Consider the following 57,671-nt stretch of genomic DNA (forward strand, 5'->3'; position numbering starts at 1 on the left):
TGATTTTTGGCACGCTGTTGAGTTCTCAAGGAACGGACGCTTCCTTTGTACTCACCCTCTCGGGCTTTCCTCCGGGCGCTTCCCTTCGGTCTTGCTTTTCCGACTCTATCAGACCGTTTCCGTATCCGATTTCCTCGGTGCTTTTCAGGTTTCCGCTTTCGCGTTTCCCTTTCCGGCGAGTCCAAACTCTATCAGTCCTTTTCCCTCTCGCTGACCACCGTCCCGCAGACATGCGGAACATGACCCCGAGATAGGATCTGACAAGTTGGGTGCTGCCGGGCAACGACGCCTTGGTCACGCCGCTCAGCCTCAAGCAGGAGTACGACTCTACATGGGGTGCGGGAGCAGGCGCAAATCGTTTGCCCTGTCCTCTACGGCGCCAACCGGGATCTCTCGCGCGGAACCGGCACTTCATATGACATACCCTGCTCAACAGTGCGCTGTCCGGGACAGGCAGTGACGGCCCGTATAGATCTCCACCCCTCGGAGGCTTCCCATGACCACCGTGACGTCCCCTCTTGCAGGACGCGCCATCGGACTCGCCGCGGTACCGGACCCCGTCTTCTCCGGCGCGATGGTCGGCCCCGGCACGGCGATCGACCCTGTGCGTGAACCCTCGGAGGCTGTCGCCCCCGTGGACGGAGTGATCGTCTCCCTTCACCCGCACGCGTTCGTCGTCGTCGACAGTGAGGGCCACGGCGTGCTCACGCACCTGGGCATCGACACCGTGCAGCTCAACGGCGAGGGCTTCGAGCTGCTCGTCAACAAGGGGGACACCGTCACGCGCGGCCAGAGTGTCGTGCGGTGGAACCCCGCCGCCGTCGAGCAGGCCGGCAAGTCCCCGGTGTGCCCGGTCGTGGCCCTCGAAGCCACGGCGGACTCCCTCTCAGACGTCCGCGAGGACGGCGATGTGAAGGCCGGCGACACGCTCTTCGGCTGGCAGTGACATCGACGCTGTCCTGGACGGCGCTTCGACAACGATCACGGCGGCGGTACACGCCGCACTATTCGGAGACGGGTGAGATGGAGACAACGCTGCGAGGCGTCGGCGTGAGCCACGGTGTGGCGATCGGCGAGGTTCGGCACATGGGAACGGCGGTTCTCGAACCGCCTGCCAAGCAGATCCCCCCGGAGGACGCGGCCCGCGAACAGGCACGCGCCCGCAAGGCCGTGGAGGACGTGGCGGCCGACCTGATTGCGCGCGGCAATCTGGCGGGGGGCGAGGCCCAGGCGGTACTCGAAGCCCAGGCCATGATGGCCCAGGACCCGGAGCTGACGGCTGACGTGAACCGGCGGATCGCCGTCGGCAGCACGGCCGAGCGCGCGGTCTACGACGCGCTCGCCGCGTACCGGGCGCTGCTGGCCGGCGCCGGTGAGTACCTCGCCGGACGCGTGGCCGACCTCGACGACGTGCGGAACCGTATCGTCGCCCGGCTGCTCGGTGTGCCCATGCCGGGCGTCCCGGACAGCGACGAGCCCTACGTTCTTATCGCGCGTGACCTCGCGCCCGCCGACACGGCACTGCTGGACCCGACCCTGGTTCTCGGCTTCGTCACCGAGGAGGGCGGGCCGACCAGCCACAGCGCGATCCTGGCGCGTGCGCTGGGTGTGCCGGCCGTGGTCGCGCTCCCCGGCGCCGGTGAGCTCGCCGAGGGCACGGTGATCGCCGTCGACGGCAGCACGGGTGAGATCTTCGTGGAGCCGAGTGCGGAGAAGAAGGCGGATCTGGAGGCCGCGGCGGCGCACCGCAAGGCGGCACTCTCCACCTCGACGGGCCCGGGTGCCACCTCCGACGGGCACAAGGTCCCGCTGCTGGCCAACATCGGCGGTCCGGCGGACGTGCCGGCGGCCGTGGAGGCCGGTGCCGAGGGCGTCGGTCTGTTCCGGACCGAGTTCCTCTTCCTCGACGACAGCAAGAAGGCGCCGTCGGAGGAGAAGCAGGTCGAGGCGTACCGCCAGGTGCTCGAAGCCTTCCCCGAGGGCCGTGTCGTGGTGCGGGTGCTGGACGCGGGCGCGGACAAGCCGCTCGACTTCCTGACGCCCGCCGACGAGCCGAACCCGGCGCTCGGCGTGCGGGGCCTGCGTTCGCTGCTCGACCACCCCGATGTCCTGCGTACGCAGCTCACCGCTCTCGCGAAGGCCTCGGACGGACTGCCGGTCTACCTCGAGGTCATGGCTCCGATGGTCGCGGACCGTACGGACGCCAAGGCGTTCGCGGACGCGTGCCGGGCGGCCGGACTGCGGGCGAAGTTCGGCGCGATGGTGGAGATCCCGTCGGCCGCGCTGCGGGCACGGTCGATTCTGCAGGAGGTCGAGTTCCTCTCCCTGGGAACCAACGACCTCGCGCAGTACACGTTCGCCGCCGACCGGCAGGTGGGTGCGGTGTCCCGTCTCCAGGACCCGTGGCAGCCGGCACTGCTCGACCTGGTCGCGCTGTCCGCCGAGGCGGCGAAGGCCGAGGGCAAGAGCTGTGGTGTCTGCGGTGAGGCCGCGTCGGACCCGCTGCTGGCGTGTGTGCTGACCGGTCTGGGTGTCACCTCCCTGTCGATGGGTGCCGCGTCGATTCCTTATGTGCGGGCGACACTGGCGAAGTACACGCTGGCCCAGTGCGAGCGGGCGGCCTCGGCCGCGCGTGCCACGGATACGGCGGAGGAAGCGCGTACCGCGGCGCAGGCGGTGCTGTCGGGCGAGTAGCCGGACGACGCCTTCGGGCGACAGCGGTTTTCGGTACGGAGGAGGGGCGCTCCATCTGCGGATGGGGCGCCCCTCTCGCGTTCAGTGGGTGTGGCCCGTCCCCTTTCCCCTGTCTCCGAGGTCGGGCGGTACGCAATAGTCGACGCCCGATTCCGGGGAGACCAGATCCCCGGAATCGAGGTCGGTGCAGTAGGCGTCGAACACCTCCCCCGCTGTGAGGGGCTCCAGGTCCTCGCCGCGTAGGCGCCATCCGTAGACGCGGTCGGTGGTGTCGGGTGTGGTGGTGCGCATGACGAGTCCGCAGGCGCTCCGGGTGGCGATACCGAGGGCCAGGACGGTGGTGAATTCGAGGGCTTCGGATTCGTCGAGGCAGGTCGTGCCCTCGATGCGTCCCTCGGTCCGGAGTGCGGCGACGAGTGTGTCGGGGGCGGAGGTGACGCTGCATACGAGGTGGAGTTCTCCTGGGCCGGCGGTTTCCACGACCCGGGTGACGAGGTGGGCCGCGCGGATGAAGGAGGCTCGGCCGATGTCCTCACCGCAGGTCGCGCAGGTGCCGACGCGGGCCAGGAGCATGGTGGCGTACTCCCAGGTGGCCCGGCGGACCGCTTCGTCGACGAGGTCCGGGACCAGTTCGTCGAGGGGCTGTCCGTCGTAGGGGATGGTGGGGCCGGTCGCCGCGATTTGGGCGGTGAAGCGGGTACGGCTGACCGGGGTGTCGGGTTCCAGGCCGCTGTCGGCGCAGAATTCGGCGTATTCCTCGGGGTCGAAGAGTGCCACCGTGGTGTGGCTGCCCTGGGCTGCGAGTGCCTTGAGCAGGCTTTCGACCTGCTGGAGATAGGTCGTGTGGTCGTCGAAGGCGAAGGTGCGATAGCGCCGCATCGCCCGGAAGTCCTGTTCGTCGGTCAGCAGGCCGATGGTGCCGGCGATTTCGCGGCGCAGGACGCGTCGCATGGTGTGCTGCTGGGTGTGCGCCATTGAATTTCCCCCTGTGCGCAGTCGATCAATGCTCACTCACAGTAACGGGATGCACTGACAACGCGGGGCGGGTGAGCCGGTCGCGCACGAGGCGGTGCTGGAACACGCAGGTCGTGGCTATGGTCGCGCCGAAGAGAGTCCAGCCGAGGGGTCCGGCCGCGATGGCTGCCGTGACAGCGAGTGGCCCGACGCTGCGCTGTACGGCTTGCGCGAGTCCGTGGACGCCGAGGTAGCTGCCCTGCGCGGTGTCCGGGGCGAGGGCCACGGAGAGTTCCCACGAGACCGTGGCGTGGAGCATCTCCGTCACGGTGAAGGTGACGGCCGCCGCGGTGAGGAAGAGGGTCACGGCCGTGGTTCCGCCTGTCGCGGAGAGCGCCAGGGTGACGCCTCCGAGGGCGAAGAACGCGGAGAGCGGGACGAGCAGGCCTCGGGCCGCGGCCGTGGTGGCGCCGAGCCGGGCCAGGGGGACCTGGAGGGTCACGACCATCACGTTGTTCAGAACCATCAGCAGGGGTGCGAGGCCGTGGGGCGCGTGTTCGGAGTGGGCGACGCACAGGGGCAGCCCGACTTTGAACACGGCGTCGTCGAGGAAGAGGACGGCCTCTGTGGCGACGTAGGCGAGGTAGGTACGGTCGCGCCACGGCCCGACGGGTCGCGTCGCGGGAGCCGGGTCCTTGGACGTGGCGATCGTGCGGGTGGCCGAGGGCGGTTCGCCGCAGCGGGCCGTCGCGAGGGCGACGGCCACGAAGGAGAGGGCGTCGCCGGTGAGCAGCCACTGGTACGCGGCGGTGGTGCCGATGGTGAGGGCTCCCGCCGCGGCGAGGCCTCCGAGGGCCCAACCGGCGTTGGCGACGGTGCGGTTGACGGCTTGGTAGCGGACGCGGTCGGGTCCTGAGACCCGGGTGGCGTACAGCTTGGTGAGGACGTTGGCGGCGCGGTCGCCGAAGCTGCCCGCGGCGGAGTACGCCAGCAGGAGGGCGTAGTTGTCCGTGGTGAGCAGGGCGAAGGAGGCGAGGGCGCGCAGGAGTTGGAGCGCGATCAGAACGTGGGTCAGGGGCAGTCGGTCGGCGAGGCGCCCGCCCAGCGGTGCGCCGGCGATTCCGACCGCTCCGGCCGCGGCCACGAGGGTGCCGATCTGTGCGACCGAGAGACCGGCGACGTAGGTGAAGTACAGGACGGAGACGGAGGCCCACAGGCCGCTGCCGATGCGGTCGACCAGGGCGATCCAGAGCATTCTTCGGCCGTCGGGGCCTCCTGGAATGCGTGTCGACCATGCGGCTGCGCGGCGCGTCGGGTTCACGACTCCCCCTTGCTTCCAGTTATGTATTGATACATACTTAGTAACGTGGCAACACAATATTCGATCAGTGGTACGACGGCCAAGGCAATTGCCGCGTCCGTGGAACGAGGCGTGGCCGAGGGGGCCCTGGAGCCGGGCACGGCGCTGCCCCCGGTGCGCGGCTTGGCCGAGCGGCTGGGCGTCAGTCCCGGAACGGTCGCGACGGCGTACAAGGAACTGCGGCAACGGGCGATCGTGGTGACCCGCGGACGCGGTGGGACTGTGATCGCCGCCGCGCCCTCGGTGGCGTCACGGCGCCCACCACGCGTGCCGGACGGACTGCGCGACCTGGCGGGCGGGCATCCTGATCCCGCACTGCTCCCCCACCTGGTACCGCCGTCGCAGCTCTCCCCGGGTGCCCGCTCACATCGCAGTGCACCGCGTCTGGCGCGGTTGGAGGAGGCCGTACGCGACCGGCTGGAGCCCGACGGGGTGCCGGCGGAGCATGTGACGTTCGCCCATGGCGCGCTCGACCTGATCGGGCGGTCGCTGTCGGTGGAGTTGCGTCCGGGGGACGCGGTCGCGATGGAGGACCCGGGCTATCACCATCTGCTGGACCTGGTCACGGCGCTGGGACTGCGCACGGTTCCGGTCGCGGTGGACGACCAGGGTGTACTGCCGGATGCCCTGCGGTCGGCTCTGCGGGCGGGGGTACGTGCGGTGGTGTGCAGTCCGCGGGCGCAGAATCCTTGCGGCGGCAGCTTCTCGGCGGGACGGCGGGACGCTCTCGTCGACGTGCTCCGGGAGGCACCCGATGTGCTGGTCGTGGAGAACGATCACGCGTCGTCCGTCGCCGGCGCGCCGCTGCGCACACTGACCGCGGGCGGTCTGAACCGCTGGGTCCATGTGCGCACGGTGAGCAAGTTCCTGGGAACCGACCTGCGGTGGGCGGCCGCGGCATGCGACCCGACGACACTGGCCCGTCACGACGGACGCATGCTGCTGACGTCGGGCTGGGTCAGTCACCTGTTGCAGGAGACGGTGCTCGGGCTGATGACGGACGAGAGCACGCGCGCGCTGGTGGGGCGTGCCCAGGAGACGTACGCGCTGCGCCGGGACGCGCTGCTCCGTGAGTTCGCGGACCGCGGCACACAGGCCCACGGCGTGAGCGGGCTGAACGTCTGGGTGCCCGTGCGGGACGAGTCGGCGGTGGTGAACGGACTTCGTTCGTACGGTTGGTGGGTCGCGGCGGGCGCGCGTTTCCGGACCTCGGCCGCACCTGGTGTACGCATCTCGGTGGCGGAACTCACCGCCGCCGACTCCGTGCGGCTGGCCTCCGACTTCGCCGCCGTGCTCGGCGAGTCGGAGGCGACCTACGGTGGCTGATCAGTCGCGCTCACGGGCCAGCTTCTCGTAGAAGCGCAGAAGTTCGACGTTGTCCACGGATCCGAGGTTGACGGCCTTCTCCATGGACGCGCCCTGGAGGAGGCGCTTGACGGGGACCTCGATGCGCTTGCCGGTCAGGGTGTGCGGCACTCCGGGTACTTCGATGACCTCGTCGGGAACGTGCCGCGGGGAGAGCTGTTCGCGGATGGTGCCCTTGATGCGGTTCAGGAGGTCCTCGTCCAGCACGGCTCCGGGTGCGAGATGGACGAAGAGCGGCATCCAGTAGCCGCCGTCGGGCTGTTCGACACCGATGACCAGCGATTCCCTGATCTCGGGAAGGCGCTCGACGGCCTCGTAGATGTCGGCCGAGCCCATCCGCACGCCCTGCCGGTTGAGCGTGGAATCGGAACGGCCGTGGATGACGACCGAGCCTCGTGAGGTGACGGTGATCCAGTCACCGTGGCGCCACACTCCGGAATACGTGTCGAAGTAGCTGTCGTGGTAGCGGCTGCCGTCGGGGTCGTTCCAGAAGCGGATGGGCATCGACGGCATCGGGTTGGTGACGACCAGTTCGCCGACCTCGTCGGTGAGGGGCTTTCCGCTGGGGTCCCAGGACTGGAGGTCGGTGCCGAGGCCGACGGCCTGGAGTTCGCCGATGTACACCGGGAGCGTCGGTACCGCTCCGGCGAAGCAGGAGCACACATCGGTGCCGCCGCTGACGGAGGCGATCCACAGGTCCTCGCGGACCTCGTCGTGCAGCCAGCGGAATCCGTCGGGCGGCAGGGGCGAGCCGGTCGTGGCGACGCACCGCACACGGCCGAGGTCGAAGTCGCGCGAGGGGTGGACGCCCGCCTTGCGGCAGGCCATCACGTACGCGGCGGACGTGCCGAAGAGGGTCGCTCCCGTGCGTTCGGCGATACGCCACTGGGCTCCCGTGTCCGGATAGCCGGGGCTGCCGTCGTACAGCACGATCGTGGTGCCCGTGAGCAGGCCGGAGACGAGGAAGTTCCACATCATCCAGCCGGTGGACGTGTACCAGAAGAAGCGGTCCTCGGGACCCAGGTCGCATTGCAGGCCGAGCTGCTTGAGGTGCTCGACGAGGATGCCGCCCTGGGACTGCACGATCGCCTTGGGAAGGCCCGTCGTGCCGGAGGAGTAGAGCACCCACAAGGGGTGGTCGAAGGGGACCTGCTCGAAGACGGGCTCCACGTCGGCGGAGGTCAGCGCCGACCACTCCAGGGCGTCCGCCGGCGCGTCCGTGCCCAGCAGCGGGATGTGGACGACGGCCTTCAGTGTGGGCAGTTCACTGCGTAGCTCGGCGACCGTGTCACGGCGGTCGTGCTCCTTGCCTCCGTAGCGGTAGCCGTCGACGGCGAACAGGACCACGGGTTCGACCTGCTGGAAGCGGTCGAGGACGCTGCGGGCGCCGAAGTCGGGGGCGCAGGAGGTCCAGACCCCGCCCACGGCGGCCGTGGCGAGCAGGGCGACCACGGCTTCGGGGATGTTCGGGAGATAGCCGCTGACCCGGTCTCCCGGGCGGACGCCGAGGGCGCGCAGCTCGGCGGCCAGGGAGCCGACCTGGCGGCGCAGGTCGGACCACGTCACGGGGACGGACTCGTGGGTCTCGTCGACATACAGGAGGGCCGGTTCGTCCGCCCGGGTCTCCGCGGCGCGCAGCGCGTGCTCCGCGTAGTTGAGGGTCCCTCCGGGGAACCACGTGGCACCGGGCATGGCGCGGTCGCCGAGCACGCGCGTGTAGGGGGTCGAGAACCGGACGTCGAACCATTCGGTGACGGCCTTCCAGAACGTCTCCAGCTCGTCGACCGACCAGCGGTGCAGGGCCGCGTAGCCTCCGTCGGCCGGCGCTCCGTGCCGTTCGGCCGCCCAGGCCTGGAACTTCGTGACCTGCGCCTGGGCGATGCCCTCGGCGGAGGGCTGCCAGAGCGGTGAGGGGTTCGTGGTGGACATGGGGCGGCTCCCGGACTGTGCGCGTCGTGTGCGTCGGTCGCGCACGAGCGGGGGTGTGCGCGTCACGCGGCTGACACGGACGATGCCATGTGATCGACTTCTTTACCAGGGCACACCGCACATAGTCGGCGACATGAAGATGTGGCGTGACAACAGGTGAACGGCAGTTGAACGGCTCACTCAACGGGCGACCGTAGTGGCAGGGTGAGCAGCATGGACGGTCGTGACCTGGTGCGTTCGGTGAAAGCGGTCGGCTCGGGGGGTACCACTCAGGGGTTGCTCACAGTGCGAGCCGCGTGGCGCAGGAGGCGCGCCGACGCCTCCGGTCTGCCGCAGCGGGGGGCCGAGCGGGCGCGGGTGCCGGGGCCGGTGCTCGGTGTGGAGCCGGGCCCCGGTGGCGGAGTCGTCCGCTTCACGCGCTCGGAACTGCGGATCACCGTCACGGTGGGCGGGGCGGTCTTCTGGGGCTGGGACGCGGTCGCTCCGGAGCCGTCGTACGCCCTCGCGGGCCGCTCCCCGGAACCCGACCCGCGGGCCGTTCTGGAGCCGGACAAGGACGGCGGCTGGCGCGTCGTGGCCGAGCGGGTCACGGTAGCGGTCTCACGGCACGGCGCGGTCCAGGTCCTGACGCCCGGCGGAGTGGTCCTGCGCCGGGATCTGCCGCCCCGGTGGTGGGAACCCGTCGACGGCGGCATCGCCCGCTGGATGCAGCGTTCGGAAGTGGCGGCCGACGCCCGGTTCTTCGGTCTGGGCGGCCGGGCCTCGGGGCTCCGGCTGCGCGAGGGGACGTACCGGTTGTGGAACACGGACCCGGGACAGGCCTTCGGGCCGGGCGACGATCCGCTGTACCTCACGATGCCGGTGCAGATGGTCGTCGCCGACGCGGGCACGCACCTCGTGTTCCACGACACGTCCTGGGACGGCACGGTGATCCTGCGCGAGGGCGGGGAAGGGGCCGGTTCGGGGCACGACCGGGCGGGATCGAGCGAGCTGCGCATGGACGGCGGCCCGCTCCGCTGCTGGGTGATGGTGGGGACTCCCGCGCGCGTGCTGCACTCCTGGGCGTCGCTGACCGGTGCCGCGGCGCTGCCGCCCGCGTGGGCGCTCGGGTACCAGCACGCGCGGTGGGGCTTCGGCAGCGAGCAGGAGGTGCGCAGGATCGTCGCGGGCTACCAGGAGCGGGGACTGCCGCTGGACGCCGTGCACCTGGACATCGACCACTACGACGCCCATCAGGTGTTCACCGTCGATCGCGACAGGTTCCCGAAGCTTCCCCTGCTCGCCGAGGAGCTGCGGCGCGACGGAATCCGGCTGGTGTCCGTCATCGACCCGGCCGTCAAGGCGGAGCCGGGCAACGCCGTGTACGACAGCGGTCTCGCCGAGGACGCCTTCGTCCGGGACGCCTCGGGGCAGCTCGTACGAGGCGTCGTATGGCCCGGGGAGGCCGTCTACCCGGACTTCACGGACACGCGGGCGCGCGCGTGGTGGGGCGGTCTCTACGAGGAGCGGCTCGCCCAGGGGTTCGCGGGGTTCTGGCACGGCATGAACGAGCCGACGTCGTTCACGGCGTTCGGGGAGCCGACACTGCCGCGTTCGGCGCGGCACGCCCTGGAGGGCCGCGGGGGTGACCACCGCGAGGCGCACAACGTGTACGCGCTGGGCATGGCCCGGGCAGCCTACGAGCGCCTGTGCGAACTCGCGCCCCAGGAGCGGCCGTTCCTGTTCTCGCGTTCCGGCTGGGCCGGACTGCAGCGCTACGCGGGGACGTGGTCCGGGGACGTGGCCACGGGCTGGCCGGGGCTGCGGGCGTCGTTGTCCCTGGTGCTGGGGCTCGGGCTGTGCGGGGTTCCCTACTCGGGACCGGATGTGGGCGGCTTCGACGGCAGCCCCTCGCCCGAGCTCTATCTGCGGTGGTTCCAGCTCGGGGCGTACCTCCCGCTGTTCCGCACGCACGCGAGTCTGCGGGCCGGGCGCAGGGAGCCCTGGGAGTTCGGTGACGAGGTGCTGGGGCACGCGCGCGTGGCGCTCGTCGAACGGCGGCGGCTGCTCCCGTACTTCATGACGCTGGCGCACATGGCGCGGCGCACGGGCGCTCCGTACGCCCGGCCGCTGTGGTGGGGCAGTCCCGAGGACCGGGGGCTGCGTGACTGCGAGGACGCCTTCCTGCTCGGCGACAGCCTCCTGGTGGCGCCGGTGCTGGACCCGGGTGCGGTCCGGCGGACGGTGCGGCTGCCGCGCGGGCGTTGGTACGACACGGTCACCGAGGAGGCGTACGAGGGGCCCGCACAGGTGGTGGTCGACGCCCCCTTGTCGCGGATTCCGGTGCTCGCGCGGGCCGGTGCCGTCCTGCCCGTACGCGGTGCCGACGGGGGCCTGGAGCTGGAGGCGTGGGCGCCCCCGCGGGGAAGCGGCGGAAGCGGTCTGCTCGTGCCGGACTCGGGCTACGGGTGGGAGGAACCGGAGGCCCAGCGCCATGTGTCCCGCCGGGAGGACGACGAGGTGGTGGTGCGGCGGGCCGGCGGCGATGGGAGCTTGAGCGAGCCGGCGTACCCGGTACGGGTGCGGGGTCTGGGGGGACCCCGTCCCTGACCCTCAGATGTACCGCCCTTCGAACCAGGCACGGGCCGCCAGGGTGTGGAGCGGGAAGGCGAGTTCGGCCGGCCGGCGCAGCAGATGCCAGCCTTCCGTCTCGTCGGTGGCGGCGGACCGCGGAAGTTCGGCGGCGGGACGTTCCGGAAGGAGCCCGAAGAGCAGCAGATGGCCCGCTGGAGAGCTCATCGCGTCGGCGAGGCGCACTTCCCTGCTCGCCGCGTCGATGCCCGTCTCCTCCTTGAGCTCGCGCACGACGGCACCCCGCCAGTCCTCCCGGTGGTCGATGAATCCCCCGGGCAGGGCCACTCCCCCGCGCGCGGGTGCGATGGTCCGGGTGATGACGACCAGGGCGGCACCCCGTTCGTCGTAGACGGGCTGCAGGGCCACCGCGACCGGCAGCGGATTGCGGTAGGCGACCGTGCCGCAGGCGGCGCAGGTGCGGGGCCAGCCGGAGATGCCCTCTCCGTAGGGGGCGCCACAGCTCGAGCAGTGCGAATCGGGCGCGAAGTCGGCAGGCGGGTGCGGGGTTTCGGACACGCCGCGGACTGTAGTCCATCCCGGAACCGACGTCTTCGGGTTGGTCCCGACGAGGCGGTCGAGGTGTTACGGCTCGGCCGGGGTGGGTGGGACGGCCGGGGCCCACTCGCGCCGCGGTCCGCCGCGTCAGGTGCTCCGGCGCCCGCAACCGCCCGTCGGTCCGTGCGGACGCCCTGCCCAATTGCCCTGCCTCGTGGCACACTTCTGACGTTCCGTCAGATCTAGTGTCCTGGAGGGACCGTGTCGCGCACACGTACACCCGTCGTCGCCGGGTGGTTCACGGGGGAAGGGAACGACTTCCGCCTGCTCGGCACACGGTGCTCGGAGTGCGCCTCGGTGTTCTTCCCCCGCGAGGACGCCTTCTGCCGCAATCCGGGGTGCGCGGGCGGCGAGCTGGCGGAGGTGCCCCTGTCACCCCGAGGGCGGATCTGGTCGTACACCGACAGCCGCTACCGGCCACCGTCACCCTATGTGACCGATCCGGAACTCTCGTGGGAGCCCTACACGTTGATCGCTGTGGAACTGGAATCCGAGCGCCTCGTGGTGCTCGGCCAGGCAGTCCCCGGGATCACCGTCACCGATCTGGAGGTGGGCATGGAGGTGGTCGTCGTCCCCGGTGTGCTGCACGAGGACGAGGAGACGGCCTGGACGACGTGGCACTGGCGGCCCGCGGAGGTGACGGCATGAAGGACCCGGGGCAAACGGAGGTGACGGAGTGACCGGTGATGTGGCGGTGCTGGGTGTGGGGATGCACCCGTGGGGCAAATGGGGGCGCCGTTTCGTCGAGTACGGGGTCGCCGCGGCGCACGCGGCGCTGGCCGACGCGGGGATCGGCTGGCGGGACGTCGACTCGGTCGTGGGCGCGTCCACCGTGCGCGGAGGCTATCCGGGGTATGTGGCGGGGGCGACGTTCGCGAAGGCGCTGGGATGGCAGGGAGCGCGCGTGGCGAGTGTGTACGCGGCCTGCGCCTCCGGGGCGCAGGCGCTGGGCACAGCGCGTGCCCAGATTCTCTCCGGCCTCGCCGAGGTGGTCCTCGTGGTGGGCGCGGACGCGGCGCCCAAGGGGTTCTTCCGCCCCGCCGGCGGGGACCGGCCGGACGATCCGGACTGGCTGCGCTTCCGCGTCCTCGGGGCGACGAATCCGACGTACTTCGGGCTGTACGCGCGACGCCGGATGGCTCTGTACGGCGACACCCCGGAGGATTTCGCCCAGGTCAAGGTGAAGAACGCGGCCCTGGGCGCGCTCAACCCGAACGCCCGCTACCGCAAGCGGGTCACGGCCGAGGAGGTCGCCGCGTCGGCCGTGGTCGCCGATCCACTGCGGCTGCTCGACATCTGCGCGACCTCGGACGGCGGCGCCGCCGTGGTGCTGGCCGGCATGGAGTTCGCACACCGGCACGGGCTCGCCGACCCGGTGCGGATCCGCGCGGTGTCGACGGTGTCACCGCGCTACCCGAACACCGTGCTGGACCTGCCGGACATCGCCACGGACTCGGCCGCCACCGTGGAGCCCGCGGCCGGGACCTTCCGGGCGTCCATCGCCCAAGCGGCTTACGAGGAGGCGGGTATCGGCCCCGAGGATCTCTCGTTCGCGGAGGTCTACGACCTGTCGACCGCGCTGGAACTGCAGTGGTACGAGGACCTCGGGCTGTGCGGGGAGGGCGAGGCCGCCAAACTCCTGCGGGAAGGCGCCACGGCCCTCGGCGGACGCATACCGGTGAACGCCAGCGGCGGGCTCGCCTCCTTCGGAGAGGCCGTTCCGGCGCAGGCCATCGCCCAGGTGTGCGAGCTGACCTGGCAGTTGCGCGACGACGCGGGTGACCGGCAGGTCGCCGGGGCACGGGTGGGGATCACCGCGAACCAGGGGCTGTTCGGGCACGGCTCCTCGGTCGTGGCGGTCCGGTGACCACGCGGCGTCAGCCCCCTGCACGCCTCCTGTGACGGCCCCGGAATCCTGCGTGAACACCTCGTGAACCGCCCACCGGCGTACGCCGTCGGCGGGACCATGCTGGTGTGACCTCCTGGACGGATATGGTCCGTTTCGCCTTCCAACCGGTCGTCAATCTGACGACCGGTGGGGTCGCGGCGCTGGAGACGCTCGCCCGTCCGGAGTCCGGCGACATCCTGGCGCGAGCCCGTCGCGAGCCCGAACTGGACGGCCGGCTGGCCGCGTTGGCCATCCGGGCCGCCGCCCGCAGGGAGACACTGCTCCCCCTGCACGTCAACGTGTTCGCCGGAACCTTGGCCGATCTCGGCCGCCTCACCGCGCTGCGCGACGAGGTACGGCAAGCCGGGCGGCTTCCCTGGGAGATCACCGTCGACGTCGTCCCTCCGTACACCCATGTGCCGCAGCACGCCCTGCTGGAGGCGGTCGCCGCCGTGCGCGGCGAGGGCTTCCGGATCTGCGCGGACGGGATCGGCGACGGCGACGTGCCGCTGCGCCTGCTCACGGATCTCGCGCCGGAGCTGATGAAGCTCGACGTGTCCCTCCTGTCGCGGCCCGCGGCGGTCCGGGCGATGCGGACGCTGTGCGAACAGCTCGGCGCGCTCCTGTCCGTCGAAGGCGTGGAGACGGAACTGCAGTGCGCCGCCGCGGTGTCGGCGGGTGCGCAGCTCGGGCAGGGCGAGCTGTTCGCCCCGCCGTCCCGGCTGCCCTCGGCCGACGTATACGTTCCGGCGCTGTCGCCCGCCGTCCACGGCGCACCCCGGTCCGGGCCGTCCGTGGGGCAGTTCGTCCGCCCGGCCGCGCTGCTGCCGGCCACCGCGTCGGCCGGAGAGGTCCGAGCCCTGCTCACCGGGTCGCCCGACGTGTCCGGTGTGCTGCTCGTGGACCCGTTCGGGATACCGGTCCGCTCGGTGCACCGGTCACGCTTCCTGCTGTCGATGTCCGGGCGCTACGGGCACGCCCTGTACGCCGACCGGCCTGCCGCCAGACTCGGTGACCCGCCCCGTACGGTCGGCGTCGACGCCACGGCCTGGGAGGTCCTCGACGTCGTCGCGGACGGGGACCGGGACCGTACGTCCGACGATGTCGCGGTCGTCGACCGGTACGGGCGGTGCGTGGGCGTCGTACGCCTCGCGGACCTCGTACGGGCCCTGTCGGAGAGCCGGGTCGAGGAGGCGGCGGGGCTCAACCCGCTGACCCGGCTGCCCGGTTCGGACACGATCACCGGGGAAGTGGACCGGCGGATCGCGGAGGGCCGGATGTTCGCGCTGAGCTGGCTGGACATCGACCACTTCAAGCAGGTCAACGACGGAGCGGGGTTCGCGGCCGGCGACGAGCTGATCCGGGCGGTGGGACAGGTGCTCCAGCACTCGGCGTCCGAGGCGACTCTGGTCGGCCACATCGGCGGCGACGACTTCCTGGTCCTCGCCGACCCCGACACCCTCGACCCGCTGGCCGCGTCGGTGCTCGACACCCCCTGGGCCGCGGGCGGCCGCGCGGTCACGCTGTCCCTGGCGACGGTGCTGTGCGCGCCCGGCAGCGTGACCGACCACCGGCAGGCGGCCACCTCCCTGGCGCCCCTCAAGCAGGCCGCCAAGGCTCTGGACGGGGCGAGCTGGGTGCTGGGGCGCGCGGGGTGGCCCGGGCACGAGGTCCGGCGCGGTGCCGGGACCGGTCCGATGGAGTCGTACGGGCAGACGCTGACCGGCTGAAGAGGCTGAACCGGCCGTGTGTCTCACCCCGCTCGACCGGGCGATCACCCGATCACCCGATCAGCAGACCACCCGGCTGTCCGACTGCCCCATCGCTCGACCGCCGGATCATCCAGCTCTGGCGGCCGATCGCATGGCCCCCACGACCGTCTGGCCGGAAACGGTCCACCCGTACGGCGCCGGCGCCCCTCCGCGGCACGTCGACTTCTCGCCTCCAACCCGTGCGGTCCGCGACCTTGACGCCCCCTGGGCGCCGGAGAACACTTCCGGGTGTCGTCGGCATCGCCGCAATCGGGCGCCATCAGGCACCGCACCGCTCGGGGTCCGACCCGTACCCAGGGCCGTTCCCCACGGGCGATTCCGCTGCGACGGCACGCTCGTCACGGACGCCGGGCGGGGCGCGGGACCTCCCTGCCTTCGGCTGAAGCAGCCATGGGAACGCACTCTGCACGGTGGCCCGGAGCGGATCGTTCCGGGCGAGAGTCCAGGAGCCGCCATGAGCAACGGAGACATCTTTGTCGGCGAGTTGATCGGCACAGCGATTCTGATTCTCTTCGGCGCGGGTGTGTGCGCCGCTGTCACCCTGAACAGATCGAAGGCCCAGGGAGCGGGCTGGATCGTCATCGCCTTCGGCTGGGGCTTCGGCGTCCTGGCCGGCGCCTACACCTCGGCGCCCCTGTCGGGAGGGCAGATCAACCCGGCGGTCACCATCGGGTTCGCGATCGAGGGTTCCACGAAGTGGTCGGACGTTCCCTTCTACCTCCTCGGCCAGTTCGCCGGCGCTGTCATCGGCGCGGTCCTGTGCTGGCTGCTCTACCTCGGACAGTTCAACCTCAACGCCGAGGACGACAAGGCGATCGAGACGCTGGGAATCTTCTCGACGCGTCCCGAGATCGACAATCCGGTACAGAACCTGATCACCGAGATCATCGCGACCGCCGCCCTGATGCTTCCCATCCTCGGACTCGTCGGCGGCGGCAAGCACGTCGCCGGCATCGGCGCCGCGGGCCTGCCGGTCCTGCTCATCTCCTTCCTCGTCGTCGGTATCGGTCTCTCGCTGGGCGGCCCCACCGGGTACGCCATCAACCCGGCCCGCGACCTGGGGCCGCGCCTCGCCCACACGCTGCTGCCGATCCCCAACAAGGGCACTTCGGAGTGGAGATATTCGTGGATCCCGGTGGTCGGCCCGATCGCGGGTGCCGCCATCGGGGCCGGGATCTACAACCTGGCCTTCTGACGTGTCGCCACCACCCGAAGTGCGGCCTCCTGACGAGACAGCAGCCTCCTGACGAAGAACACGTAAGGGGACGACATGACGGACACATCCGAGAAGTACGTCGCCGCGATCGACCAGGGCACGACCTCCAGCCGCTGCATCATCTTCGACCACGGCGGCGCGATCGTCGCCGTCGACCAGCGAGAACACCGCCAGATCTTCCCCAAACCGGGCTGGGTGGAGCACGACGCCACCGAGATCTGGTCCAAGGTGCAGGCCGTGGTCGCGGGAGCGGTCGCCAAGGCCGGGCTGCGCACCGACCAGCTCAGCGCGCTCGGTATCACCAACCAGCGCGAGACGACGGTGCTGTGGGACCGGGCCACCGGCAAGCCCGTCCACAACGCCATCGTCTGGCAGGACACCCGCACGTCGGCGCTGTGCAAGGAACTGGGCGGCCCGGACGGCCAGGACCGCTTCCGCGAGCAGACCGGACTCCCGCTGGCGAGCTACTTCTCCGGGCCGAAGGCGGCCTGGCTGCTCGACAACGTCCCAGGCCTGCGCGCCCGCGCCGAACGCGGTGAGATCGCGTTCGGCACCATCGACTCGTGGCTCATCTGGAACCTCACCGGCGGCACCGACGGCGGGCGGCACGTCACCGACGTGACCAACGCCGGGCGCACCATGCTGATGAACCTGGACACCCTCCAGTGGGACCCGTCCATCCTCTCCGCGATGAACATCCCGGAGGCGGTGCTCCCCGAGATCAGGTCCTCCGCCGAGGTGTACGGAACCGCGGTGGGCCAACTCGGCGGTGTGCCGGTCGCGTCGGCCCTGGGCGACCAGCAGGCGGCTGTCTTCGGCCAGGCCTGCTATGACGTCGGCACGGCCAAGAACACCTACGGCACGGGCAGCTTCCTGCTGTTGAACACCGGCAACCGGCCCGTTCCGTCGAAGAACGGACTGCTGACCACGATGGGGTACAAGATCGGCACCGAGGCCCCGGTCTACTGCCTCGAAGGGTCGATCGCGATCACGGGCGCCCTGGTCCAATGGTTCCGGGACCAGCTGGGAATCATCCGTTCCGCCGACGAGATCGAGACGCTGGCGGCGAGCGTCGAGGACAACGGCGGCGCGTACATCGTGCCTGCCTTCTCGGGCCTGTTCGCCCCCTACTGGCGCTCGGACGCGCGTGGTGTCATCACCGGGCTCACGCGCTACGTCACGAAGGCGCACCTCGCGCGCGCGGTCCTGGAGGCCACGAGCTGGCAGACGCGTGAGGTCGTGGACGCCATGTACCAGGACTCCGGGGTACGGATCACCACCCTGAAGGTGGACGGCGGCATGACCAAGAACCATCTGCTGATGCAGCACCAGGCGGACGTCCTCGGCGTGCCGGTGATCCGTCCGAAGGTCTCCGAGACGACCTGTCTGGGTGCCGCGTACGCGGCGGGGCTCGCGACCGGGGTGTGGAACGACCTCGACGAACTGAAGTCGCACTGGCAGAAGGACGTCGAGTGGACGCCGTCCATGGAGGCCTCGGTGCGCGACGGCGAGTACGACAACTGGCGCAAGGCGGTGGAGAAGAGCTTCGGCTGGCACGACGACACCGTCGAATGACCCCGCCGCCCGCGCCGGCGGTGCGTCGCTCCGGGAGGGCACGGACGGAGCGACAAGACGGGCACGGCGCCGGCACGAGGCAGGGGTCCACGCGCGCGTGCGGCTCGGGTGAAGCACGCGCGCGTACATGACCGCGGCCCGTACCCCGGTCGGCGGGGGTACGGGCCGCACCCGCGCGTCGTGACGACCGTGGCGCCGTGCGCGCGTCAGGTCGTGACGGCCTCACGGGCGGCGGCCGCCTGCGCCATGGCGTGCTGGACGACGCGGATGAGGACCTCCTTGACCGACTCGCGGTCCCGCGCGTCGCCCATGACGACGGGCACGTCCGGGTCGAGGTCGAGGGCCTGGCGGACGGCGTCCGCGGGGTAACGGGCCGCGGCGTCGAAGCAGTTGACTCCGACCACGAAGGGTATGGAGCGCCGCTCGAAGTAGTCGACCGCGGCGAAACAGTCCTCCAGGCGGCGGGTGTCGGCCAGCACGACGGCACCGAGGGCACCGGTGGCGAGCTCGTCCCAGAGGAACCAGAAACGGTCCTGGCCGGGGGTCCCGAACAGATAGAGCACCAGGTCCTCGCGGAGCGTGATCCGGCCGAAGTCCATGGCGACGGTCGTGGTGTGCTTGCCCTCCACACCGCTGATGTCGTCGATGGGCCGGCCCGCCTCGGTGAGGACTTCCTCGGTGCGCAGCGGCCTGATCTCGCTGACCGCGCCGACGAGGGTCGTCTTGCCCACGCCGAAGCCGCCCGCGACAAGGATCTTGAGCGTGACGGGCTCGACCGGAGGCTTGCCGCGCTCAGAACGCCCGAAGATCATCGATCTCTTCTCCTGCTGTGTGGGGGTCGTGCGACGGTGGGCCGTAGCCTCCGCCGCCGGGGGTTTCGATGACGAGTACGTCGCCGGGTCCGACGTCCGCCGTATCGCTTCCGCCGAGTTCCGTGACGGTGCCGTCGGCGCGCTCGACCCGGTTGACGCCGAGGGCACCGGGCTCGCCGCCCGCCATGCCGTACGGCGGCACCCTGCGGTGCTGTGAGAGCGTCGATACGGTCATCGGCTCCAGGAAACGGATACGTCGTACGGCGCCGTCGCCGCCCCGCCAGTGTCCGGGGCCGCCGCTGCCGTGTCGAATCGCGAACTCGTCGAGCCTGACAGGCAGTCGCCACTCGAGGACCTCGGGGTCGGTGAGCCGCGAGTTGGTCATATGGGTCTGCACGACCGGGGCACCGGGGAAACCGTCGCCGGCGCCGGAGCCGGAGGCCACGGTCTCGTAGTACTGGTGGCGCTCGTTGCCGAAGGTGACGTTGTTCATGGTGCCGGAGCCCTCGGCCTGCACGCGCAGGGCCGCGTACAGCGCACCGGTGATCGCCTGGGACGTCTCCACGTTGCCGGCGACGACGGCGGCCGGGGGCTCGGGGGCGAGCATCGACCCCGGCGGCACGACGATGCGCAGGGGGCGCAGACAGCCGTCGTTGAGCGGGATGTCGTCGTCCACCAAGGTGCGGAAGACGTACAGGACCGCGGCGTTGACGACGGCGAAGGGTGCGTTGAAGTTGGTGGCGAGCTGTTCGGACGTGCCCGTGAAGTCGACGGTGGCCGAGCGTGCCGCGCGGTCCACGGAGACACGGACCCGGATGACCGCCCCGGAGTCCGTCTCGTAGGCGCACTCGCCGTCCTCGAGCGTGTCGATGACGCGGCGCACCGCTTCCTCCGCGTTGTCCTGGACGTGCTTCATGTACGCCTGGACGACGTCGAGCCCGAAGTCCTCGATCATGCGGCCCACTTCGTCGACGCCCTTCCGGTTGGCGGCGATCTGGGCACGCAGGTCGGCGAGGTTCGTCTTGGGGTTGCGCGACGGGTGGGGCGGCGAGGTGAGCAAGGCCTGTGTCTCCGCCTCCCGGAACCGTCCGTTCTCGGCGAGCAGCCAGTTGTCGAAGAGGATGCCCTCCTCGCCGATGGTCCGGCTGTTCGCCGGCATGGAGCCCGGGGCGATGCCGCCGATCTCGGCGTGGTGGCCGCGTGAGGCGACGTAGAACAGGATCCGCTCACCCTCCGTGTCGAAGACCGGGGTGATCACGGTGACATCGGGGAGGTGGGTGCCGCCGTGGTAGGGGTCGTTGACGGCGTAGGTGTCACCGGGCCGCATGGTGTCGCCGCGCCGCCGGACGACCTCCTGCACGCTCGTGCCCATGGAGCCCAGGTGGACCGGGATGTGAGGGGCGTTGGCCACCAGGCTGCCGTCGGGGTCGAACAGGGCGCAGGAGAAGTCCAGGCGCTCCTTGATGTTGACGGACTGGGCGGTCGATTCCAGTCGGGCGCCCATTTGCTCGGCGATGGACATGAAGAGGTTGTTGAAGACCTCGATCAGGACGGGGTCCGCCTGTGTGCCGAGATCGGAACTCTCCGTGACCGTCGCGCGTTCCATGACCAGATGCCCGTCGTCGGTCGTCGCGGCCCGCCAGCCGTCGTCGACGACGGTTGTCGCGCCTGCCTCGGCGATGATCGCCGGTCCGTCCACGGTCTCACCGGGCGGGAGTTCCTCGCGGCGGTGCAGGGGCACTTCGTGCCAGGAGCCGCCGGTGTGGAGCCGGACGGTCGGCGCGGTGGCCGGGCGGGACGCGGGGGCTGGTTCGCGCGGTGCGAGGGCGGAGAGGTCGGGGGGGTCGGTGAGACCGGTGGCTTCCACGGAAAGGGCTTCGACGACGACCGGGCGGTCGAGGGTGAAGGAGTAGGTGGCGCGATGACGTTCTTCGAAGGCGTGGGTCATGGTGTCGGGCTCGGTGAGTTCGACGGTCAGCGCGGTGTCCGTGCCGTCATAGCGGAGCTGGGCCCGGCGGGCGATCCGGATGCGGTGTTCGGGGACGTCCTCGGCGAGGAGTTCGGCGCGGGTGGCGCTTTCCAGATCGTCGGCCGTCTTGAGGATGCCGGGCATCGAGGACGGTTCGAGGCGTTCTTCGACGGACTGTTCGCGCATGGCCGTCGTGTCCGCGAGTCCGATGCCGAGGGCCGACAGGACGCCTGCCATGGGCGGGACCAGGACGGTGCGGATGCCGAGCGAGTCGGCGACCCTGCACGCGTGCTGGCCGCCGGCGCCACCGAACGTGGTGAGCGCGTAGCGGGTGACGTCGTGGCCCTTCTGTACGGAGATCCGCTTGACGGCGTTGGCGATGTTGGCCACGGCGATCTGCAGGTAGCCCTCGGCGACCTGCTCGGGGGTGCGGGCGTCGCCGGTCCTGTCGTGGATCTCGCGGGCGAGGGCGGTGAACCGGTCCCGGACGAGAGCGCTGTCGAGGGGCTGGTCCCCGCCGGGGCCGAACACCTTCGGGAAGTGGGCGGGCTGGACGCGGCCGAGGGCGACGTTGGCGTCGGTGACCGTCAGCGGACCGCCGTTGCGGTAGCAGGCGGGTCCGGGGGCGGCTCCGGCCGAGTCGGGGCCCACGCGGTAGCGGGAACCGTCGAAGTGGAGCACCGATCCGCCGCCCGCGGCGACGGTGTGGATGTCCAGCATGGGTGCGCGCAGCCGGACCCCCGCGATCCGGGTGGTGAAGGTCCGTTCGTAGTCTCCGGCGAAGTGGGAGACGTCCGTGGACGTTCCTCCCATGTCGAAGCCGATGACGCGTTCGTAGCCGGCGAGTTGCGACATCCGGGCCATGCCGACGATGCCGCCCGCGGGGCCCGACAGGATCGCGTCCTTGCCGCGGAACTGTCCGGCCTCGGCGAGGCCTCCGTTGGACTGCATGAACATCAGCCGTACGCCCCGGAGTTCACCGGCGACCTGCTGGACATAGCGGCGCAGCACGGGGGACAGGTAGGCGTCGACGACGGCGGTGTCACCGCGCGGCACGAGCTTCATCAGCGGGCTGACCTCGCTGGAGAGGGAGACCTGCGGGAAGCCGACACGTGTCGCCAGCGCGCCCACGGCCTGTTCGTGGGCGGGGTGGAGATGGCTGTGCATGCAGACCACGGCGACCGCGCGGATACCGTCGTCGTACGCCTCCTGGAGGGATGCGGCGAGGGCGTCCAGGTCGGGGGCGCGCAGGACGGTGCCGTCGGCGGCGATCCGTTCGTCGACCTCGACCACGCGTTCGTGCAGCAGTTCGGGGAGTTCGATCGCGCGGGCGAAGATGGCCGGGCGGTTCTGGTAGGCGATGCGCAGGGCGTCGCGGAAGCCCCGGGTGGTGACGAGGAGTGTGCGCTCACCCTTGCGTTCCAGGAGAGCGTTGGTCGCGACGGTGGTGCCCATGCGGACGGCGTCGACCTGGGCGCCCGCGTCGTCCTCCTCGGTGCGGAGGAGTTCACGGACGCCCGCGACGGCGGCGTCGGCGTAGCGGGCCGGCTGGTCGGACAGCAGTTTGTGCGTGAGCAGCCGGCCGTCGGGCCGCCGCGCGACGATGTCCGTGAAGGTCCCGCCCCGGTCGACCCAGAACTGCCAGCCTGTCACGTCTGTTCCCCGTTTCCGCCGAGCTCAGAGCGCCCGGAGGCCGCTGATCACGTCGCGCAGAATACTCTCGTCCGGCAGTTCGGCAGGGGGAACGGGGCGTGTCACATGGACCATTTCGTCGTCCACCAGGTCGCCGATCAGGACCCGCACCACTCCGATGGGCAGGTCGAGTTCGGCCGCGAGTTCGGCGACCGACTGGGGGACGCCGCGGCAGAGTTCGACGATGTCCACGTGTTCCGGGGACAGCGTGTGGTCCGCCTCGGGGTCCTCGGCATGCTGTTCCGTGACCACCAGCGCGATGAGGTCAAGGCGGTGCTGGGCCGCGCTGGTGGTGCGGCCGCGGGTCATGGCGTACGGGCGGACCACCGGTCCCGCCTCGTCGTCGAACCAGTGGCGTCTTCCCTGACCGTCTCCGCTCATGTCATCCCACTACCCGCCCGAAGTCAGATCGGTGCGCGGGCTGGAGGCCAGATGCACGCCGACTCGCTTGACGAGCAGCGTCATCTCGTACGCGACCTGGCCGACGTCGGAGTCGGCGTCCGAGAGGACGGCGAGGCAGCTGCCGTCGCCGGCGGCCGTGACGAACAGGAAGGCCTCGTCGAGTTCGACGACGGTCTGGCGGACACTGCCCGCCTCGAAGTGCCGGCCGACGCCTTTGGCGAGGCTGTGGAAGCCGGAGGCGACGGCGGCCAGGTGTTCGCTGTCCTCCCGGGTGAGGTCCTTCGAGGCCCCGGTGGGAAGGCCGTCGCCGGAGAGCACGATCGCCTTGTTGATACTGGCGACGCGGTCCACCAGTTCGTCGAGCAGCCAGTTCAGCTCGCCGGACACATTGCTGGTCGCGGCGGGCCCTGCGGCCTTCGGTGTGGTCATCGACCGTCCCCCTTTGTCGTTCCTCGTGCTGAGCCGTCCTGGGCCTGGTCGCCCTCGGCGTTCTCTTCGCGGCCGCGCTGCCAGCCACGCTGGAGCGAGGCCATGCGGCTGCGTACTTCATCGGCGTCCCGTTCGGCGGGGTCCGCGCCCGTGCCGTCGCGGCCGTTGCCGCGCTCGGCGAGCCGTGCCGGTCCGTCCTTCAGCTGCGGGGCCAGATTCGCCTGCCGGACACGCCGGGGCAGCGGGCTCGTACCGGCTTCCGCCTGCCCCGCGGCGGTGTCGCGGCGCGACGTCGTGTCGTCCGGGCTCGCGGCGGACGCCGTGGTGCGAGTGCGCCGGGGCAGAGTCGGGGCCTCGTGGCGGCCCGGTGCGTCCGGACGGTCGGTGCCCTCACGGAGACCGCGCGTTCCGGAAGGCTCGGGTGCCTCGTGAAGTGCGGGTCTCCCGGGTGCGCCGATGGCTCCGCGTGCCCCGGGGGCACCTGAGCGTTCACCGCCGTGCCGGCCCGAGGCGGCGGATCGCTCGCCGCGCCGCTTGGGCAGGGGCTTCGTGCCTTCGAGTTCGGGCACACGGTGTTCCCGGTGATCAGCGTTCTCGCCCGGTCCGGGGTCCCGCGGCGTCTCGAAGTCCTGGTTCGTGGCCGCGTCCGTCTGGTCCCGCCAGGATCTGGTCGTCGTGACCGGACGGCCGTGGGAGCTGACGAGCTTGGGGGCCCTGCGTCGCGGCAGGGTGACCGGAGCGCCGTCCGGACGGTCCTCGTCGTCCGAGCCGGCGGGTTCGTCGCCGTCGCCGGTCTGCCGGTGCCGCCCCTCGGGAACCCCGGCGATGGAGCGCCGCGGCCGGAAGAGTCCTCCGCGTTCGCTGTCGTCGTCGCCGAGGGCGCCGGGGAATCCGGTGAGCGTGTCCAGGTCGACGGGCGCGTCCAGCTCGACGGGACCGTCGAGGACCGAGGCGGGCAGTCCGGGCAGACGGGCCGACGACTCGGTGAGTGACGCGCTCGCCCGCTCCGCTGTCCTGCGCTCCTTGGCGGGCAGGGTGCGGTCGAGGCGGAATCCGATGCCGTTGGTGTCCGGGACGTCGTCGGTGAGCAGTGCGTCCGGCATGAAGACGACCGCGGTGGTCCCGCCGTACGGGGAAGGCTGGAGCGAGACGCGGACGTTCTGCCGCTGGGCGAGCCTGCTGACCACGAAGAGGCCGAGCCGGTCGGTGTCGGAGAGTTCGAACTCGGGGGTCTCGGCGAGCCGCAGGTTGGCGTCGAGCAGCGCCTCGGCGGTCATACCGAGGCCGCGGTCGTGGATCTCCAGCGTGAAGCCGTTGGCGACGCGTTCACCGACGACGTGGACGGCCGTGTGCGGGGGCGAGAACACCGTCGCGTTCTCCAGGAGCTCGGCCACGAGATGCGTGACGTCGGCGACGGCGGGACCCGTGACGGCGACGCGCGGCAGTCGGCGCACCTCGACGCGTTCGTAGTCCTCGACCTCGGCGACGGCGGCGCGGACGATGTCCATGAGCTGGACGGGCTTGCGCCACTGCCGGGACGGGGCCGCGCCGGACAGGATGACGAGTCCCTCGGCATGGCGGCGCATGCGGGTGGTCAGGTGGTCGAGGCGGAACAGGTCGGCGAGTTCGTCGGTGTCCTCGGTCCTGCGTTCCATCGTGTCGAGGAGGGTGAGCTGCTTGTGGAGCAGCACCTGGCTGCGGCGCGCGAGGTTGACGAAGACCTCGGAGACGCCCTCGCGCAGTTCGGACTGCTTGACGGCCGCCTCGACGGCGGCGCGCTGAAGGGTGTTGAGGGCCTGGCCGACCTCGCCCATCTCGTTCCTGTCGTACTCCAGGCGCGGCACCTCGGTCTCGACGTCGACCTGCTCACCCGCGGAGAGCCGGCGCATGACGCTGGGCAGCCGGACACCGGACGCCTCGTGGGCTTCCATGCGCAGGCGCCGCAGGTCGCGGATGAGGCTCCGGCCGATGCGTACGGACATGACGAGCGAGATCAGCAGGGCGATCAGTCCGACCACGCCGGCGACGACGGCCTGGAGGATGACGCCCATGGCCACGGGCCTGACCCGGTCCCGGTAGTGGTCGCCCGCCCCGTCCTCGAGTTCGCCGAGCTCGGCGAGCACCTGCCCGGCCGCGCCGTCCCAGCTCTTGGCCGTGACGCCGCTCGGCGAGCCGTCCGTGGTGGCGGCGACCGCCTGTTCGGCCGCGCGCAGCGGCCCGGTGCCGGCGTTGCCCCAGTAGCGCTCGAAGCGGGCGCGGTCCGCGGAGGGAAGGAGCGGCAGACTGATGTCGTACAGCAGCGTGCGCTGGGCCACGAGGTCGGAGACCTCGCGGAGTTCGTCCCGGGTGATGTGACCGGCGACCAGTGCGGAGCCGAGAAGAGCGTCCTCACGGGCGAGCAGTTCGCGGGCGCGGGACACGTTGACGAGGGCGCGGCTCTCCTTGTCCAGTTCCACGTCGTCGACCACGTGCAGGTTGGCCAGCAGGACGTAGCAGGGGTCGATGAGACGGTCGTAGAGGCCGAGGGCCTGGCCACGGTCGAAGGTGCCGGCCTCGATGCCGCTGCGCAGCGAGGAGATCCCTCCGACGGCGTCCAGGACAGCGGTGAGGCGCTCCGCGGTGCCCCCGCCGAGTTCCTCGCGCACGCTCTTGTCCTTGGCGTTCCTGCGGACCTTCGCCAGGACGCGGTCCGTGGCGCCGCGGCTGCGCTTGAGCGCCGCGAGCCCGTCGGACGCGCGGGGATCGGCCAAGTAGACGAGTGTCTGGCGGCGTTCCCGCTGGAGAACCCTGACGGTGTCCTCGGTCGGGTAACCGATCTTCTTCACCACTTCGGAAACGCTGAAGAGCCGGCCGGCCTCACGACCCGTCAGCAGGGTGGCGAATGCCCAGATCGCGGTCAGCGAAACCAGGGGCACGAGGAGCAGCGCCACAATCTTCCGGCGGATGGACTTCCCGCGAAAGCGCATGGCCTCCCCCAGCTCGACCCCCTCCAGGCCGGGGGTACACATGTGCGTCAACAAACGGCGTGAGCCTACTACTGACACGGAGCCAACTCGAAGACCGTCCGGTGGGTGGTCCCGGCTCGACGGGGAACGAGACATGGGGAGTTGTCCGTTCATTGGGGGAGATTGCTCCCCTGGATATGGCACGTGGGGCCTGATCCCATCGGAAGGGGAAAGTTTGTCAGTTGGCCGAAATTCTTCGCTCGGCGGGAATCTTCGGGGCAGGTCGTTCGTCTTTCTGTACGGGAATTGGGGGCGGAATCGGCCACAGGTGCCGCATGCCGCGCTCAGTCGGCGTAAAAGAACGCAAGCCGGGCAGCCACTGGGGGGCGGGGGTCGCGAGACACCCGTGCGAGAGGACTGCTGGGCGGTGGGGAGTGACAAGTTGATGGGCACGGCGGAGCGGAGCGGGTCACCCGCTGCTGAGGTTGCGACACGGAAGGCGGCACAACTGGCCACCCTGGCACCGGAGGAAGACACTCCGGCAGCGGGGCACGGTCGTCCGGACGCGCGGTCGGCGGCGGACAGGCCCGGCACGGCGGACCTCCAGGACACCGCCCCGGGCAGGGGCGGCGGAGCCGAGGGGACGGGCGCTGCCACGAACGGTTACGAGGTCGACGAAGAGCGGGCGTACTACCGGCCGTTGTGGATCGAGGAGCCCGCGCGCAGGCGTCGGTTGCCCGATCCGGTGCGGACGTCCGCCGTGCGTGCGGTGCTCGTCATCTCGGTCACGCTGATACAGGCCGTGGTGGCGTTCCTGAGCACGATGGCGGAGTCCTGGCTGGCTTTCCCGATGGTTCTCAGCAGCGTGGCCAGCACGGTCGTCGCCACCTGGGCCGCCCTCGACGTCTGGGTGACGCGGCAGGTGTGGAACCAGCGGAACGGCGTGGTGTCGGTGCCGAGCAGCACGGCGCGGGCGCTCCGGCGTGAGCGCCGCAAGGCCAGGCGCCAGGCACGGGTCACCGCGCGGGCCCAGGAGCGGATACGCAGGCGGGGCGGGGCCGGGCAGTTGTCGCACTCGTAGCGCGGCGGCGGCCTTCCCGCCTCGGCCAGGCCGGTCGCGCGGCGAACCGTCGCGCGGCTCACCCTGGTCGTCGGCGGTCGTCAGACGGACCGGCGGCCATTCTGGGGTGCCGGCGCCGATGTCGATTATCACGGCTCAGGCGTGCGGGGAGCGGCCGCCGGACAGTTTCGCCCGGCGGCCGTGCGCGGAGGACAAGCAGCCCGGGTGGGACGGGCACACCGCGAGGAAGAGTGCGAGGGGAACCGCGTCGCCGGCGGCCGGCGGCACGCGATTCCCTCCCCTCGTCCCCTCTCAGGGCTCCGTCGCTACGGGGTGACGGTTCCAGGGTTCCGCCGCTACGGGGTGACCGGCGCCGGGCGCTTGTACATGCGTGTCGCGGTGATCTCGGTGTGCACGGCTTCCCCGGCGGGCGCCTCGCGCGGCAGTCCCGGACGCAGATGTTCCTCCACGCTGATGTACTTCAGCCCGGCGCGGAGGTCTGCGTCATTGCGCAACCGGATGACGAGGGGGAACTCGGCGAGCGCGGTCGTGTCGAACAGGCCAGTGGTGTAGAGGAGTTGGACGCCGAGCGCGTCCGAGACGGCCCGCTGGAGCTCCAGCAGATACGTCGCGTTGGCGCGCCCGATGGGGTTGTCGAGGAACAGGGTGCCGGCGTGCCGGTGCTTGTCACGGCCGCGGTCGTTGCTGCGCAGCGCGGCCATCGTGCAGTACAGCGCGATGGCGGCGGTGAGGAGCTGGCCACCGGAGAACACGTCGCCCATCTGTCCGACGGGGACGCGTTCGGCGCGCAGCACGGCGTCCGGCTTGAGGATCTCGACGGCCACACCCTTGGGCTGGAGCGCGGCGCCGACTCCGCGCAGCAGCAGCGACATGCCGTCGCGCCGCATGTCGGAGTTCTTCTTGACCGCCGCGCGGGTGGCGTCGTCCACCACCTCGCCGAGCCGCTCGGTGAGGGTGGCCTGGTCGGGTTCCTCGAAGCGGATGCGCAGGAACTCCTGTCCGGACCACTCCCCCAGGCCCTCCGGCAGCCTGGACAGCCGCTGGGCCGACCGAAGGGTGGCCAGGGAGGACTCGACGAGCCCGCGGAGCCGGTCCACGATCGAGTCCCGGTTGCGCTCCAACTGCGCCAGTTCGTCCGTCAGTACACGCAGCCGGGGCGCGAACGCGTCCGACCACTTCTGTGCGTGCTCGGGCAGGGAGGAGGCGGGCAGCTCGCGGATCTGCTGCCGGGCGGGGGTGCGCACCTGCTCGTAGCGCGTGGAGTTGGCGTGGCGCACCAGGATGTCGCTGGTCTCGCGGAGGGCGGCCTCGGCCGTGGTCAGGTCGGCGGCGCAGCCGCGCAGCGAGCGGCGGCTCTCGGCGGCGGAGTTCCGGGCCTCGTCGAGCGTGCCCGGGTAGGGCTCGGACTCGTCCTGCTCCTCGTCGACGTGTTCGCGGAGCAGGTCCCTGAGGAGGGCGGCCGTCTCGTCGAAGCCGCCGGCCCCGTCCTCGGCGGACCGGTGGGCGTCGAGGAACTCCGCGTGCGCCTCGCGGGCCCGGTTCAACGCCTCGGTGCGGGCCGCGAGTTCGGTCGTGGCGGTGCGCAGGAGGGTCTGGGCCTGCTCGGCGTCGACCGGAACGAGCTCCTCCGCCAGTTCGGTGTGAACCTCGCCTTCCTCGGGCGCGTGCCGCTCCGCCTCGCCGCGCAGCCGTCCGAGCTGCTCGCTCGCGGTCGACATCCGGGTCTCCAGGAGCTGCACCAGTTCCTCGGCCCGCGCCGCGGCAGCCTGCCGGGAGGGGCCGTCCGAGCCGTCCGGTGACTCCAGAAGCTGCCCTGCGCGGGTGCGGACCTTGTTGCTGAGCCGGTTCAGCTCCGCGAGGGCCGCGCTCTCGTCGCTCTCGGCCCGTGTCTGCTCGGCCCGCAGGTCGGCGCCCACGCCGACCTGCTCGTAGAGCTGCGAAGCGGCCCGGTAGGCCTCGCGCAGGGCCGGCAGCGAGGCCTTGGCCGCGGCCGTCCCGTCGTGTGTCACCTCGTCGGGGGCCCCGGCGATCTCCGCGCGTTCGGCGCGCAGCGCGCGGGCCGTGCGGCGGGCGTCGTCGGCGGCACGCTGAGCGGCGCGGCGGTCCTCGTCGGCGGCGCGGGCGCGCTCCAGGCACACCTGGGCGCGGGCCTCCGACTCCGCCGCCTCGTCGGCGAGTTCGCGCACCTTGACCTGCCAGCCGGCGCGTTCACGCAGCCGGAAGGCGAGTCCGGCGAGCGCGTCGGCGGCACGCCGGGCCTTCTGCGCCGCCTCCTGCCGCTCGTCGCGTACGTGGGCCGCTTCGGCCGCCGTCTCGTCGGCCTCCGCCCGGACGGTGCGGGCCTCGGCCAGTTCGGCCTCGCTCTCCTGCGCGAAGGCGCGCGCGTCGCGGGCGGTCGCGGCCAGCTCGGCGAGCCGCCCGGCGGGGCAGCCGGTGCGCCAGGACGCGAGGCGCGCGGCCAGCTCCCGGTCCTTGCCCAGGCGAGCGGCGAGCGTGCGGATCTCTTCGTCCCGCAGGCCCGTCCGGGCGCGCAGGGCCTGGCGCTCCTCGTCGGCGGCGTGCTCGTCGTGCATGGCCGGGTTCGGCGGTACGAGGAAGACACCGCCGTCGTCCGTGCCGGCTGCCGGGGTCGGGGCGAGGAGGGCGGCGGCCGTGCCGACGGCCACCGTCGAGCGGGGCAGCAGCGCCGCGTCGCCGAGGACCTCGCGGGCCCGCGCATGGGTGTCCGGGTCGGTGATGATCACGCCGTCGACGAGTTCGGGCCGGGCGGCCAGGACGCGCGCGTGGTCGACGGGGTCGACGGCCTGGGCGAGGTAACGCCAGCCGGGCAGCGCGGGGATGCCGTGCTCGCCGAGGTACTCGACGGCGGCGAGGACGTCGGGGCCGGGCGGCAGCAGGCCGCCGTCGCCGAGCGCCCCGAGGATCCGGGCGTCGTCGGCCGCGGCGGTGCGCAGTTCGAAGAGCTGCCGTTCGGCGGAGGCGACCGTCTCGTCGAGAAGCCCGCGGACGTCGTCGGCGTACCGGTCGAGTTCCTCGGCAGTCAGCGGCGCACCGGCCGGCGGGGCGGCCGGGCCGTCGGAGTCCTCGTCCCGGCGCGGCTGGGGAACGCCGAGACGGGTTCCGGTGCCCGGCAGGCTGAGCAGTTCGGCGAGCCGTTCCTCCTGCGCCAGGGCCTCGGCCGTGCGCCGCTCCGCTTCGTGCGAACGCTCCGCGGCCGTCGCCGCGTCCGCCGCGCGGGCGGCCGTCAGCTCGGCGCGGGACTCGGCGGACGCCGCTTCCCGCGCCTGGTCGGCGGCGCGCCGCGAGGCCTCACGCGCGGTGTCCCAGGCGGCGACGGCCGTCTTCTCCGCGTCGCTGGCGGCGAGGGCGGCCCTGGCCGGGTCGGCGTCGGGGGCGCTGTCGTCGAGCCAGCCGGCCCGGACCGCCTCGGTGGTCTCCTGCTCGACCTCGGACAGGCGCTGGCGCAGATGACCGACCTCGCTGCGGGCGCGCTGGGCGGCCGTGGCGGCGGACGTCGAGTCGGCGTGCGCCGTCTCGCCGATCTCCTGGAGGCCCGCGGACCGCTCCTCCTCCTCGTTGGCGAGCGACTCGGCGCCCTCGGCGGCCCGGTGCAGCGCGCGGACGAGGTCGACGGCGGCCGTGGAACGGGCCGCGAGCGCGGGAGCGGCGTCCCGTTCGGCCTCGCGGATCGCGTCGGCGACGCGGGTGGCACGGTCGGCGGCGGCACGGTGGCGCAGCACGGCCTCGGCGGCCTGCCAGGCGGCGTGCAGGGTCCGCGCGTCGGCGAGCTCGCGCTTTTGTGCGGCGGCGGACTTCTCCGCTCCGGCGAGGGCCAGCGAGGCGTGACGGTAGGCGAGTTCGGCGGCGATCAGGGCGCTGCGCTCGCGGGCGCCCTCGGCGTGGGTGACGGCGTACGCGGCGGCGGTCACGCGCTGGGCGAGCTCACCGGCGCGTACACGCTCCCGTACGGCCCGCGCGGACAGCCGGCGTGCCAGGGTCCTGGTCCGCCGCTCGGCGCCGGTGTGGATGTCACGCGCGCGTGCCCGTGCCCCGGCGGCGTCGACGATCCGGCCGAGCAGATCCACGGAACCGGCGGTGAAGTCGCGCTCGGCGATGAGTTCGGCCCGGCGCCCCAGCTTGTTGCCGAAGCCGCCGACGAGGTCGGCGAGCCCGTCGGTGTCGCGGGTGTCGGTGACGGCGCGCAGCAGCAGATCGGTGAAGTCGGAGTCCTTCTTGACCGCGAAGAGGCCGGCGGCCTCACCCTCGTCGGCGTTCATCTCCCGCTGGTAGCGGAAGAGTTCGGGGTCCAGGCCCAGGTCGCCGAGGTGTTCGTTCCAGCGGTCGTGGATCTCCTCCCAGTGCACCTCCAGGTGCGGGTAGGCCTTGCCGGCCTCGGTGATCGCGTCGCGGAAGCCCTTCATGGTGCGTCGCCGCCCCTGCGCTCCGGACGCGCCCTCGACGGGCGGCCGTACCGAAGTGGCCTCGGCGACGGGCAGGTTGTCCAGGCTGAGCCCCGGTCCCGGCCGGAACGAGTACCAGGCTTCGGCGAACTTCCGCGGGTCGTTGGAGACCTGCCGCCCCCGCCACTCGCTCGCCTTGCCGACCACCACGCACTCACCGGTCAGCGTGTGCTGCCACTCCAGCGCGACGTGTCCGCAGTCGTCGGCGAGCAGGAACTTGCGCAGCACGCCGGAGCTGGCGCCGCCCAGGGTGTTGCGGTGGCCCGGGAGCATGACCGAGAAGATCAGCTTGAGCAGGACCGACTTACCGCCGCCGTTCTCCAGGAAGAGCACACCGGCGGGTGCGGGCCGGCGCGGCGGGCCGACCGGCTCCTCCGCGAAGAACTCCGCCTGGGTGGGCGCGGGGTCGGGCACGGGCTCGCCGACTCCGCGCAGGTCCAGCACGGTGTCGGCGTAACGCGCACCGGCGGGCCCGATGGAGTAGAGGCGGACCCGGGACAGCTCGTACATGGCGGCGGACTCTCGTAGTCGAAAGGGGTGAGGTCGTGGAGGGGGAGCCGGGGAGGGCGGGCGGACGTCAGGAGTGGAACGGAAGTCCGGCCCCGGACACGAGCTCCAGGTCGTCGGTGTTCTCCGCGGGCAGCAGCGTCGCCGTGCCGTCCGTCACCGGGACGATGCCCAGTTCCAGCAGTTCGGCCATGGCCGCGCTGCCCGCCATGTCGCGGACCTGGAGCTGATAGCGGGCCGTCGTCCGGAAGGTCCCGCCGGAGTCGTCACCGGTGCGCTGGAGGAACCCGGACTCCGTGAGGAAGGCGACGGCCTTGGCGATGATGCCCGTGGTCGAGCCGGCCAGTCTTCGCGCGTCCTTGGTGGCCCCGGTGGAGCTGCGCCGTGCCCAGATCCGCCAGGCCGCCTCCAGTCCGGGAGCGTCGGTCGCCGGGTCCGTGTTCTCGCCGGTCTCCTCGGCCCGCTCCTCCAGCCTCCGGCAGGCCTGTCGTACGAACGCGTCGACGCCGTTGACCGAGACGCGCCCGATGTATCCGTCGTCGGCGAGGTCCTCGGGGCGCGGGAAGGCCAGGGCGGCCACGGCGAGGTGGGCGAGTCCGTGCAGGAACCGGTCCCCGGAGTCGGTCGAGGCGCGGCGCGCGTAGTCGCCCATGCGGACGGCGAAGACCGAGTCCTCGGCGGCGGTCACCGCCATCCCCGCGCGCGGGGACACCTCCAGGACGACGAGCCCGAGGCCGGCGGCGACCGCGTCGGCGAGCCGCGCGAAGGGCGGGTCCTCGCGGTAGCGGCGCAGCAGCTCGGTGTACTCCTGATCGCGCGCGGGCTGGAGTTTGGGCTGGAGCCCGAAGGCCACGAGCCGCGCCGCGTCGGCGGCGTCGGCAGGGGTGACGGGGGCGTTCGCCGGTGCGGCGGTGGCCTCCGGTTCACTCCACTCGACGTGCTCGGTCACGGCTGGGACTCCTTGTTCGAAAGGGCGAGGGTACGAGCGGGGGTGCGGGCGGGTGCCCCGTGCGGGGCTCGCGGACCGCGGGGGTGCGGCTTCGCCGGGCGGGCGTGGCCGCCGCGCGCGGGGGACGCGAGGGGCGGGGGCGTCGCGCGGCGCGCGGTCTCTCCCGGCGGATGGTTCATGCCCGGTCCGCCTTCATCCCGGCCGCGTCGAGCAGCGCCATGCCCACGATCAGGTCGGCCCCGCCGAACTCCGGGTCGTCCAGCTCGGTCCCGTCGTCCACGGCGAACAGCAGGCGTTCCTCACCCTGCCGGTAGGCGGTACCGACCGGCGGACTCGCGGCGTGCACGGCCAGGAGAGCCACCAGGTAGGGCAGCTCGGGATCGCGGCGGCGGGCCTCCGCGAGCAGTCCGGACAGCCTGCGGGGCGCGTCGGGCGAGAGGTTCAGCAGTTCCTTGGCCGAGGTGAGCTGCTCCTCGCTGAAGCGGCTGTCGTCCGGGGTGGCGATCAGGTCCGGCTCGGGCATCTCCGCGCCGAGGTGCTCGCGCTCCAGCGGCGGGGTCAGCAGGATCTCGACGAGGTCCGCGACCCGTACGGCGACGGGGGTGCGCAGGCCCGTCCCGCGCTTGAAGAAGGCGTCGGTGACGCGTAGCGCCCGCTCCACCGGCAGGGGCAGCACCGGCGCGACGAGATGGCCGTAGAGGTCGATCCCCGAGGTGGTCATGGGGGTGCCGAAGGCCTGCCGGTCCTGCTCGGCGCGGAACAGCGGGCCGGCTTCGAGCAGGCGGGACTGGAGCTGGGTGTGCCGGCGGATGCAGTCCTTCACTATGTCGACGAGCTCGGCCGCGCGCCGCTTCTGCTCGGGGTCCTCGGACTCGTCACGGGCCTTGCGGATGTTGGTGAGGATCGCGTTCTCGTGGCGGTACCGGTCGGCCACGTGGTCCAGGGCCTCGGCGATCATGTCGGGCACGGCCTGGAGCCAGTCGACGGCCCGGACGTTGCGCCGGGTGGCGTCGAGGGCCTTGCGCAGCGTTTCCGCATACTGCACGGTCCGGTAGCGGGCCTGCTCGGCGGCGAGTTGCGCGTCGGCCAGCCGGCCGCGGCTGATCAGGACCTCCAGCTTGACCTCGGCGGCGATCTGCGCGCTGGTGACATCGGTGTCCAGGGCGCCGACGAGGACGTTGACCGCTTCGTCGGTCGTACGGAGGTAGACGCTGCCCCCGTAGCCCGGCACTTCCTCGATCAGCTTGAAGTCGTAGTCGCGGCGGACATAGGTGCCGTCGGGCGCGAAGGTGCCGTACACGGCCCGGAAGCCGCGGTCGACACTGCCGACGTTGATCAGGTTCTCCAGGACCCAGCGGGCCACGCGCTCGTGCTCGGCGACCGGCCGCCCGGGGGCCTGGGCGGCGATACGGGGGATGAGCCTGGCCACTATCTGGTCGTGGTCGGCGCCCGTGTCGAAGTCCATGTTCAGTGTGACGAGATCGATGGCGGCGAGGGCGACCTCGGCCATGCCGTACACCGTGTACTCGCCCGCGAGATTCGCCTTGCGCATGTCCAGGTCGTGCAGCGGCGCGGTGCAGGCGAGCGCGCGCAGCCGCCGCGCCAGGCCCTCGTCGGCGGCCGGGCCCGGCGCCGGGCGCGGCCCCGCGCTGAACTGGGGCGGAACGCTGTCCGTCGATGCAGGCGAAGTCACGCTGCACAGACTAGGTCCTCGGTCCGACAACGGTCGAAACGGCGCAGAAGCGACCGCGGTCCCCGCCGGCCCACGAACCCGCGGGCCGGCCGGCCCCGCCCCCCGCGGCCGGCCCGCACGCCCGCCGCGGACCCCGGAACCCTGCCCGCGAGCCCTCACCGACCCTCCGGCCCTGCCGTGCCCGCCCCGGCCCAGCCCAGCCCGCCGCCTCGCCAGCCCAGCCCAGCCCGGCGCCTCGCCAAGCCCTGCCCAGCCCTGCCCGCCGCACCCGACAGGCCCGTCAGACCCACCCGCTGCTACCCGGCCGCACCGCAGGCTGACCCCGCTCTCAGCTCTCCCCCTGGCGACCCCGCCCCACCCAGCCGCACACAGCCGCCCCACGTGTCCGACGCCATAACAACCGCCCCACGTGTTCGACCCCACAGCGTCGGCCCACGTGTCCGACCCCACACCACCCGCCCACATGGCCGCCCCCGTGACACCGGCCCCCGTGGGGCCGGCCTCACACATCGGCTCCGCGCGGGCGCCGCACCGCAGGACTGCACGCCACGCCCGTCGCAGGCCCGCAGGACCGCTCGGCAGGGGCCGCGTCAGCCGGTGCCCTCTCCCCCGTCGGCCACGCGGCGCGCGTACACCTCGACGAGGCCGGTGAGCGAGTCGTCGAGGTAGACCGCGAGGAGGCGCTCCGCGCCGTCCCGGTCGCCGGCCCGCAGCGTCTGGAGGATCTCGTGGTTGCGCGCGAGGTAGGGCTCGTGGAGCCGCTGGGGGTCGTCCACGACGTGGAAGGCGAGACGCAGCTCCGCGAAGACGCTGCGCATCACCTCGTCGGTACGGGCGCTGCCGGCGAGCGCGACCAACTCGCGGTGGAAGTGGATGTTGGCGGTCGACACTCCTTTCCAGTCACCTTCGCGCGCGGCCCGCTGCCCCTCGGAGACGGCCCCGGCGATCCCCTCCACGGCGTACGGCGGGCTGCCGAGCCCGCGGACCACGGCGCACTCGACGAGGGACCGGGTGCGGTAGATGTCCTCGACGTCCTCGACCGTGAGCACCCGTACGAAGACCCCCCGGTTGAGTTCGTGCACCAGCAGCCGTTCGTGCGTGAGCAGCCGGAACGCCTCGCGCAGCGTGTTGCGGGAGACCCCGAGGGCGCTGCCGATGCTGTCCTCCGACAGGCGCGTCCCGGGCGGGAAGAAGCCCTCGGCGATGCGGCTCCTGAGGATGTCCGAGACACGCTCGGCGGTGCTGGTGCGGCCCAACAGGGCGCGATCGTCGGCCAGTTCCGTCAGCTCTGCCATGCCCGGAATTCAACCGCAGACCCGGGAACGAGACAACACGGGTATTGAGGGATCGTTCAACGATCCTCTACCTTGTCGGACGGGCGCTCTCCGCTCCACCGCGAACTTCCAAGCGCCCCAAGGCTTCCGCACGGCCCGGCTCAGTCCTCATGCACTCTCCGTCCCTCACTGCGAGGTGCCCATGAGCACGACCCCTCCACCCCAGGCCCTGACCCCCGGCACGCAACCCGCCCCAGGTGAACCCGCCGCTGGGGAAGGTGCGTTCGGCTGGCTGCGCGCACTCGGCCCGCGGGGCCGGCGCGCCTTCGGCGGCGCGTTCGGCGGCTACGGCCTCGACTCGTACGACTACTTCACCCTGCCGCTGAGCATGGTCGCCCTCGCGGCGTACTTCGGCCTCGACAGCGGCCAGACCGGCCTGTTCACCACGGTCACCCTGGTCGTGTCCGCGGTCGGCGGTGCCGTCGCGGGTGTGGTCGCGGACCGGATCGGACGCGTCAAAGCGCTGATGATCACGGTGATCACCTACGCGGTGTTCACCGTGGCCTGCGGTTTCGCGCCGAACTACGAGACGCTGCTGGTGTTCCGTGCCCTCCAGGGTCTCGGCTTCGGCGGCGAGTGGGCGGTCGGCGCCGTCCTGGTCGCCGAGTACGCGAGCCCCCGGCACCGCGGGCGTACGCTCGGCGCGGTCCAGAGCGCCTGGGCCGTGGGCTGGGGCCTCTCCGTGGCGGTGTACACGGTGGTCTTCCAGTTCCTCGACGACGACCTCGCCTGGCGTGTGATGTTCTGGACCGGCGCGCTGCCCGCTCTGCTCGTGGTCTGGGTCAGGCGCCAGGTGCGGGACGCGCCCGAGGCGGCCGCGGTGCGCGAGAGGAGCGCCGACAAGGGGTCGTTCACCGCGATCTTCAGGCCCGGCACGGCCGAGGCCCCGGGCCTGCTGCGCACCACCTTCTTCGCGGTCCTGCTCTCCACCGGTGTCCAGGGCGGCTACTACACGCTGGCCACCTGGGTGCCCACCTATCTGAAGACGGAGCGCGGCCTGTCCGTCGTCGGCACCGGCGGCTATCTGACGTTCCTGATCTCCGGGGCCTTCCTCGGCTACCTCACCGGGGGTCTCCTCACCGACAGACTGGGCCGCAAGCGCAACATCCTGCTCTTCGCGATCCTCTCCGCGGCCTGCGTCCTCGCCTACGCGAACATCCCGAGCGGCGCCAACACCCTTCTCCTGGTGCTCGGTTTCCCCCTCGGCTTCTGCATGTCGGCGATCTTCAGCGGTTTCGGCTCGTTCCTCAGCGAGCTGTACCCGGTGGCGGTGCGCGGCACGGGACAGGGCTTCGCGTACAACACCGGGCGAGCCGTCGGCGCGGCCTTCCCCACCACGGTCGGCTTCCTGGCCGACAGCTGGGGCGTGGGCGGAGCGCTGGTCTTCGGCGCGATCGGCTACGCCCTGGCCGCGCTCGCCCTGACCGGACTTCCCGAGACGCGCGGCAAGGAGCTCCTGTGAACGACACCGTCCAGGTCCGCCCGCCCGCCCTCCCCGGGGACGGCTCGCCGAGCCCGCTGAAGACCCCCGGTCACGCGCGCGTGTGGACCCCCGGCAGGGCCCGCCGGCGGTTCCGTTCGGGGCTGTCGGTTCCCACGGCCGGGATCGCCGCGGGCCACGCCCAGGCCAACCTCGTGTCGGTGCCCGGCGACTGGGCGTACGAGATGCTGCTGTTCTGCCAGCGCAACCCGAAACCGTGTCCCGTCCTCGACGTCACCGACGCCGGTTCCTGGACCACCGAGCTCGCCCCGGGCGCCGACCTGCGCACCGATCTGCCGGGCTACCGGGTGTGGGAGCACGGCGCGCTGGTGGCCGAGCCCACGGACGTCGTCGGGTACTGGCGGTCCGACCTGGTGTCGTTCCTGATCGGGTGCAGCTTCACGTTCGAGTGGGCGCTGAGCTCCGCCGGTGTCCCGCTGCGCCACATAGAGCAGGGCCGCAACGTCTCGATGTACGTGACGACGCGTCAGTGCCGGCCGGCGGGGCGGCTGCGCGGCCCCATGGTCGTGTCGATGCGTCCGGTGCCGCCGGAACACCTGGGCACGGCGATCCGGGAGAGCAGTCTGCTGCCCGCCGTGCACGGCAGTCCGGTGCACTGCGGCGATCCCTCGGGGCTGGGCATCGAGGATCTCGCGCGCCCCGACTTCGGCGATCCGGTCGTCGCGGCCCCGGACGACATCCCGGTGTTCTGGGCCTGCGGAGTGACGCCCCAGGCGGCCGTGATGGCGTCCCGTCCGCCGTTCGCGATCACCCACGCACCCGGACGGATGTTCATCACGGACACCCGTGACGAGCAGTACCGAGTGGCCTGAACGGGCCGGAGGAGGAGGAAGGGCAGCCCATGACCCCCATCGATCTCAACGCCGATCTCGGCGAGGGCTTCGGCCGCTGGCGGCTGACCGACGACGAACAGCTGCTGTCCGTCGTGACCAGCGCCAATGTGGCCTGTGGTTTCCACGCCGGGGACGCGGCCACCATGCGGCGGGTGTGCGAGCTGGCGGCGGAGCGGGGCGTACGGATCGGCGCCCAGGTCTCCTACCGCGACCTGGCGGGGTTCGGGCGGCGGGCGATGGACGTGCCGCCCGACGAGCTGGCGGCCGAAGTGGCGTACCAGATCGGCGCCCTGGAGGTCTTCGCGCGCGCGGCGGGTTCGCGGGTGTCGTACGTGAAGCCGCACGGCGCGCTCTACAACCGTGTCGTGCACGACGAGGAGCAGGCGGCGGCGGTCGTCGAAGGTGTCCTGCTCGCGGGCGGGCGCCCGCCCGTGCTCGGTCTCCCGTCCTCGCGCTTCCTGAAGATCGCGGAGGGGGCCGGGCTGCCCGTCGTCCCCGAGGCGTTCGCGGACCGCGCGTACACCGAGGAGGGCACCCTGGTGCCGCGTACCCAGGAGGGCGCGGTGATCACGGAGGCCGAGGCCGTCGTCGAACGCTCCCTGGGCCTCGCGCGCTCCGGGGTGGTCATCTCCCGTACCGGGGAGCGCGTGCAGGTCCGCGCGCGTTCCTTGTGCCTGCACGGGGACACACCCGGGGCGGTCGAACTGGCCCGCCGGGTGCGCGCCCGGCTGGAGTCCGCGGGTGTGCTCGTGCGGGCGTTCGCGTGAGGGCCCGGCCCGACGGCGGCGGGAGGCCCCCGGTGCCGGCCGGCGACGGCGTGGAAGGCCCCGGCCTGAGGACCCTGCCCGTCGGCGACCGGGCCCTGCTGGTCGAGGTGTCCTCGGGGGAGGCCGCCCAGGCACTGCACGCCGAGCTGCTGCGACGCCGCGCGGATGGCTCGCTGTGCGTGCGGGAGATCGTTCCGGCGGCCCGCACGGTGCTCCTGGACGGCCTGGACGACCCCGGCCGGCTCGCGGAGCTGCTGCCCGGCTGGGACGTCCCCCCGCTGTCCGCGCGCGCGGAGGACACGGTCGAGATCCCGGTGCGGTACGACGGTCCCGACCTGGCGGATGTGGCGGCCCTGTGGGGGGTGGCGGTGCGCGAGGTGCCGGAGATCCACGCCGCGGCCGGGTTCCGGGTCGCCTTCTGCGGGTTCGCGCCCGGCTTCGGCTATCTCACGGGACTGCCGGCACGGTACGACGTGCCGCGCCGGGCGACCCCGCGCACGGCGGTGCCCGCGGGCTCCGTGGCGCTGGCGGGCCCGTACACCGGTGTGTATCCGCGCAGTTCGCCCGGCGGCTGGCAGCTCATCGGCACGACGGACGCGACGTTGTGGGACCACGCGCGCGTACCGGCCGCGCTGCTGGCCCCCGGCGCTCGGGTGCGCTTCGTACCGCAGAGGTGTTCATGAGCGACCGTGCCCTCGCGGTGGTGCGGGCCGGGGCCCTGACCACCGTCCAGGACCAGGGGCGGCCCGGGCACGCCCATCTCGGCGTGCCGCGCTCCGGAGCGCTCGACCCGCCCGCGGCGGCCCTGGCCAACCGGCTCGTCGCCAACCCCGCCGAGGCCGCCGTGCTGGAGACGACGCTCGACGGCTGTGCCCTGCGCCCCCGGTCGACGGTCACGGTGGCCGTGACCGGAGCGCCCTGCCCGGTACGGGTGGACGGCCGCCCGGTCGCCTGGGGGGCTCCTGTCCGGGTGCCCGCGGGAGCGCTCCTGGACGTCGGTTCCGCGCGCGCGGGGCTGCGGAGTTACGTGGCCGTGTCCGGCGGCGTGGCGGTCGGTCCGGTGCTCGGCAGCCGCTCGACCGACCTTCTCTCGGGGCTCGGCCCCTCGCCGCTGACCGCCGGCGCGGTGCTGCCCCTGGGGAGTCCCGGCACCCTTCACGCGCGCGTGGACGTCGTCCCGCACCGCGCCCCGCCCGCCGAACTGGTGCTGCGCGTGACGCTCGGTCCACGCGACGGCTGGTTCACCGAGCCGGCCCTGCGGACGCTCACGACGCGCGTCTTCCGGGTCTCGTCGGCGAGCAACCGCATCGGCCTGCGCACGGAAGGGCCCTCGCTGGAGAGGGCCGTCTCCGGCGAACTCCCCAGTGAGGGCCTGGTGCTGGGTGCCGTCCAGGTGCCGCCCGACGGGCGCCCGGTCGTCTTCCTCGCCGACCATCCGACCACCGGGGGCTACCCGGTGATCGCGGTCGTCCGGTCCGCCGATCTCCCGGCGACCGCTCAGGCGGTCCCGGGAACGCCGGTACGGTTCCTGGCCGTTCGCCGTCGCTGAGGCCGCCGCGGGCCGTGTGCCGGCGAACGGGGCACCGGCCCGTGCGGCCGGTGCCCGCCTCGTGCGCCCACCGTGCCCTGTCCCCGCCGAACCACGTCCAGCTGTCAGCCCCGTCCGGCCGTCGGACCCGTCCGGCCGTCGGACCCGTCCTGCCGTCGGACCCGTCCGGCCGTCAGAGTCCGCCAGGCCGTCAGAGTCCGCCAGGCCACCAGACCACGTCCGGCCGTCAGTCTCCGTCCTGCCGTCAGGCCACGTCCGGGCGTTCCGTCACGGACAGGGCCGCCAGGGCGGACGCGACGGCGTGCGAGGCGCTCAGGTCGAGGCGGGCGCTGGTGCCCCGGGCCCGGTGGCGCACCTCGGAGGCGGCGAGGGTGAGCAGTTGGGGCAACAGGTCGGTGCAGCGCCTGGCCACCCAGCCCGTTCCCGCCGTGGCCAGCCACAGAAGGCTCGCGATGCGGGCCGGGGCGGGGAACTCGGCCTCGCTGGAAGGGGCGATCCCGTGGGCGTCGCCCTCCTCGGCGAGCAACGCGTGGAAGCGCCGGGCCAGTTGACGGTGCCCCGGCTCCCCCGGGTGCAGCCGGTCGGCACTCCACACGGCGCGGTCCTCGATCCAGTCCTCCTCCGCCACGTGCAGATGCGTCGCCCCGTGCCGCTCCGAGAGGGCGTGCACCACCGCGTTGACCGCGTGCTGACGCCGGGCCAGCGGGCGGGCCATCGCTCCCGGCAGCCCGAGCATCGAGCCGGGGTCCGGGAGGCAGGCCGTCAGCACGATCGCGCCCCGCGCGCGGAACGCCGCGTAGACCGTGTCGAGCCGTTCGGCCACCGAGTGGATGTCGAAGGTGTACCGCAGGGTGTCGTTGACGCCGATCACGACGGAGACGATGTCGGGCTCCAGGGCGAGCGCCACCGGGGTCTGCCGTTCCAGGACGTCCCGTGTCTGCGCCCCGCTGACCGCGAGGTTGGTGAACCGCACGGGCGCGTCCGCGGGGGCGAGCCCCGGAGCGAGCAGCTCGGCCCACCCCCGCCACCGGTCCCCGACGGGGTCGCCCACACCTTCCGTGAGGGAGTCCCCGAGCGCGACGAACCGAACCGCTCTCATGCGACGCCCTCCTGTAGAGGCGGCCGGTTCACGGCCACCGCGTCGTGCGCGGCGAGGAATCCCGTCACGGCGGCGTCCCAGCCGAAGCACTCGGCACGCGCGCGTGCGGTCTTCCTGCGCTCGCTCTCGGCGCGGCCGAGCAGCAGCCGTACCGCGTCCGCGAAGGAGTCCCCGCTGTCGGCGGCGGTGGCCCCGGCGGAGCCGACGATCTCCGGCAGGGCGGAGTGCGCGCTGGCGACGACGGGGGTGCCGCAGGCCATCGCCTCCAGGGCGGCGAGCCCGAAGGTCTCCGCCGGCCCGGGTGCCAGGCACACGTCCGCGGAGGCCTGGAGCGAACCGAGCAGGGCCCGGTCGGACACGTGCCCGAGGAAGGTGACGGGCAGCCTCCGCTCCCGGGCGCGCTGTTCCAGCCGGGCCCTGAGCGGTCCGTCGCCTGCGACGACGAGCACGGCCCGCTCACCGCGCCGCAGCAGCGCCTCCAGCGCGTCGAGCGCCGTACCGGGCCGCTTCTCGACGGACAGCCGGGAGCACATGACGAGCAGGACCTGGTCCGCCCGCGCGTGACGGTCACGCAGCGCCGGGTCACGCAGCGCGGGGTGCCGGTCCGCGAGATCGACGCCCAGGGGGGCTCGTACGACGTTGTGGGCGCCGATCCGCACGAACTCGCGCTCGGCGAACTCCGTGGTGCACACCACGCGCGCGTAGCTGTGCGCCGTACGGACGTTGAGGGCGTCGGCGGTCCGCCGGGCCATCGCCTCGGACAGTCCCCAGGTGCGCAGCACCCCGTCGGCGGTCTCGTGGGAGACCATCACCGCGGGCACCCGGGCCCGTCGTGCCCACACTCCGGTCCAGCGCAGCGTGGTCCGGTCGGAGACCTCCAGGCGGTCGGGGGCGAGCGACTCCAGGAGACGGGCGACCCGCCGTCTGTCGGTGAGGACGCGGTAGCCGCCGGTGCCGGGCAGCAGCGGGCCGGGCAGCGTGATCACCCGTCCCTGCTCGGTGTCGCGGTCGCTCGCGCGCTCGCCGGGTATCACGAGGACCGGTTCGTGGCCGGCCGCCCGGTATCCGGCGCCCAGTTCCCGCAGCGCGGTGCGCAGTCCTCCGGAGGAGGGGGCGACGAAGTTGGCGAGCCGTACGATGCGCAGACTCATGCCGCCACCAGCTTCCGTGCGGAGAGCACGTCCTCGTAGTGGCCGATGAGCTGGTCGCCCACCGCGGCCCAGGTGCGGCCCTCGACCTGGGCGTGCCCGGCGGCGCCGTAGGCCGCCCGCAGCGCGGGGTCGGCGGCCAGGGTGCGCACCGCCTCCCGTACCGCGGCGCTGTCGCGCGGCGGGACCAGCAGCCCGGTGCGCCCGTGGGCGACCAGGTCGAGCGGTCCGCCCGCGGCGGGCGCGACGACGGGCACTCCGCTGGCCATGGCCTCCTGCACGGTCTGGCAGAAGGTCTCGAAGGGGCCGGTGTGCGCGAAGACGTCCAGCGAGGCGAAGATCCGGGCGAGTTCGCCGCCGGTGCGCCGGCCGAGGAAGACCGCGCCGGGGAGCGCGCCGCGCAGGGTGGCCTCGCTGGGTCCGTCACCCACCACGACGACACGGACGCCGTTCAGCTCGCAGACCCCGGAGAGCAGTTCGACGTGCTTCTCGGGGGCCAGCCGGCCGACGTAGCCGACGATCAGCTCTCCGTTCGGCGCCAGTTCGCGGCGCAGCGCCTCGTCGCGGTGCCCGGGGCGGAAGCGGACGGTGTCGACACCGCGCGCCCACAGCCGTACCCGGGGCACGCCGTGCGCCTCCAGGTCACGCAGGGCCGCGCTGGAGGGGGCGAGCGTCCGGTCGGCCGCGGCGTGCACCGAGCGGATGCGCCGCCAGGCGGTGGCCTCGCCCGCGCTGATGTACGTGCGGGCGTATCCGGCGAGGTCGGTCTGGTAGACGGCCACGGCGGGGATGCCGAGCCGGGAGGCGGCGGCCATGCCGCGGACGCCGAGGATGAAGGGGCTGGCCAGGTGGACGATGTCGGCGCGGTGTTCGGTGATGGCCGCGGCGACGCGCCGGCTGGGGAGGGCGACGCGGACCTGGGGATAGCCCGGGAGCGGGAGGGAGGGGACACGGACGACCGGGCACGGCGCGAGGGCGTCCGGCCCGTTCCCGGTGGGGGTGCCTCCCTGGTCGGGGGAGGCCGGGGACCTGGGTGAGGTGGCCGGGGCGACGACGAGGGGAGCGTGACCGCGATCGACGAGGTGCCGGGCGGTCTGGAGCGCGCAGTGGGCCACGCCGTTCACATCGGGGGGAAAGGATTCGGTCACGATGACGACACGCATACGGGTGTTCTCGCCCCGCTGGACGTGGCCGCGTCAACGTGGATCTATGCGAGCGATGAACGTCCCGTGAGCGTTGCGCTCCGCACCCGGGCAGGTCAGCCCCCGTCCACGCGCTCCTGACTCCCGGGTCGCCGAACGTTCATACGGCCGGCATGTCGGGCCCGATCCGGCTCCGTACGGCTGTCTGGACCTCGGCCTCCTCGGCCGGATCCGCCGCCAGCCGGCGCAGCTGATCGACCACACGGGCGTCACCGGTCTCGGCGTGCCGGGCGGCGATCTCGCGGGTGGTCTCCTCGCAGTCCCAGAGGCACTCGACGGCGAAGCCCGCGGGGAAGGAGGGGTCCGTGACGGCGAGGGCACGGGCGGCGCGCTGCCGCAGATGCGACGACGCGGTCTCGCGGTAGATGTGCCGCAGCACGGGGGCGGCGCAGGCGATGCCGAGCCGTCCGGTGCCGTCGACGAGGGTCCACAGGGTCGGCGCGTCGGGGCCCTCGCCCCGTACGGCCTCGCGCAGGGCGGCCAGGACCGGTTCGCGGTCCTGTGCACCGCCCCGGCAGGCGAGGACGCGGCCCGCGGCGGCGCCGAGGGCGTCGGGCCGGTGCGCCCAGCCGCGGGCCCGGTCGACGGCGGCGAGGCTCCGCATCCGTTCGAAGGCGTCGACGGCGGCCTCGACGACGGGCGTCGGCCCGTCCGCGACGGCCGCCTCGATCAGGGCGAGGGCGTCCGGATCGTTGCCGTCGGCGAGGTAGCGCAGGGCTGTGCAGCGCGCGCCCTCCCCACCGTGGCGCGCGGCCTCGACGATCTCGGGACGGTCTTCCGGTCCGGCGACGGCGGTCAGGCAGCGGGCGGCGGGGACGTGGAGCGCGGCTCCGCGTTCGATGCCCTGTTGGGCCCAGGCGAAGACGGCTTCGACGCTCCACCCGGGGCGGGGCCCCGAGGGTCGCATCTGGCGTTGCCAGCGGTCGAAGGACCCGGCTTCCTGGGCGGCGCGCACACGGTTGGCGATGGAGGCACGGGAGTCGTCGGCCCACAGCCGCCACGGCCGTGGCTCGAAGGAGTCGCGTACGACGGCGGCCAGGGCGGCCTCGCCCTCGGCATCGGCCGGGAACCGGGCGAGCACGGGGGCGGCGAGGGCGCGCAGGCCCGCGTCGTCGTCGCGCAGGGCCAGTTCGTCCAGGGCCCAGGCCCAGTTGGAGCCGACCGCGGCGTACCGGCGCAGCAGCGCGAGCGCGTCGCGCCTGCCGTAGGAGGCGAGGTGTCCGAGGACCGCGAGGGCCAGCCCTGTGCGTGACTCGCAGTCGTCGAGGATGTCCTCGGCGTCGAAGAGGTGCCGCTCGATCTCGTCGAGCTCGCCGCTCAGATCGAGATAGAGACGGGCGTAGTACAGGGAGCGGTTCTCGACCTGCCAGTCGTGGCGGGGGTCCCTGAGAACGCAGTGGTTCAGTGCCGCGAGCGCTTCGGCCCGCGGTGCGGTGAGTGCGTGCAGCGTGCCGTCGCCGCGGCCCCTCTGGAGAAGGCCGAGCAGGGTTCCGCTGGGCGCTATGACCGGATCGAACATGGGAAACAGCCTCACATCAAGCGTCGACGCAACCGGGATCCTGCATTACCTGGCCGCGTGACAACACGTCGGGGCGCCCGCCGTCTCTTGCTTGCTGTAGACCATCTTCCTCTGCCTCTCGTCGGTGGCCCATGCGGGCCGCGTCACGGCCCGCGCGGTGCGGCAACTCCTGCCCAGCCATCGCGTCCGTGAATCACGTCGCCATGATGACTCGGCGGTTCTTCCTGCCGCGACCGTATTTCCGGCGGCCCCGTTCCGCCTCCCGTTTTTCCTGCGTTGCGCCTGGTCAGAGCGTTCGATTCATGGCGTGCCGAACAATTCGAGCAGGTCGGTCTTGGCGAACATGCGCGCCGTGTCCACGGCCGACGGGGTACCCGCGGCCGGATCGGCGCCGGCGGCCAGGAGGACCCGGATGACGGCCTCCTCGCCCTTGAAGACGGCTCCGGCGAGGGGGGTCTGGCCCCGGTCGTTGACGCGGTCGGCCTCGGCGCCGCGCTCCAGCAGGGCGCGGACCGCGTCGGCATGCCCGTGGTAGGCGGCGAGCATCACGAGCGAGTCGCCGCGGTCGTTGGTGAGGTCGGCCGGGACACCCGCGTCGACGTACGCCGCGAGAGCCTCCGTCTCGCCGCGTCGCGCCAGATCGAAGATCTTGGTCGCGAGCTCCACGACCTCGGGGTCGGGGGCTTCGCTCATCGGCCGGACCGCCTCTCACTGCAACCGTTCGGGTGAATCGACAGGGTACTGGCTCCGGCGGCACACCACCGGCACCCTCCGCGGCAAAGATCACAAAGTGCGCATCGAGCGCAACAGAGCAGCTCAGGCGGCGCAAGACGGCTCGGTCGCACGGGTGAAATCGGCTCCTTTTCACCCAGTTGCACCTTTTATCGTATGGATACATGCTGTGATCCTGGAACAACTCATGGTGACCGTCCCCACGAACCAGGAGAGCTCAAATGATTCTGTCCATGTCAGGCGTCGTCCTTCTCGGCATCATCGTCTTCCTCTTCTTCAAGAAGGACGGGCTGAAGGCGTCGCACGCCCTGGTGGCCGCACTCTTCGGCTTCTACCTCGCCAGCACGGCCATCGCGCCGAGCATCAAGGCCGGCGGGGAGAGCCTGGCCGGCCTCCTCGGCGGGATCAAGTTCTGACGACGTCCCCACCTCGTACGCACCTTCAGGAGACAGCAGTGGCCCGGCGCCCTCTCCCCCGCATCCTCAGCAACGGCACCGCACAGATCGCCAAGAGCCGGGAGCTGGCCCGGACGGCAGCCGACAGCGCCACCGATGTCCTCCATCCGCTGATCACGGTGACCCGTGGACTGCGCCGGCTGGCAGCCGCCGGACGGCGCAAGTGGGCCGCCACCCCCAAGGACCGTCGTGGGCCGCTGCTGTTCCTGGTGGCCTCGGTGGTCCTGATCGTGGCCCTGGTGCCGTACGGACCGCTGCTCGCCGTCATCACGCTGATGGCGGCGGCGGCCTGGGCCGGTCGCGAGCGCACCCCACCGCCCGCGACCGGTCCGGACGAGGCGCAGACCGCACGCCTCCAGTCCCTCTACGAGGCACTCGTCCCGTACTTCTCCGCCGCCGACGACCCCGCCCCCCTGTACGCCCACGGCGGCGACTGGGAGAAGGCGTTCACCTCGTACGACTTCGACGACGACGGGCGGATCTCCCGTCTGCACGTCCACTACCCGGCGTACTTCACGGACGGCGAGCCGGACTCCCGCGCACGCATCGAGCAGCTCCTGCACGTCAAGTCGGGCCGCGGCCGTGAGTACCACTTCGACTGGGACGAGGAGGGCAACGAGCTCACCGTCACGGTCCTCGCGCCCCTGCCCACCGACATCGCCGCCCAGCGCTTCGTCACCGCGCCCGGCGAGACGGTCCTCGGATTCACCGATCCGGCCGACGTCCAGCGCACACTCCCGCTCACCCACGGCGAGGAGCAGCGCGACGTTCCCCCGGTCGTCTGGCGCACGGGCGCCCGCTCCACCGAGCCGCACCTGCTGATCACGGGCGAACCCGGCGCGGGCACGACCACCCTCCTGCGCTCCATCGCCCTGCAGTCCCTCCGGTACGGCGATGTCGTCGTCGTGGACGGCGGAGGCACCGGCGAGTACGCGTGCCTGACCGGGCGGGAGGGCGTCCTGGCCGTCGAGTGCTCGACGGGCGGGGCACTCGCCAGCCTCGAATGGGCGGCGCACGAGACCGAGCGGCGGCTGATCGCCGCGAACCGCGCCCGCCAGGCGGGGCATCCCGCCCCCGACGACATCAGGAACCCGCTGTGGATCCTGCTGGACCGGCCGAGCGCGCTCGGCCATCTGGCCGCCGCCGACGGACGCGAGGATCCCCAGTCGCTGCTCCAGGTCCCGCTGCGGCACGGCCGTGCGGCGAACGTCACGGTCGTGGTCGCCGAGCACTTCGAGAACCTCGACTCCCTCAGCGACGCGGTCCGTCAGCACACCCGCGCGCGTGTGGTGCTCGGCACCGCCTCGGCCGCCCAGCTGGAAGCGGTCCTGGGCGCGCCCCCGCACACCACCCCGACCCGGGACGTGCCCCCCGGCCGCGGCTACGCGCGCCTGGGCGCCGGACCCGTCCTGCGCCTCCAGGTCCCCGCCACACCGGACCCGTACGACGACGCCACGAGCGAGGCGCAGCGGCTGGCGGTGCTCGCCCTGCTGCCGGAGCGCACGACACCGGCGGACGCGGAACAGGTGCCCTCCGAGGTCGCCGGGGTCGCGGTGGCGGAGGGGTAGCTACGCCACGAACGTCCGGGGGCCCTCGTCCCCTCCGCTCGCGCCGGTCTCCACCAGCCGGGCCGCCGCGGCCAGCCGCGTCGCCGCCTCGTCCGCGACCGCGCCGCCCACCGTGAACGGCAGCCGCACATATCCCTCGAAGGCGCCGTCCACGCCGAACCGGGGCCCCGAGGGCACTCGCACGCCCACGCGCTCGCCGACCTCGGCCAGCCGCGACCCGGACAGACCACCCGTACGCACCCACAGGGTGAGACCGCCGCGCGGAACGGAGAACTCCCACCGGGGCAGTTCCCTTCGCAGGGCCGTGACGAGAGCGTCGCGGTTCTCACGGGCCTGGTCGCGCCGGATGCCGACGGCCTCCTCCCAGCCCCCCGTGCTCAGCAGCCAGTTCACGGCGAGCTGTTCCAGCACGGGAGTGCCGAGGTCGGCGTAGGCGCGCGCGGCGACCAGGCTGCGGATGACGTCGGGCGCGGCCCGCACCCAGCCGATCCGCATGCCCGCCCAGAAGGCCTTGCTCGCCGAGCCCACGGTGATCACGGTCGAGCCCGCAGGATCGAAGCCGCACACCGGGCGGGGCATCTCCAGGCCGTCGTCCAGGTGCAGTTCGCTCATCGTCTCGTCGACGACGAGGACAGTGCCGGCCGAGCGCGCCGCGTCCACCAGCCCGCGCCTCTGGTCCTCGCCGGCGAGCGCTCCGGTGGGGTTGTGGAAGTCGGCGACGACGTACGCGAGCCGGGGCGCGGCGTCACGCAGGACCTGGCGCCAGCGGTCCATGTCCCAGCCGGCCAGCCCCTCGGCCATCGCGACGGGCACCAGCCGGGCACCGGCCTCCCTCATCAGCTGGAGGATGTTGGCGTAGGAGGGGGACTCGACGGCGATGCGTTCGCCGCGGCCCGCGAAGAGATGACAGATCGCGTCGATCGCGCCCATCGCCCCGGTGGTCACCATGATCTGCTCGGGCATGGTGGGGATACCGCGCGCCGTGTACCGCTCGGCGAGCATGGCGCGCAGCGCGGGGAGGCCCGCGGGGTAGTCGCCGTGCGTGTGCGCGTACGGGGGCAGTTCCTCCAGGGCGCCCTGGACGGCGCGGGTCAGCCACGGCTCCGGCGCGGGCAGCGCGGCACAGCCGAGGTCGATCATCGAACCGAGGGTCTCGGGAGGCAGGGGTTCCAGACCGCGTGCGGGCAGCGGGTTCCCGGCGGGGACCGCGGTCCAGCTGCCGGCCCCGCGACGCGACTCCAGGAAGCCCTCCGCGCGCAGCGCCTCGTAGGCCGCGGCGACGGTCGTACGGCTGACCGACAGGGCCAGCGCCAGTTCCCGCTCGGCGGGCAGCCGCGCGGCGACCGGCACCCGTCCTTCGAGTACGAGCAGCCGCACACCGTCGGCGAGGGCGCGATACGCGGGCGGACGCCGGGTTCCCGGTCCGGCGGGCCGCTCCTGCTGGGAGTTGAGGAGCCGAGCCAGCTGAGCGGCCCCCACCGCCGAAGTCCACTGTGCCATGATTCCAGTCCACCTTCCCCGAATTGGCCATGGTTGAAGCCAGTTCCCGAGCCACAGAGTGTCATGCGCCAGGCCACTACCACCACTGGGGGCATCCCGTGTCCACACGTTCCGAGTCCGTACCCGCCGCGGCTCCCGGGTCCGGGCGGCTTCCCCGCCGCCTCGTCCAGCTGTACGCGGGGCTCGCCCTGTACGGAGCGAGCTCGGCGCTCCTCGTGGAGGCGGGTCTCGGTCTCGAACCGTGGAACGTGCTGCACCAGGGCCTCGCCGAGCTGACCGGTCTGACGATCGGCGTGGTGTCGATCGTCGTGGGCGCCGCTGTCCTGCTCCTGTGGATCCCGTTGCGCCAGCGGCCGGGGCTCGGCACCGTCTCGAACGTCTTCGTGGTCGGCCTCGCCATGGACGGCACGCTCGCCCTGCTCCCGGACGTCCACTCCCTGACCGTGCGGATTCCGCTGCTGGTGGCGGGCGTCGTACTGAACGGCATGGCCACGGGCCTGTACATCTCGGCCAGCTTCGGTCCGGGGCCCCGCGACGGCCTGATGACGGGACTGCACCGGCGTACGGGCCGCTCGGTCCGTCTGGTGCGCACGGTCCTCGAAGTGGCCGTCGTCGCGACGGGTTTCGCGCTCGGCGGCACGGTCGGGGTCGGCACGGTGCTCTACGCCGTCGCCATCGGACCCCTGGCCCAGCTCTTCCTGCGGGTGTTCGCCGCCCGCCCGGCACCGCTCGGCAGCGCCGTTGTCGCCCCGGTTCAACCCGAGCGCGCCATACTGCCCGGGTGAGCACGCGCACTCTTCACCCCTACCTCGACCACCCCGGCCCGATCCCCTTCGCCCACCGCGGCGGGTCCGCGGACGGCCTGGAGAACACCCTCACGCAGTTCCGGCGGGCGGTGAACGCCGGATACCGCTACATCGAGACCGACGTGCACGCCACGGCGGACGGCAGGCTGGTCGCCTTCCACGACACGTCCCTCGACCGGGTGACCGACGGCGCGGGCCGGATCGCGGACCTCCCCTGGGACGACGTGCGCCAGGCGCGCGTGGCGGGCAAGGAGCCGGTCCCCCTCTTCGAGGACCTGCTCGAAGAGTTTCCCGAGACGCGCTGGAACGTCGACGTCAAGACCGAACCCGCGCTCGTGCCGCTGCTCGACCTGATCGACCGCACCGACGCCTGGGACCGCGTCTGTGTCGGTTCGTTCTCCGAGGCCCGCGTGACCCGCGCCCAGCATCTCGCCGGGCCGCGCCTCGCGACCTCGTTCGGCACCCGGGGGGTGCTCAACCTGCGGCTGCGCTCGTGGGGCGTTCCCGCCGCGGTGCGCCGCTCGGCGGTCGCGGCCCAGGTTCCCGAGACACAGTCGGGCGTGCCGGTGGTCGACCGCCGCTTCGTGCGGGCGGCCCACGCGCGCGGGCTCCAGGTGCACGTGTGGACCGTGAACGAATCGGAACGCATGCACCGGCTCCTGGACCTGGGAGTCGATGGCATCATGACCGATCACATCGACACACTGCGCAAGGTCCTGGAAGACCGGGGCACCTGGTTCTGAGCCTCCTCGCGCGGTCGTTCACGAGAAGCGAGGGCACGGGTGAGCACGGACACCGTGCGGGCGGGGGCGGCCGAGGAGGCCGCGGAGCGCCGGCGAGAACAGCGCGGCTGGTACTTCTACGACTGGGCCTGCTCCGTCTACTCGACGAGCGTGCTCACCGTGTTCCTCGGCCCCTATCTGACGGCGGTGGCCAAGCACGCGGCGGACGCGGACGGGTTCGTCCACCCGCTGGGGATACCGGTCCGCGCCGGCTCTTTCTTCGCGTACGCGGTCTCCGCCTCGGTGATCGTGTCGATCGTCGTGATGCCGATGGCCGGAGCCGCCGCCGACCGCACGGGCCGCAAGAAGCCGCTGCTCGCGGCGGCGGCCTACCTGGGCGCCGCGGCCACCACCGGCATGTTCTTCCTGGACGGCGACCGCTATCTGCTGGGCGGAGCGCTGCTGATCGTCGCGAACGCCTCGCTGGCCGTGTCGATGGTGCTGTACAACTCCTACCTCCCGCAGATCGCCCCGCCCGAGGAGCGCGACGCCGTCTCCTCCCGGGGCTGGGCCTTCGGGTACGCGGCGGGCTCCGTGGTCCTGGTGGCGAACCTGGTCCTCTTCACCGCCCATGACAGTTTCGGCGTGTCCGAGTCGACGGCCGTGCGCATCTGCCTGGCCTCCGCGGGTGTCTGGTGGGGCGCCTTCACCCTCATCCCGCTGAAGCGGCTGCGGGACCGGCACACCCCCTCCGGCGGACAGGCGTCCGCACACGGATGGCGGCAGCTGGCCGCCACGGTGCGCGACATGCGCCGCCAGCCGCTCACGCTCTCCTTCCTGCTCGCCTACCTCATCTACAACGACGGCATCCAGACCGTCATCTCGCAGGCTTCCGTCTACGGCTCCGAGGAGCTGGGCCTCAGCCAGTCGACCCTGATCACCGCCGTACTCCTGGTCCAGGTGCTCGCGGTCGGGGGCGCACTGGGCATGGGCCGGCTGGCCCGCACGTACGGCGCCAAACGCACCATCCTCGGCTCACTCGTCGCCTGGACGCTCACCCTCGCCGCCGGGTACTTCCTGCCCGCGGGCGCGCCCGTGTGGTTCTTCGTCCTCGCCTCGGGCATCGGACTGGTCCTGGGCGGCAGCCAGGCGCTGTCGCGCTCCCTGTTCTCGCACCTCGTGCCGAGCGGCAAGGAGGCGGAGTACTTCTCCGCGTACGAGATGAGCGACCGCGGGATGAGCTGGCTGGGCCCGCTGCTGTTCGGCCTGACCTACCAGCTGACGGGAAGTTATCGGGACGCGATCATCTCGCTCGTGGTCTTCTTCGTCATCGGCTTCGTCCTGCTCGCGCGGGTCCCGGTGCGCCGGGCGGTGCGGGACGCGGGCAATCCCGTACCCGAGAGGATTTAGCGCCGGGGGCCAAAGAGCGGTAGTGTACGCGTTTGGCCTGCCTGCCGTACCGTTACTGCGCGTCAATGATACTGAAGCGTTGGGTGACATCTGATGCCAGATGTGACAAACCGGGCGACGGTGGGTACAACAAGGGGCGGCTACGACGGCGACGCATGACCCATCAACGGGAATCTTTACCGCCGACCGGACGTTGACCGGATGACGACGACAGCGACACCTGTCCTGTGGGCGACAAGCCCGGGAGGCACGATTCATGAGTGAGCGAGCTCTTCGCGGCACACGCCTCGTAGTGACCAGCTATGAGACGGACCGCGGCATCGACCTGGCCCCGCGCCAGGCGGTGGAGTACGCATGCGAGAAGGGGCACCGTTTTGAGATGCCCTTCTCGGTGGAGGCCGAAATTCCGGCGGAGTGGGAGTGCAAGGTCTGCGGGGCCCAGGCACTTCTCGTCGACGGCGACGGCCCTGAGGAGAAGAAGGCGAAGCCCGCGCGCACGCACTGGGACATGCTGATGGAGCGGCGCACTCGCGAGGAGCTCGAAGAGGTCCTCGAGGAGCGTCTGGCCGTTCTTCGCTCCGGCGCGATGAACATCGCGGTGCATCCGCGGGACAGCCGAAAGTCCGCCTGACCCCTTCGAGGGTCGAGCGGCATACACCGCACGCCGAGACCGCGAGCACCGTACGTCAGGTACGGGGCTCGCGGTCTCGTGCGTTCCGGGCCGGCCGGGTCTCGTGCGTTCCGGGCCGGCCGCATACGGGAAACGGCGCCCCCGCATCCACCGGAAGTGGATGCGGGGGCGCCGTTTCCCGTGCTGCCGCCGAGGCCCCGGCGGCAGCAGCAGCGGCCGCGGTGCGGCTAGCGGTTCAAAGGCGGGTAGGTGGTGCCACCGGGCTCGCGCGGGGTCTCGTCCCTGATGACCTCGCCCTGGACCACCTTGCCGTCGGGGCGGTGCATCCGGGCCTGCTGGAAGGCGTCGCCGACGGAACCGGGGGCGGCCAGCCGCATCCTGCGCTCGAAAGCGTGCTGCCCGAAGCGGCTGACGCCCTTCTGGACCGGCGGGATGAGCAGCAGCAGGCCGATCGCGTCGGAGATCAGACCCGGGATCATCAGGAGCAGACCACCGAGCATCGTCAGTCCGTTGCCCCGGCCGCCGTCGCCCGGGGACGTGACACCACCCTGCGCCTGTTGCAGCGTCTGGCTGAGATTGCGGAAGGCGCGGCGCCCGGCCCGCTTGATGACCACGGAGCCGAGGACGAACCCGGCGACCAGCAGCAGGAACACCGTGAAGCCGCTCGTGGCACGCGCGACGAGCGTCAGCAGCCAGATCTCCAGCACCAGCCACACCGCGACACCGAGCGGCAGGAAGGTGCGCAGCCGCGAGCGCCGCGGGCGGGAGGGGGTGGGGGTCGGAACGCCTGTCGTCATGCTCCCAGTGTGCCTGGGCGAGCCTCAGATCGGGATAAGCGAACGCTCAACCCCGCCGGTCGGACATCGGCCCCCGCCCTGGTGGCGCCGTTCGCGCCCCGCTCCGGCGGCACGGCTCGGGCCCCCGGCCGTGGCCGGGCCCCGCTCGCGTCACCCTGGGGCGTCGGCGCGGCTCACGGACCCGTCGTGTCGCCTGGACGGGCCGGTGAGCCTCGCGTGGTGCCGGGACTGTGTCAGGACTGCTTGCGGCGGCCGGTGATCCGGCCGACGCGCTCGCCCACGCCCCAGGTGGTGACGCGCCACAGCGCCTCCACGAGGATGTCGCGGCTCATCTTGGAGTCGCCCAGCTCACGCTCGACGAAGGTGATCGGGACCTCGACCACGTGGTAGCCCGCCCTCACCGCGCGGCGGGCCAGGTCGACCTGGAAGCAGTAGCCCTGGGAGGCGACCTCACCGAGGCCGAGGCCTTCGAGGGTCTCGCGGCGGAAGGCGCGGTAGCCCCCGGTCACGTCCCGGATCGGCACGTCGAGCAGGACACGGGAGTACAGGCTGCCGCCGCGCGAGATGAACTCGCGGGACTTGGGCCAGTTCACCACGCGGCCGCCGGGCACCCAGCGCGAGCCGAGAACGAGGTCGGCCCCCTTGAGCGCGGTCAGCAGGCGGGGAAGTTCCTCCGGCTGGTGCGAGCCGTCGGCGTCCATCTCGATGAGTACGCCGTACCCGTGCTCCAGACCCCAGCGGAAGCCCGCGAGGTAGGCCGCACCGAGCCCTTCCTTGCCCTTGCGGTGGAGGACCTGGACGTTCTCGTCGTCGGCGGCCAGCTCGTCGGCGAGCTTGCCCGTGCCGTCGGGGCTGTTGTCGTCCGCCACCAGCACGTGCGCCTCGGGCACGGCGGATCGCACCCGGCCGACGATCTTCTTGATGTTCTCCGCCTCGTTATAGGTCGGAATGATCACCAAGGCCGTGCCGAGCGGACCGAACCGCCTCCCCTGGGCTTCCGCCGCGAGGGTCCCGTCGCCGTCGTTCACTGCTGCCCCTTCGTATCCGTACGCAGGGCTCCACCATAGTGCGCCCAGCCTGCGCTCCTGCGTCGCGGCGGCCCTCCAGGGGTGTCGATTCGCCAAGAGGCGGGTAAGAGCGGACGCGCCGGAGCGAAAATCGCGTCCTGCGGATCGGGGCCCGGCGCCCTTCGGGCCGACCTGGGACCCGCTGGCTGCGGGTCGACCGAAAGCCGTTGTCTACTGAACGTCCGGGCCCCACCCGGGTCACACCTGCCGACGTGTCGGAACGTTCCCTCGCCTCGCGGCGCCGACGCTGGGCCTGGCTTCCCAGTGGCGGTGCGCCGGTGCGGCGCACCACCCCTGACCCAGCGGCGCCGCGAGGCCGTGCGGAGTTCCCCGGTCGGCCGTCCGGTGGTGGACCCGGCCGAACCTACCCGCCTCCCTCGGCAGGCTGTCAACACTGGCTTGATCTGCGCCTTTTCCGACAAAGCCCTGGTCAGCGCCGAGGATGCGCAGGTCGAACGACGGCGTGCCGGGCCCTGGCGGAGCACCGGGCACCCAGGGACATCACTCGTTAGGCCGTACGAATACCGTCCGTCCGCCGACCACGGTGCGCAGGCAGACGGGCAGGTCGCCGCCGGGGGTCAGATCCGGCAGTCCGGGTGTGCCGGAGCGAGGGTCGGTGGACCAGCGCGCGACCCGGTCGTCGGGGGCCTGCACCACGAGGCGGCCGGTGCGCCACACGGCGTAGTCCGCGGGCGCGCCGGGCACCAGGACGCCCGCGTCGTCGCGTCCGACCGCCCGCCAGCCGCCCCGCGTGTGGGCCGTGAAGGCGGCCCGCACGGACACCCGGTGCTCGGGCGTGCGGTGGAAGGCCGCCGCCCGCACGGTGCCCCACGGGTCCAGCGGGGTCACGGGGCTGTCGGACCCGAAGGCCAGCGGCACACCGGCGCGCAGCAGGGCCGCGAACGGATTGAGGGTGCGGGCCCGCTCGGCGCCCAGGCGCTGGGCGTACATGCCGTCCTCGCCGCCCCACAGCGCGTCGAAGGCGGGCTGCACGGAGGCGGTGAGGCCGAGTTCGGCGAAGCCCGCGACGGTCTCCGGGGTGAGCATCTCGGCGTGCTCGACGCGGTGCCGGGCGGCGCGCACACGGCCCAGGCCGACCTTCTCGGCGGCGGCGCGGAGTCCCTCGGTCACGGAGGCCACCGCGGCGTCCCCGATGGCGTGGAAGCCCGCCTGGAGGCCCGCCTCGGTGCAGGCGACGACATGCGCGGCGACGGCGTCCGCGTCGAGGTGGACGACGCCCGTGTGGTCCGCGTCGAGGTACGGCTCGTGCAGGCAGGCGGTGTGCGAGCCGAGCGAGCCGTCGACGAACAGGTCGCCGGCCGCGCCGGCCGCGCCGAGGGCCCGTGCCTTGTCGACATCGCGGTCGGCCCAGTAGCCGACGACCCTCGGTCCCGGCTCCTCGGCGGCGAGCCGCAGCAGTCCGGTGAAGTCGTCCTCGGAGGAGATCTCGGGGCCCCCGCACTCGTGCACGGAGCCGATGCCGAGCGAGGCGGCGTGGGCGAGCGCGGCGCGCTGGGCCCCGGCGCGCTGCGCCGCGCCGATCGCGCCGAGCGCCGCGGCGCGCACGGCGTGGTGGGCGTCGCGGGTCAGGGGGCCGTCGGGCACGTACCCGGCGAGCGCCGTGACGCCGGGGACCAGGCCCAGGAGGGCGGTGGTGGCCACGGCGGAGTGCACGTCGATACGGGAGAGGTACAGCGGGCGTCCGCCGGTCGCGGCGTCGAGTTCGGTGCGGGCCGGGGGGCGTCCGCCGGGCCAGCGCGCCGCGTCCCAGCCGTGGCCGAGCAGCACCCGGTCGGCCGGACGGGCGGCGGCGAAATCACGGACGAGGGCGAGCGCCGCGTCCAGGGACGGCGCGTCGGACAGGTCGAGGCCGGTGAGGGCCAGTCCGGTCGCGGTGGTGTGCACATGCGCGTCGGTGAACGCCGGGGTCACCAGGGCGCCTTCGAGGTCGACGACCTCGTCGACGCCGTCGGCGAAGGCGTCGGCGGCGCCTTCCGAACCGACCCAGGCGACTTGCCCCCGTTCCACGACCATGGCGGTGGCGAAGGGGTCGGCGGGGCTGTGGACTTCTCCACCGCGCAGCAGCACGGTGTCCGACGGGGCGGTGCTCTCACTCATGGGAACAGTCTCGCGCCTGGGGGCGGCCGGTCGTCGCGCGGGTGGGGTCGACA

43 protein-coding genes are annotated in these 57,671 nt (G+C 72.4%); 21 read left to right on the plus strand and 22 right to left on the minus strand.

Annotated elements, in window-relative coordinates; translation table 11 throughout:
• The first annotated feature begins 496 nt into the window (after positions 1 to 496).
• Positions 497 to 946, plus strand: coding sequence for a PTS glucose transporter subunit IIA (locus ACF07B_RS40640; RefSeq protein ID WP_369485172.1), 450 nt, complete (start codon positions 497 to 499; stop codon positions 944 to 946).
• A 77-nt stretch (positions 947 to 1,023) separates the two neighbouring features.
• A complete protein-coding gene (ptsP, locus tag ACF07B_RS40645; protein WP_369485174.1) occupies positions 1,024 to 2,694 on the plus strand; it encodes a phosphoenolpyruvate--protein phosphotransferase in 1,671 nt (556 codons plus the stop codon).
• A gap of 81 nt (positions 2,695 to 2,775) precedes the next feature.
• Here ptsP and ACF07B_RS40650 read toward each other — a convergent pair whose 3' ends face one another.
• Positions 2,776 to 3,669, minus strand: coding sequence for a hypothetical protein (locus ACF07B_RS40650; protein ID WP_392182646.1), 894 nt, complete (start codon positions 3,667 to 3,669; stop codon positions 2,776 to 2,778).
• 25 nt (positions 3,670 to 3,694) lie between these two features.
• Positions 3,695 to 4,903: an MFS transporter gene (locus tag ACF07B_RS40655; RefSeq protein ID WP_392182647.1), complete on the minus strand. Its 1,209-nt coding sequence runs from the start codon at positions 4,901 to 4,903 to the stop codon at positions 3,695 to 3,697.
• A 111-nt stretch (positions 4,904 to 5,014) separates the two neighbouring features.
• On the opposite strand from ACF07B_RS40655, the gene ACF07B_RS40660 reads away from it, so the two are divergent.
• Positions 5,015 to 6,334, plus strand: coding sequence for an aminotransferase class I/II-fold pyridoxal phosphate-dependent enzyme (locus ACF07B_RS40660; protein WP_392182648.1), 1,320 nt, complete (start codon positions 5,015 to 5,017; stop codon positions 6,332 to 6,334).
• On the opposite strand, the gene ACF07B_RS40665 is transcribed toward ACF07B_RS40660, so the two are convergent.
• Positions 6,335 to 8,302 carry an acetoacetate--CoA ligase gene (locus ACF07B_RS40665; protein ID WP_392182649.1) on the minus strand — a complete coding sequence of 656 codons (1,968 nt, stop codon included), beginning with the start codon at positions 8,300 to 8,302 and terminating at the stop codon, positions 6,335 to 6,337.
• A 213-nt stretch (positions 8,303 to 8,515) separates the two neighbouring features.
• Between ACF07B_RS40665 and ACF07B_RS40670 the strand changes: the two genes are divergently transcribed.
• On the plus strand, positions 8,516 to 10,891 hold the full coding sequence (locus ACF07B_RS40670) for a TIM-barrel domain-containing protein (protein ID WP_392182650.1): 2,376 nt from the start codon (positions 8,516 to 8,518) through the stop codon (positions 10,889 to 10,891).
• 3 nt (positions 10,892 to 10,894) lie between these two features.
• On the opposite strand, the gene ACF07B_RS40675 is transcribed toward ACF07B_RS40670, so the two are convergent.
• Complete coding sequence (locus ACF07B_RS40675) at positions 10,895 to 11,431, minus strand: NUDIX domain-containing protein (RefSeq protein WP_369485183.1); 537 nt, start codon at positions 11,429 to 11,431, stop codon at positions 10,895 to 10,897.
• 240 nt (positions 11,432 to 11,671) lie between these two features.
• Between ACF07B_RS40675 and ACF07B_RS40680 the strand changes: the two genes are divergently transcribed.
• The 5 genes from ACF07B_RS40680 (at position 11,672) to glpK (ending at position 17,921) form a co-directional block, all read left to right on the plus strand.
• Positions 11,672 to 12,118 (plus strand): Zn-ribbon domain-containing OB-fold protein, encoded by a 447-nt coding sequence (locus ACF07B_RS40680; RefSeq protein WP_392182651.1) that lies wholly within the window; start codon positions 11,672 to 11,674, stop codon positions 12,116 to 12,118.
• Positions 12,119 to 12,146: 28 nt separating this feature from the next.
• Entirely contained in the window at positions 12,147 to 13,337 is a 1,191-nt protein-coding gene (locus ACF07B_RS40685; protein WP_392182652.1) for a lipid-transfer protein, read from the plus strand.
• Between the two features lie 107 nt (positions 13,338 to 13,444).
• Entirely contained in the window at positions 13,445 to 15,088 is a 1,644-nt protein-coding gene (locus ACF07B_RS40690; protein ID WP_392182653.1) for an EAL domain-containing protein, read from the plus strand.
• Between the two features lie 496 nt (positions 15,089 to 15,584).
• A complete protein-coding gene (locus tag ACF07B_RS40695; protein ID WP_384235528.1) occupies positions 15,585 to 16,325 on the plus strand; it encodes an MIP/aquaporin family protein in 741 nt (246 codons plus the stop codon).
• A gap of 75 nt (positions 16,326 to 16,400) precedes the next feature.
• Positions 16,401 to 17,921, plus strand: a complete 1,521-nt coding sequence (glpK, locus tag ACF07B_RS40700; RefSeq protein WP_392182654.1) for a glycerol kinase GlpK — start codon at positions 16,401 to 16,403, stop codon at positions 17,919 to 17,921.
• 206 nt (positions 17,922 to 18,127) lie between these two features.
• On the opposite strand, the gene ACF07B_RS40705 is transcribed toward glpK, so the two are convergent.
• Genes ACF07B_RS40705 through ACF07B_RS40725 form a run of 5 tightly spaced genes read right to left on the minus strand, consistent with a single transcriptional unit; the run spans position 18,128 to position 26,191 of the window.
• Positions 18,128 to 18,733 (minus strand): ATP/GTP-binding protein, encoded by a 606-nt coding sequence (locus ACF07B_RS40705; RefSeq protein WP_369485194.1) that lies wholly within the window; start codon positions 18,731 to 18,733, stop codon positions 18,128 to 18,130.
• Positions 18,714 to 22,355 carry a hydantoinase B/oxoprolinase family protein gene (locus ACF07B_RS40710; protein ID WP_392182655.1) on the minus strand — a complete coding sequence of 1,214 codons (3,642 nt, stop codon included), beginning with the start codon at positions 22,353 to 22,355 and terminating at the stop codon, positions 18,714 to 18,716. Before ACF07B_RS40710 ends, ACF07B_RS40705 begins: the two co-directional genes overlap by 20 nt.
• A 24-nt stretch (positions 22,356 to 22,379) precedes the next feature.
• Positions 22,380 to 22,775 (minus strand): DUF742 domain-containing protein, encoded by a 396-nt coding sequence (locus tag ACF07B_RS40715; RefSeq protein WP_328666732.1) that lies wholly within the window; start codon positions 22,773 to 22,775, stop codon positions 22,380 to 22,382.
• A gap of 9 nt (positions 22,776 to 22,784) precedes the next feature.
• Positions 22,785 to 23,225, minus strand: a complete 441-nt coding sequence (locus ACF07B_RS40720) for a roadblock/LC7 domain-containing protein (protein WP_362406586.1) — start codon at positions 23,223 to 23,225, stop codon at positions 22,785 to 22,787.
• The gene (locus ACF07B_RS40725; RefSeq protein ID WP_392182689.1) at positions 23,222 to 26,191 is read right to left on the minus strand and encodes a nitrate- and nitrite sensing domain-containing protein; all 2,970 of its coding nucleotides are present in this window, start codon (positions 26,189 to 26,191) and stop codon (positions 23,222 to 23,224) included. Before ACF07B_RS40725 ends, ACF07B_RS40720 begins: the two co-directional genes overlap by 4 nt.
• Before the next feature lie 406 nt (positions 26,192 to 26,597).
• On the opposite strand from ACF07B_RS40725, the gene ACF07B_RS40730 reads away from it, so the two are divergent.
• On the plus strand, positions 26,598 to 27,251 hold the full coding sequence (locus ACF07B_RS40730) for a hypothetical protein (protein ID WP_392182656.1): 654 nt from the start codon (positions 26,598 to 26,600) through the stop codon (positions 27,249 to 27,251).
• Between the two features lie 335 nt (positions 27,252 to 27,586).
• Here ACF07B_RS40730 and ACF07B_RS40735 read toward each other — a convergent pair whose 3' ends face one another.
• The 4 genes from ACF07B_RS40735 to ACF07B_RS40750 form a co-directional block, all read right to left on the minus strand.
• Entirely contained in the window at positions 27,587 to 32,221 is a 4,635-nt protein-coding gene (locus ACF07B_RS40735; RefSeq protein WP_392182657.1) for a hypothetical protein, read from the minus strand.
• 67 nt (positions 32,222 to 32,288) lie between these two features.
• Positions 32,289 to 33,167 (minus strand): hypothetical protein, encoded by an 879-nt coding sequence (locus ACF07B_RS40740; protein ID WP_392182658.1) that lies wholly within the window; start codon positions 33,165 to 33,167, stop codon positions 32,289 to 32,291.
• 175 nt (positions 33,168 to 33,342) lie between these two features.
• A complete protein-coding gene (locus ACF07B_RS40745) occupies positions 33,343 to 34,860 on the minus strand; it encodes a hypothetical protein (protein ID WP_384237518.1) in 1,518 nt (505 codons plus the stop codon).
• Positions 34,861 to 35,450: 590 nt separating this feature from the next.
• Positions 35,451 to 36,155, minus strand: coding sequence for a GntR family transcriptional regulator (locus tag ACF07B_RS40750; protein WP_369482625.1), 705 nt, complete (start codon positions 36,153 to 36,155; stop codon positions 35,451 to 35,453).
• Between the two features lie 181 nt (positions 36,156 to 36,336).
• Between ACF07B_RS40750 and ACF07B_RS40755 the strand changes: the two genes are divergently transcribed.
• From ACF07B_RS40755 to ACF07B_RS40775, 5 genes are all read left to right on the plus strand, one after another.
• Positions 36,337 to 37,656, plus strand: a complete 1,320-nt coding sequence (locus ACF07B_RS40755; RefSeq protein ID WP_392182659.1) for an MFS transporter — start codon at positions 36,337 to 36,339, stop codon at positions 37,654 to 37,656.
• Positions 37,657 to 37,712: 56 nt separating this feature from the next.
• Entirely contained in the window at positions 37,713 to 38,507 is a 795-nt protein-coding gene (locus ACF07B_RS40760; RefSeq protein WP_392182690.1) for a putative hydro-lyase, read from the plus strand.
• A gap of 29 nt (positions 38,508 to 38,536) precedes the next feature.
• Positions 38,537 to 39,295, plus strand: a complete 759-nt coding sequence (locus ACF07B_RS40765) for a LamB/YcsF family protein (protein ID WP_392182660.1) — start codon at positions 38,537 to 38,539, stop codon at positions 39,293 to 39,295.
• A gap of 65 nt (positions 39,296 to 39,360) precedes the next feature.
• Positions 39,361 to 39,978: an allophanate hydrolase subunit 1 gene (locus tag ACF07B_RS40770; RefSeq protein WP_384237543.1), complete on the plus strand. Its 618-nt coding sequence runs from the start codon at positions 39,361 to 39,363 to the stop codon at positions 39,976 to 39,978.
• Complete coding sequence (locus ACF07B_RS40775) at positions 39,975 to 40,844, plus strand: biotin-dependent carboxyltransferase family protein (RefSeq protein WP_392182661.1); 870 nt, start codon at positions 39,975 to 39,977, stop codon at positions 40,842 to 40,844. Before ACF07B_RS40770 ends, ACF07B_RS40775 begins: the two co-directional genes overlap by 4 nt.
• Positions 40,845 to 41,088: 244 nt before the next feature.
• Here ACF07B_RS40775 and ACF07B_RS40780 read toward each other — a convergent pair whose 3' ends face one another.
• From ACF07B_RS40780 to ACF07B_RS40800, 5 genes are all read right to left on the minus strand, one after another.
• Positions 41,089 to 41,943, minus strand: coding sequence for an SGNH/GDSL hydrolase family protein (locus tag ACF07B_RS40780; RefSeq protein ID WP_392182662.1), 855 nt, complete (start codon positions 41,941 to 41,943; stop codon positions 41,089 to 41,091).
• Positions 41,940 to 43,094 (minus strand): glycosyltransferase, encoded by a 1,155-nt coding sequence (locus ACF07B_RS40785; protein WP_392182663.1) that lies wholly within the window; start codon positions 43,092 to 43,094, stop codon positions 41,940 to 41,942. The genes ACF07B_RS40780 and ACF07B_RS40785 overlap by 4 nt, the downstream gene beginning before the upstream one ends.
• A complete protein-coding gene (locus ACF07B_RS40790; protein ID WP_392182664.1) occupies positions 43,091 to 44,254 on the minus strand; it encodes a glycosyltransferase family 4 protein in 1,164 nt (387 codons plus the stop codon). Before ACF07B_RS40790 ends, ACF07B_RS40785 begins: the two co-directional genes overlap by 4 nt.
• A gap of 139 nt (positions 44,255 to 44,393) precedes the next feature.
• A complete protein-coding gene (locus tag ACF07B_RS40795; protein ID WP_392182665.1) occupies positions 44,394 to 45,812 on the minus strand; it encodes a HEAT repeat domain-containing protein in 1,419 nt (472 codons plus the stop codon).
• Positions 45,813 to 46,112: 300 nt separating this feature from the next.
• Positions 46,113 to 46,505 carry an ankyrin repeat domain-containing protein gene (locus ACF07B_RS40800; RefSeq protein ID WP_362406549.1) on the minus strand — a complete coding sequence of 131 codons (393 nt, stop codon included), beginning with the start codon at positions 46,503 to 46,505 and terminating at the stop codon, positions 46,113 to 46,115.
• A 260-nt stretch (positions 46,506 to 46,765) separates the two neighbouring features.
• Here ACF07B_RS40800 and ACF07B_RS40805 point away from each other — a divergent pair, with 260 nt between their 5' ends.
• Positions 46,766 to 46,960, plus strand: coding sequence for a hypothetical protein (locus ACF07B_RS40805; RefSeq protein ID WP_037621052.1), 195 nt, complete (start codon positions 46,766 to 46,768; stop codon positions 46,958 to 46,960).
• A gap of 38 nt (positions 46,961 to 46,998) precedes the next feature.
• Entirely contained in the window at positions 46,999 to 48,567 is a 1,569-nt protein-coding gene (locus tag ACF07B_RS40810; protein ID WP_392182666.1) for a hypothetical protein, read from the plus strand.
• Here ACF07B_RS40810 and ACF07B_RS40815 read toward each other — a convergent pair whose 3' ends face one another.
• Positions 48,568 to 50,067: a PLP-dependent aminotransferase family protein gene (locus ACF07B_RS40815; RefSeq protein ID WP_369482614.1), complete on the minus strand. Its 1,500-nt coding sequence runs from the start codon at positions 50,065 to 50,067 to the stop codon at positions 48,568 to 48,570. It abuts the gene before it with no gap.
• Between the two features lie 29 nt (positions 50,068 to 50,096).
• Between ACF07B_RS40815 and ACF07B_RS40820 the strand changes: the two genes are divergently transcribed.
• From ACF07B_RS40820 to ACF07B_RS40835, 4 genes are all read left to right on the plus strand, one after another.
• Complete coding sequence (locus ACF07B_RS40820; RefSeq protein ID WP_392182667.1) at positions 50,097 to 50,852, plus strand: YitT family protein; 756 nt, start codon at positions 50,097 to 50,099, stop codon at positions 50,850 to 50,852.
• The gene (locus ACF07B_RS40825) at positions 50,849 to 51,616 is read left to right on the plus strand and encodes a glycerophosphodiester phosphodiesterase (RefSeq protein ID WP_392182668.1); all 768 of its coding nucleotides are present in this window, start codon (positions 50,849 to 50,851) and stop codon (positions 51,614 to 51,616) included. The genes ACF07B_RS40820 and ACF07B_RS40825 overlap by 4 nt, the downstream gene beginning before the upstream one ends.
• A gap of 39 nt (positions 51,617 to 51,655) precedes the next feature.
• Positions 51,656 to 53,005, plus strand: coding sequence for an MFS transporter (locus ACF07B_RS40830; RefSeq protein ID WP_362406535.1), 1,350 nt, complete (start codon positions 51,656 to 51,658; stop codon positions 53,003 to 53,005).
• A 256-nt stretch (positions 53,006 to 53,261) separates the two neighbouring features.
• Positions 53,262 to 53,636 carry an RNA polymerase-binding protein RbpA gene (locus ACF07B_RS40835; RefSeq protein ID WP_081223278.1) on the plus strand — a complete coding sequence of 125 codons (375 nt, stop codon included), beginning with the start codon at positions 53,262 to 53,264 and terminating at the stop codon, positions 53,634 to 53,636.
• 227 nt (positions 53,637 to 53,863) lie between these two features.
• On the opposite strand, the gene fxsA is transcribed toward ACF07B_RS40835, so the two are convergent.
• The 3 genes from fxsA to ACF07B_RS40850 all read right to left on the minus strand — a co-directional run bounded on the left by fxsA (position 53,864) and on the right by ACF07B_RS40850 (position 57,618).
• Positions 53,864 to 54,433, minus strand: a complete 570-nt coding sequence (fxsA, locus tag ACF07B_RS40840; RefSeq protein WP_392182669.1) for an FxsA family membrane protein — start codon at positions 54,431 to 54,433, stop codon at positions 53,864 to 53,866.
• A gap of 233 nt (positions 54,434 to 54,666) precedes the next feature.
• Positions 54,667 to 55,461 (minus strand): polyprenol monophosphomannose synthase, encoded by a 795-nt coding sequence (locus ACF07B_RS40845; RefSeq protein WP_392182670.1) that lies wholly within the window; start codon positions 55,459 to 55,461, stop codon positions 54,667 to 54,669.
• 540 nt (positions 55,462 to 56,001) lie between these two features.
• Positions 56,002 to 57,618: an amidohydrolase gene (locus tag ACF07B_RS40850; protein WP_392182671.1), complete on the minus strand. Its 1,617-nt coding sequence runs from the start codon at positions 57,616 to 57,618 to the stop codon at positions 56,002 to 56,004.
• Positions 57,619 to 57,671 lie beyond the last annotated feature (53 nt).

It is taken from the genome of Streptomyces sp. NPDC015532 (genome assembly GCF_043078065.1).
Classification (GTDB): Bacteria; Actinomycetota; Actinomycetes; order Streptomycetales; family Streptomycetaceae; genus Streptomyces.

Excerpts from the sequence above, each read along its gene's own strand:
- ACF07B_RS40640 (WP_369485172.1), top strand. The coding sequence starts at position 497 with ATGACCACCGTGACGTCCCCTCTTGCAGGACGCGCCATCGGACTCGCC.
- ptsP (WP_369485174.1), top strand. The coding sequence starts at position 1,024 with ATGGAGACAACGCTGCGAGGCGTCGGCGTGAGCCACGGTGTGGCGATC.
- ACF07B_RS40650 (WP_392182646.1), bottom strand. The coding sequence starts at position 3,669 with ATGGCGCACACCCAGCAGCACACCATGCGACGCGTCCTGCGCCGCGAA.
- ACF07B_RS40655 (WP_392182647.1), bottom strand. The coding sequence starts at position 4,903 with ATGCTCTGGATCGCCCTGGTCGACCGCATCGGCAGCGGCCTGTGGGCC.
- ACF07B_RS40665 (WP_392182649.1), bottom strand. The coding sequence starts at position 8,302 with ATGTCCACCACGAACCCCTCACCGCTCTGGCAGCCCTCCGCCGAGGGC.
- ACF07B_RS40670 (WP_392182650.1), top strand. The coding sequence starts at position 8,516 with ATGGACGGTCGTGACCTGGTGCGTTCGGTGAAAGCGGTCGGCTCGGGG.
- ACF07B_RS40695 (WP_384235528.1), top strand. The coding sequence starts at position 15,585 with ATGAGCAACGGAGACATCTTTGTCGGCGAGTTGATCGGCACAGCGATT.
- glpK (WP_392182654.1), top strand. The coding sequence starts at position 16,401 with ATGACGGACACATCCGAGAAGTACGTCGCCGCGATCGACCAGGGCACG.
- ACF07B_RS40705 (WP_369485194.1), bottom strand. The coding sequence starts at position 18,733 with ATGATCTTCGGGCGTTCTGAGCGCGGCAAGCCTCCGGTCGAGCCCGTC.
- ACF07B_RS40715 (WP_328666732.1), bottom strand. The coding sequence starts at position 22,775 with ATGAGCGGAGACGGTCAGGGAAGACGCCACTGGTTCGACGACGAGGCG.
- ACF07B_RS40720 (WP_362406586.1), bottom strand. The coding sequence starts at position 23,225 with ATGACCACACCGAAGGCCGCAGGGCCCGCCGCGACCAGCAATGTGTCC.
- ACF07B_RS40725 (WP_392182689.1), bottom strand. The coding sequence starts at position 26,191 with ATGCGCTTTCGCGGGAAGTCCATCCGCCGGAAGATTGTGGCGCTGCTC.
- ACF07B_RS40735 (WP_392182657.1), bottom strand. The coding sequence starts at position 32,221 with ATGTACGAGCTGTCCCGGGTCCGCCTCTACTCCATCGGGCCCGCCGGT.
- ACF07B_RS40750 (WP_369482625.1), bottom strand. The coding sequence starts at position 36,155 with ATGGCAGAGCTGACGGAACTGGCCGACGATCGCGCCCTGTTGGGCCGC.
- ACF07B_RS40755 (WP_392182659.1), top strand. The coding sequence starts at position 36,337 with ATGAGCACGACCCCTCCACCCCAGGCCCTGACCCCCGGCACGCAACCC.
- ACF07B_RS40765 (WP_392182660.1), top strand. The coding sequence starts at position 38,537 with ATGACCCCCATCGATCTCAACGCCGATCTCGGCGAGGGCTTCGGCCGC.
- ACF07B_RS40775 (WP_392182661.1), top strand. The coding sequence starts at position 39,975 with ATGAGCGACCGTGCCCTCGCGGTGGTGCGGGCCGGGGCCCTGACCACC.
- ACF07B_RS40780 (WP_392182662.1), bottom strand. The coding sequence starts at position 41,943 with ATGAGAGCGGTTCGGTTCGTCGCGCTCGGGGACTCCCTCACGGAAGGT.
- ACF07B_RS40785 (WP_392182663.1), bottom strand. The coding sequence starts at position 43,094 with ATGAGTCTGCGCATCGTACGGCTCGCCAACTTCGTCGCCCCCTCCTCC.
- ACF07B_RS40790 (WP_392182664.1), bottom strand. The coding sequence starts at position 44,254 with ATGCGTGTCGTCATCGTGACCGAATCCTTTCCCCCCGATGTGAACGGC.
- ACF07B_RS40795 (WP_392182665.1), bottom strand. The coding sequence starts at position 45,812 with ATGTTCGATCCGGTCATAGCGCCCAGCGGAACCCTGCTCGGCCTTCTC.
- ACF07B_RS40800 (WP_362406549.1), bottom strand. The coding sequence starts at position 46,505 with ATGAGCGAAGCCCCCGACCCCGAGGTCGTGGAGCTCGCGACCAAGATC.
- ACF07B_RS40805 (WP_037621052.1), top strand. The coding sequence starts at position 46,766 with ATGATTCTGTCCATGTCAGGCGTCGTCCTTCTCGGCATCATCGTCTTC.
- ACF07B_RS40815 (WP_369482614.1), bottom strand. The coding sequence starts at position 50,067 with ATGGCACAGTGGACTTCGGCGGTGGGGGCCGCTCAGCTGGCTCGGCTC.
- ACF07B_RS40820 (WP_392182667.1), top strand. The coding sequence starts at position 50,097 with ATGGTTGAAGCCAGTTCCCGAGCCACAGAGTGTCATGCGCCAGGCCAC.
- ACF07B_RS40835 (WP_081223278.1), top strand. The coding sequence starts at position 53,262 with ATGAGTGAGCGAGCTCTTCGCGGCACACGCCTCGTAGTGACCAGCTAT.
- fxsA (WP_392182669.1), bottom strand. The coding sequence starts at position 54,433 with ATGACGACAGGCGTTCCGACCCCCACCCCCTCCCGCCCGCGGCGCTCG.
- ACF07B_RS40850 (WP_392182671.1), bottom strand. The coding sequence starts at position 57,618 with ATGAGTGAGAGCACCGCCCCGTCGGACACCGTGCTGCTGCGCGGTGGA.